Source organism: Sulfuritalea sp. (assembly GCF_031426875.1).
Classification (GTDB): domain Bacteria; phylum Pseudomonadota; class Gammaproteobacteria; order Burkholderiales; family Rhodocyclaceae; genus Sulfuritalea.
Genome location: NZ_JASJPC010000039.1, coordinates 1 through 56,425 on the forward strand (window position 1 = coordinate 1; position 56,425 = coordinate 56,425).

The following is a 56,425-nucleotide window of genomic DNA, read 5'->3' on the forward strand; positions in this document are numbered from 1 at the left end:
ATTTATTCGACCTCAGTTGCATATGGCATAGCACTGTCCGCATGATTGAGAACAGGCCCTAGTAACGGAGATATTTCTGTCATCGATACTTACCCGCGCGCGCCTGTCTATGCCGGCTTCGGTGCAGGCCGCCCAGAGCACGTCGCGCAGCATCCGGCCCGAGCCGGCCGATGCCTGCGCCGTCGAGTGACCAACTGGTTCCATCCTTTCTATTAACCTGTATAAAAACCATGGAAAACACCGCGCTTGGCATCTCCGAAATCAGGAAGAGACTACCGCACCGCTATCCGTTCCTGATGATAGACCGCGTCCTGGAGCGCAACCGGAATGAAGTGGTCGCGCTGAAGAACATCACCATCAACGAACCCTACTTCCAGGGCCATTTTCCCGCCGAGCCTATCGTGCCCGGCGTGCTGATCGGCGAAGCCATGGCCCAGGCTGCGGCGTTCATCGGCGAACCCGGCGCCGAAGGTGCTGAATCGATGGGCGGCAAAGCCTTCCTGATCGGCATGAACCTGAAAATTGAAAAGCCGGTGGTGCCGGGCGACCAACTGGTGATCAAGGCGCGCCTGATCAAGCGGCTCGGCAAGCTGATAAAGATCTTCGCCCACGCCACCGTCGGCAAGACGGTGGTGGCGACGGCTGAGATCACCGTGGCGATGATATGAACGTTCTGCGCCTCCGCACCAGTCCGGCGCGCCACATGCTGCAGACTCTGACGGCCGCCGCTCTGTCGCTCGTGTTGGGCACGGCTGCCGCCGCCAGCTTGGCCGATGTACGCAGCGCATTCAACGGGCTGCGGGACGGCAAGTCCAGCCCCGATGTTGCCGTGGCCATCGTCGAGGACTATCTCGCCGACAACTCCGGCTCGCCGCTGGCCATCGCATACATGGGTAGCGTGCGCACGATACAGGGCGCGAAGGCGACCACACCCTGGAAGAGACTAGCTTACATCGACAAGGGCTTCAGCCTGCTCGACCGGGCGGTGGCCATGCTGGCGGCTTCTGCGCCGCGCGTGCCCGACCCCGTCGCGGTTGAAGTCCTTCTGGTCAGCGGTATTACCAATGCCTCGGTGCCGAAGCTGTTCAAGCGCCGGGCAGCGGCGCAGGCAAACTTGGAAAGCCTGCTCACGCGCCCGGACTTCGAACAGCTCGACGGTCACAGCAAGGCCCTCGTCTACGCTTGGCTGGCGGTGCTGACGAGTGCGGCGCAGCCGCTGAAGGGCGCGATATATCTTGCCCACGCTCGCCGCCTGAACCAGCAGCTTGCCGAAGACATCTGGAGCAAGCGGTAAGGTTCCTGCCCAACCGAGACCATGTACATACCCGCCCAAACCATCAGCATTCCGAACAGCAGCGCACCCGCTCGCGAGTCCGGCGCTCACGACAGTCATGGCATTGACGTGGTAGCCGCCAATGTGCACATCCACCGGATGGACATCGACAAGCTGTTGCGCGCCCGCATAAAGCTGCAAAAGCCCGGCGTGCTCTGGCTGACCGGACTGTCCGGCGCCGGCAAGTCGACTATCGCCAACCTGCTGGAGCGGCGGCTGCACGCGCGCGGATGCCATACCTACTTGCTGGACGGCGATAACGTGCGCCACGGTATCAACAGAGACCTCGGCTTCAGCGATGCCGACCGGGTCGAGAACATGCGGCGCGTGGCCGAGATCGCGAAGCTGATGGTGGATGCTGGTTTGATCGTAATTACCGCCTTCATCTCGCCGTTCCGCGCCGAGCGCGCGCTGGCGCGCGGGCTTTTCGAAGCGGGCGAATTTACCGAGGTATTTATCGACACGCCCCTGGGCGTGGCCGAACAGCGGGACCCGAAGGGGCTTTACCGCAGGGCGAGGAACGGATATATCCCCAACTTTACCGGCATCGGCTCCCGCTATGAGGCGCCGGAGTCGCCGGAAATCGCGATCGACACCGTCGCGCTGGACGCTGGCCGGGCCGCCGCACTGCTGGAGGCCTGGCTGGAGAACAAGGGCATCCTACCGTCGTCAGCATTTTCTGCCAGTAGAACGCCTTTTGAGTAAAACAAAAACCACGCCCTGAACTTCGAGATCACTCATTTGAAGCAGTGGAACATTGGCTCATCCAGCAAAAGCATGCAAAGCGCACAGGGCTGGGGCGCGCTTGACAAAGGCATCACCCCGAAAGGCTTCGACCGCTTCAGAAGCGTTGTTGCCCAGACAAAGAAGTTCTAGGTCGGTCTTGAGGTATTGCCCCACCAAGGACAGGTCAGCCTAGCTGCTGAAATAGTAGGGCAACCGCTTGATGATGAAGTCGGTCATGAACGGTGTCGCCTGGTGAGTGAAACCGCAGAGGATGTTTATGCCGTTGATTCAGGAAAAATGCGAGGAAGCCATCAAGTCAAGGACTCAGATATTTCTGAATCAGTCTTCCTGAGTCCGTGACTCCTACCCCACGATCAATATTGACTGAAGAAAACTCGGCGGATTGCCGCCTCGCGGCGGTCGCTCATTGTGAGTCGAGCAGCATCGGCCAGTCGGCGCCGTTTTCGGCGACGGGCGACATTTCCTGATGCGGAATGCAACGCATGTCGCGACCGTCCGGCGCTTCCACACAGAGAGACAGCAGATGGTCGCTGGTCGGCTGGTACAGCCGAAAATGCCATCGTGGTCCGGGCGAGAGGGCCGGCGGAAAAACCGCCGCTATGCGCCCTTCGTAGAGAGCAAAACGCACGCTGCGCAGCGCGGTCGGCAGGGTTGCGCCGACCGCCTTCACATAGGCTTCCTTCAGGGTCCAGTACCTGCAGAACACGGCCGGGCGCATGCTGTGTGGCTCCGCCATGATAGCCGTGCATTCGTCTTCGTCAAAGAAGCGGCCCAGTGATTGCGCACTGAAGCACCGCGTCTTCACCCGTTCCACATCTACGCCGATCCTGCGGTTTTGGGCGACGCCGAGGACGATCGCTCCTGCCGTGTGGGAGATGCTGAACTCGATCAATCCGGCATTGGCATGCTGGCCCGCCAGAGCGGGCTTGCCGGACGCGGAAGCGCTAAAAACCAGTTCGGTCGGATCGAGTCCGGCACATTGCGCGACGGCGGTGCGCAGTAGCGCCCGGGCGATCACGTACTGGCGGCGCGCCGAGGCTGCAAGATAGCCGACTTCCCTGCGACGCTCTTCGTCATTCAGGATGGCGCAGCGGTAGTGGTCGACGAGGCTGTCGGCGATCCGCTCGTGATCGAATATCGCCCAGAGGTGCACGTCCTCTGGCTCAATCGTGATCATGGGCGGCCGAAGCTCCCGGAGCTTGTCGCATCCCACGTTACGCAGCCTTGGCCGGACAATGGCTCGGTCCAAGGTCGAGCAGCCATTCCTTACCGTGAAACGTCTCTGGGGCTTTTCCAAAGCGCGTTTTCGCGGTTTGGCGCAGAATGCCAACAGCACCTTCGCGATGCTGGCCGTGCTCAACGTCAGTAAATGGGAACGCCCTCTGACGGGAGAGGTGCGTCCGACATGAGCGGGATGAGAGGAAATCCCCTGCATCCTGGGTCGGAAAAGGCCAACTATCCAATGAAAATGGCATTTCCGTCACAATTCCGTCTCATTTTCAGTTCGTCGCCATTTTTTGCGACGGCTTATTCAGCAGATTAAATAAATTTCAGTGCAGGCTAAATGCGGAACGCAAGTTAAGGCGCGAAGCGCCGGCCGGAATTAAAATTTGCTTCGGGGTCCGCCGCGTACAGGAACTGAGTTCGTAGAGTCCTACAGCACTTCCGCCGCGTGATCGGCCAGGCGCGAGCGTTCGCCGCGCTGCAGCGTGACGTGGCCGGAATGCGCCCAGCCCTTGAAGCGATCCACCACGTAGGTGAGGCCTGAACTGCCCTCGGTCAGGTAGGGCGTGTCGATCTGGGCGATGTTGCCCAGGCAGACCACCTTGGTGCCGGGGCCGGCGCGGGTGATCAGGGTTTTCATCTGCTTCGGCGTCAGGTTCTGCGCTTCGTCGATGATCAGGAACTTGTTCATGAAGGTGCGGCCGCGCATGAAGTTGAGCGACTTGATCTTGATCCGGCTGCGGATCAGGTCCATGGTCGCGGCACGTCCCCAGTCGCCGCCGTAGGTGCCGGCACTGCCGCCCGGTCCGGCGGGCGCCTCGGCCGGCTTGTTGAGCACGTCGAGGTTGTCTTCCAGCGCGCCCATCCACGGCGTCATTTTTTCTTCTTCCGTGCCCGGCAGGAAGCCGATGTCCTCGCCGACCGGAATCGTGACGCGGGTGATGATGATTTCGGCGAAGAGCTTGGTCTCCAGCGTCTGCGTCAGCGCTGCGGCTAGCGTCAGCAGGGTCTTGCCGGTGCCGGCCTGACCCAGCAGGGTGACGAAATCGATGTCCGGATTCATCAGCAGGTTGAGCGCGAAGTTCTGTTCGCGGTTGCGCGCGGTGATGCCCCAGACTGCGTTCTTGGCGTGGCTGTAGTCGATCAGGGTTTCGAGTTCCGCCGTCTTGCCAGCGCCAACTCTTACCCAGGCCTGCAGGGGTTGCGGGCCTTCCTGCCAGACGAACTCATTGACCAGCATCTCCGGGCACAGCGGTCCCTTGATGCGGTAATAGGTGCGGCTGTCCTTCTTCCATGATTCGAGCCCCTTGCCGTGACTGTCCCAGAAATTCGCGGGCAGTTCGCGGGTGCCGGTGTAGAGGAGATCGGTATCCTCCAGCACCTTGTCGTTGAAGTAATCCTGCGCTTCGAGGCCCAGCGCGCGGGCCTTGATGCGCATGTTGATGTCCTTGGAGACCAGGATGACCGGACGCTTGGGAAACTTCTGGCCCAGATGCATGACCACGCCGATGATCTGGTTGTCGGCCTTGGCGGTCGGCAGCGAAATCGGCAGGATGCCGTTGATGGCTTCGGTCTGGAAAAACAGGTGGCCGGTCGCCAGTTTCCGCGAGGGACCGCTGAGGTCGATGCCGTGAGCCATGTGGTGCTCGGCGCCAGTGACGATCTCGTCCATCAGACGGCTGGCCTGGCGCGCATTGCGCGCGACTTCCGACATGCCCTTCTTGTTGGCGTCGAGTTCCTCCAGGGTCATCATCGGCACGTAGATGTCGTGCTCCTCGAAGCGAAACAGGCTCAAGGGGTCGTGCATCAGCACATTGGTGTCGAGCACGAACAGCTTGGTGGCAGGGGTCGTTGGAGTCTTGGCGCGCTTGGCGTTCATGAAAGCCTCGGGGCAGGGGAGGGGGCCAGCTCAAGATAGCCAGCCGCCCTGTTGGGAAAGAGCGAGGGAACGGCCCGAAACCGGGCGCTGTTCCCGATTACAGCTTGCGCACGGCCTCGAGGACAGTGGCGGCGTTGCCGTCGGCCTTGGTCGCGCGCCATTCCTGGCGCAGGCAGCCGTTGGCGTCGATGAGGAAGGTGCTGCGCTCGATGCCGAGTACCTTCTTGCCGTAGAGCATCTTGTTCTTGACCACGTCGAACATGCGGCAGAGCACGCCTTCGATGTCGGAAATCAGTTCGAAGGGCAGCCCCAGCTTGGCCTTGAAGCTTTCGTGCGACTTCAGTGCATCGCGCGAGACGCCGACCACGACACAGCCGGCCTTGACGAACTCGTCGTGCAAATCGCGAAACTGCTGCGCCTGTGTGGTGCAGCCCGGCGTATTGTCCTTGGGATAAAAGTACAGCACCAGCGGCTTGCCCTGAAACGCGGACAGGGTGAATTCGCCGCCGGTCGCGGGCACCGTGAAATCGGGAACACGCAGCCCGACCGCAGAGGGGGCGGGGGGATTGGATTTGAAAGTTTCGGTCATGCAGCTTCCTTCCATGTTGACAGAAATTCCTCGCCCTGCAGCATCAGCTTGCCGGCGCGGCCCGGGATTTCACCGCGGACCATTTCGTGGCGAGGCAGCAGCGCCGGGTCGAGCGCGTCGCGCATCTTGCCCAGCGATACCAGTTCGTAGCCCTGTTCGCGCCAGCCTGTCAGCAGGCGTTCCAGGGTGTCGCCGAACTTGAGTCCTTCCAGTTCGGCGTGCAGCGTGAATACGTGATCCTTGACGTTTTGCGCCGTGAGGCGCAACAGGGACAGGTGTACGTTGTCCGGCGTGAGGTCGTCAGTGCCGACCAGCTCGTCCAGCGTCGGCAGCGTCGTCGGCAATTGCGGGCAGGCGACGATCTCGCCGTTCCACACCGGGACGAAGGGATGCGTGCCACGGCAGTCGGAGGCCCAGCGGTAGCCCAGGCGCTGGGTCAGGCGCAGCGCGTGCGCGTTCATCTGCCAGCCGGCGGCACCGTGGCCGGGGGCTTCGCTGCCGAATATCTCGGCATAGCGCTGGTGCGCCCGCCGCATTTCGGCTTCGGTCCAGGCGGATCCGGCCTTTTCCACGCCATCCTGCCATTTGACGTGATCCCAGCAGTGGATCGCCGTTTCGAAGCCGGCGTCGCGCGTGGCGCGCATGATGTCGGCGCCGTGGCGGCCGATGTCGGGGCCCGGCAGCAGCGTGCCGTACATCAGGGTCTTGACACCGTAATGGGAAATCACCGAAGTGCGCTGGACCTTCTTCATGAAGCCAGGGCGAAACGCGCGTTTGATGGCGCGGCCGGTGTGATCGGGGCCGAGCGAGAACAGGAAGCTCGCATCGGCGCGCTGGCGACGCAGGATCTGCACCAGTCGCGGCACCCCTTGCTGGGTGCCGCGCCAGGTGTCGACATCGATTTTCAGTGCGAGCTTCATCCTGCCCTCGACGGGCCGTCCCTAGAGGGCAGGCGCCCCCCCGTGGGGGGCAGCGAGCGTTATGCGAGCGTGGGGGGCCATACTGGAAGCTCAATCCATCAGCTTGCGTGCTTCGGCCACATCGTTGCGATAGGCCTCGAAAATGCTGCGTAGGGCGGACTCGAAGCTGACCTTGGGTTCCCAGTCCAGATCGGCCATGGTGTTGCTGATCTTCGGTACGCGGTGCTGGGTGTCCTGGTAGCCCTTGCCGTAATACTCGCCGGAGGTAGTTTCGAGCACCTGCACCTGGGCGACGCTGGCTGCATATTCCGGGTACTGTTTGGCAAGGTCGAGCATCAGGGTGGCAAGTTCGCGGATCGAGTAGTTGTTCTTCGGATTGCCGATGTTGTAAATCTTGCCGCTGGCAACGCCGTCCTTGTTCTCGATGATCTTCATCAGCGCATCGATGCCGTCCGAGACATAGGTGAAGGAGCGCTTCTGGGCGCCGCCGTCGACCAGCTTGATCGGCTCGCCGCGCACGATGTGGCCGAGGAACTGGGTGATCACGCGCGAACTGCCTTCCTTCGGCGTATGGATCGAGTCGAGGCCCGGGCCGATCCAGTTGAAGGGGCGGAACAGGGTGTATTCGAGGCCTTCCTGCTGGCCGTAGGCGTGGATCACGCGGTCCATCATCTGCTTGGCGCAGGAGTAGATCCAGCGCGGCTTGTTGATCGGACCCAGCACCAGGTTGGAGTTTTCCGGATCGAATTCCGGGTCCTGGCTCATGCCATAGACCTCGGAGGTGGACGGGAAAATCACGCGCTTCTTGTACTTGACCGCCTGGCGGACGATGGGCAGGTTGGCTTCGAAGTCGAGTTCGAAGACGCGCAGCGGTTCCTTGACGTAGGTGGCCGGGGTGGCGATGGCCACCAGCGGCAGGATCACGTCGCATTTCTTGACGTGGTACTCGATCCACTCCTTGTTGATCATGATGTCGCCTTCGAAGAAATGAAAGCGGGGGTTCTGCATCAACTCGGTGACGCGCTCTGAGTTCATGTCCATGCCATAAACTTCCCAGTCCGTGGTGTCCATGATGCGCTGGGAAAGGTGGTGGCCGATGAAGCCGTTGACGCCGAGGATGAGTATCTTTTTCATGACAGGGAGAGTGTCGGGGTTCCAAAAATTGCGTTGATCTGGTTGTCCGCTGAAAAAGCGCCCAGCGGCGAACCTGCCAATTCTACCGCGAGCAGGCGCAAAAGCCCTCCGTCACCGCATTCGGCATATAGATGCCCATTGCGTATGAACAGGGTCGGACGGCCACTGTAGGGACCTTTTTCGCCGCTCGGATGCAGCGAGCGCAGCACCTGGAGGCGGCCCTGGGCGGTATCCGAAAATGCGCCCGGATAAGGCGGCGCGACGGCGCGGATCAGGTTGTGCACCGCGGCGGCCGGCTGGGTCCAGTCGATGCGGCCGTCCTCGGCACGGCGCCCGCCGAAGTAGCTGCCGGCAGCGAGGTCCTGCGCCTTGGCGACCGCACGACCGGCCAGGAGGTCGGGCAGTACGCCATCCAGGGCCATTTCGGCGGCCAGCGTGACCTTGTTGAAGACCTCGAATGCCGTGTCGTCGGGCAGGATGGGCACCGCCTGCTGCGCGACTATGCCGCCGGCGTCGGGCTTTTCCACCATCTGGTGCAAAGTGGCCCCGGTTTCCCGTTCGCCGTGGATGATCGCCCAGTTCACCGGCACGCGGCCGCGATACCTGGGCAGCAGCGAGCCGTGCATGTTGTATGCGCCGGATTTCGGCAGCGCCAGCAGCGGCGCTTTCAGCATCAGCCGATAGTAGAAGGAGAACAGGAAATCGGGCTGCAGCGACGCCAGTTCGGCGACCAGCGCGGGATCGTTCGGGTCCTCCGGCGTAATGACCGGAATGCCGTGGCGCGCGGCGAGTTCGGCGACGCTGTCGAACCAGATGGTCTCGGCCGGATTATCCGTGTGCGTGACCACGCGCAGCACATCGACGCCATGCGCCAGTAGCACGGACAGGCAGCGCACGCCCACGTTGTGGTAGGCAAATACGATCGCCTTGCTCATGAGGGAGTCTGGTCGCCGCTTTCCAGGATCGCCTCGATCAGGTAGCGCGGCCGGTGGCGTACCTGCTGGTAGATGCGGCCGATGTATTCGCCGAGCAGGCCGATGCCGAACAGGGCCAGGCCGATCAGGAAGAACATCAGCGCGAACAGGGTGAACAGGCCTTCCGCCTCCGGGCCGATGATCAGGCGGCGCACGATCAGCAACACGAACAGCGCGGCCGAGCCGAGCGAGACCGCGATGCCGAGCATGGAAAACCATTGCAGCGGGACCAGCGAAAAGCCCGTCATCAGGTCGAAATTGAGGCGGATCAGGCTGTAGAGCGAATACTTGGATTCGCCGGCGGCGCGCTCCTCGTGCTCGACCACGACTTCGGCCGGGTTGCGGGCGAAGCTGTAGGCCAGGGCCGGGATGAAGGTGGCGACTTCCTTGCAACTGTTGATGGCATTCACCACGCCGCGCGAATAGGCGCGCAGCATGTTGCCCTGGTCGGTGATCCTGATGCGGGTGATCTTTTCGCGCAGGCGGTTCATGGCTTTCGAGGCCCAGGTGCGGAACAGGCTGTCCTGGCGCTTGCGGCGGATGCTGCCGACATAGTCGTGGCCTTCGCGCATTTTCGCGATCAGCTTGCCGATCTCCTCGGGCGGGTTCTGCAGGTCGGCGTCCAGGGTGAGGACGATCTCGCCGCGGCAATGTTCGAAGCCGGCCATGATCGCCATGTGCTGGCCGGCATTGGCGCCGAGCAGGATGACGCGGGTGACCTCGGGTCGCGTCTCGAACTGCTGGCGCAGGATCGCCGCCGAGCGGTCGCGGCTGCCGTCATTGACGAAGACGACTTCATAGGTCTCACCGAGGGTGTCGAGGGCCGGATAGAGGCGCTCGAACAAGTGGCCGAGCCCGGCTTCCTCGTTATAGACCGGGATGACGATGGAGACTGCGGGGATGGTCATGGTGTTCGCTCGGCCTACATGGCGTCCAGTTCGAGCACCGCGACGCTGATGTGGCGGCCGAAGTGCTGGTCGAAGCCTTCCCATCGGGTATAGGCGGCTACGGCTGCCTTCACGGTGTTCTTCATTTCGTAATCCTGCTTGCCGGCGTCGTATTCGCGTTTGACGGTTCCCAGCAGCGCGGCCAGGTAGCCGCGGTAGGCGCCGACGATTTCGCGGCCGCCGGTCTTGCCGTGGCCGGGGACGAAGACCTTGACGGGGATCGCCAGGGCGCGCTCGCAGGCGGCGATGCTGCCCTGGAAAGTGCCGTCGTCCATCTGGCCGAAGCGGCCGTTCAACACATTGTCGCCGAGGAAAACCAGGGACTCGCTGGCCACCTCGATCATGATGTCGGTCCTGGAATGGGCTTTCTCCGGCGCGTGGATGCGGAACTCGATGCCGCCGGCGCTGAAGGTCTGGCTTTCGACGACGGCGATGGTCGGGATCAGGGCGCGGGTGCCGCGCGTGAAGCCCTGCGTCAGCCGGTCCATGATGTCGAGCCAGCGGGTGGCCGCGCCGCCCGTGGCGGCGCGGATCATCTCCGGGTGGGCCATGATCTGCGCCTGCGGATAGGCATCGTGGATCGCCTGGTTGCCGAGCCAGTGGTCGCCATGGACATGGGTGTTGAGCACGTGGGTGACCGGCTTGGCGGTGATCTTGCGGATCTGGCGCAGCACCATGCGGCCGGCCTGCTCGCTGGAACCCGGGTCGATCACCACCACGCCGTCCTTGGTCACGACGAAGGCCGGGTTGTTCATGAAGCCCTGGTTCTCGACCGTGGGATCGGCCAGCGGGCCGTGGATCACCCAGGTATGCGGTGCAACCTGAGCCGCAGCGTAGTCGCGCAACTCGGCGGCCGAGGCTGCCAGGGGCAGCATGAAAAACAGCATTACAAGGCGCAGCAGGGCGGTCATGTGGGATGAGTCTCCGTCAGTGGCATTGCGGCAGGATGTGCTTGACCGCGACGCAGACGCGATCCACGTCGGCATCGGTCATGGCCGGAAACAGCGGCAGGGTGATGGTGCGGCGCCCGATATCTTCGGCATGCGGAAAGTCGCCGTCCTTGAAGCCGAGTTTCCGGTAAAGGCTGAACAGGTGCAGGGCCGGATAGTGCACGCCGACACCGATGCCCAGTTCCTTCATGCGCGCAATGAACTGGCCGCGGTCGACGGCGGCCGGCAGCAGCGGTTGGAACATGTGCCAGTTGCAATTCCCGAAGTCGGCCGGCGGCAGTTGCAGGCCCAGGGCCGGGTCGAGAAGCTCGAAATAGCGGCGCGCCAGCTCGCGGCGGCGGGCGCTGAAGGCGGCCAGGTGCTTCATCTGGCCCAGCCCGATGGTGGCGGCGATGTCGGTCAGGTTGAACTTGCCGCCCAGCACATCGACGTCCATGCCGCCGTCGGGGAAACGCCGCACGCCCTGCAGGCGCAGCCGTTCGCAGAGGCCGGGGTCGATGTCGGCCGGCAGCACCAGGGCGCCGCCCTCGGAGGTGGTCAGGTTCTTGTTGGCGTGGAAGCTGAAGGAGACGAAGTCGCTGCCGTTGCCGAACGACGCGCCAATGGGCTGGCCCTGCCACGAGGCGCCGAAGGACTGCGCGGCATCCTCGATCACGCGGAGATTGTGCTTGCCGGCGATGGCATGGAGCCGCTGGCGATCGACCGGCAGCCCGGCCAGATCGACCGGGATGACGGCCTTGGTCTGCGGCGTGATGGCGGCTTCCAGCAAGTCGAGATCGATGTTGCGGGTCACCGGGTCGACATCGACGAACACCGGCGTGGCGCCGACTTCGAGAATCACGTTGGCAGTGGCGACCCAGGTCAGCGGGGTGGTGATCACCGTGTCGCCAGCGCCAACTCTTGCCAGGCGCAGCGCGACTTCCAAGGTGGCCGTACCCGAGTTGAAGGCGCGCACCGGGCGGCCGCCGCAATAGTCGGACAGCGCCGCCTCGAAGGCCTGCACCTTGGGGCCACTGGTGATCCAGCCCGAGCGCAGAACCTTGGCCACTTCGGCGATGGTTTCCTCGTCGATCGAGGGCCGGGTAAACGGCAAAAAAGGCAGGCTCACGACCTTGCCACCAGGAACACGCCGACCACGATGAAGCCGATGCCGAGCAGCTTCTGCGCCGCGAGCGCTTCGCCGAACCAGTGCCAGGCGACGAAGGCATTGATTACGTAGCCGATCGACAGCATCGGATAGGCGATCGACACGGGGACGCGCGACAGCGCCATGATCCAGACCACCAGGCTCACCGCATAGCAGGCCATGCCGGTCATGATGTAGGGCTGGAAGGCCAGCTTGAGGCCGATCGGCAGGATGTTGTCGGCATGGAACTCGAAATGCCCGACCACGTTGGTGCCGGCTTTCAGCAGCAGTTGCGCGGCGGCGTTGAGCAGCACGCCGGCGAGGATCAGGGAAAAGCTGACGGCGTTCATGGCTTGGCTCCGGTGCAGGGCCGCCCCAAGCCGGGGCCGTTGTTCGACACGGACGACGCGCCGCCCGCGGCGGAACAATCGTCACCCCCGCCCTCGGGGCGGGGGTTGGGGGGTGGGCTCTTGCGCACGATGACACGGCGGGTGTCGCGGATGACGACGATCATGGGTAGCCCTTTCTTTTGCATTTCCTGCCACATCCCCGGCGTCATCAAGGCCCAGGCGACAGGTGCAGCGTTCCACGCGCGCTCGAAGCCGGCGACGTCGGCTATGAACTTGTGCGGTTCCTGCGCAATGCCGAAGCCCAGTTCGTCGCGATAAGCCACCATGGTGGTAGTGCGCTTGAGATAGAACTGCAGGGTCTGGTCGTAGGTGTCTACGCTGAAGAAGGGGGCGTCGGGCTGTACCTGCGGGCGGATCGCCGTGGCCACGTCGTGGGCGGAGTGCACCGAGCCGAGCGTGTCGTGACCGAGCAGGAAGCCCTGGCCGAAGGCGAAGCCGCCGAAGGCCAGGGCGAACACGGCGCCCACGCTACGCCCCTGGCGTCCCAGCCAGAAAGCCAGCAGGCCGCCGAGCAGCAGGGCCGCCGATCCCCCATACAGCCAAGGTTGATAGGCTTCGTAGAGCGCCACCGGCACCTTCTCGCTGGCGAAGCGGGTGACGAAAGGCACCAGGAACAGGCAGGCCGCGCCGACAATGATGGCCGGCACGGCGTGCCATTCGATGCGGCGCGAGGCGGCATAGCCGGCAAGATGCACGCCGATCAGGGCGGCGAGTGCCGGAAAGATCGGCAGGATGTAGGACGCCAGCTTGGAGCTGGAGACCGAGAAGAAGACAAACACCAGCACCGCCCACACCAGCAGGAAGCGGCGCGGCTGGAACCGGCGGCCCGCTTCGCGCCGGCTGCCCGCAGCCAGTCCCTGCGCCAGGCTGCCCAGCCACGGCAGCATGCCGACCAGCAGGATCGGGATGAAATACCAGATCGGCTGATAGCGGCCGTGGGCCTTGGTCAGGAAACGCTGGAAATGCTCGTGGATGAAGAAGAAGTGGGCGAACTCGGGATTGGCCCATGACACCGCGATGAACCAGGGCGCGGTGATCGCCAGCAGGATCAGCAGGCCGCGCAGCGGGCGAATGCGCCGGATGAAGCCCCAGTCCCGCTGCCACAGGCTGTAGACCACCACGGTGGCGGCCGGCAGTACCAGCCCGATCAGGCCCTTGGAGAGCACCGCCAGCGCCAGCAGGACCCAGGCGGCGTCCTGCCAGCGCCGACTTTCACGCGAATCGCCGCGCAAATCCGACTCGTCGCGCTGTCCCAGGCACAGCGCGAACACCGCGGCGGCGAGGAAGAAGCTGACGCCCATGTCCAGCGTATTGACATGACCGATGACATTCCACAGCACGCTGCCGGCCAGCACCGCCCCGGCGATCAGACCGGCCTGGAGGCCGAACAGCCGCGCCGTGGCGAAGGCGGTAAACAGCACGCCGAGGAATCCGGTCAGCGCCGGCCACAGGCGCGCGGTCCAGTGGTGCTCGCCAAATATCGTGAAGGCTGTCGCCGTGGCCCAGTACTGCAGCGCCGGCTTCTCGAAATACTTGATGCCGTTGAGGCGCGGCGTCAGCCAGTCGCCGCTGGCCACCATCTCGCGCGGAATCTCGGAATAACGGCCTTCGTCGGGATTGATCAGGCGGCGGTGCTCCAGCGTGCCGAACCAGACCAGCACGAAAGCCAGCAGCAGCGCCAGCAGCGGCCCGCGCCGCAGTTCGCGCAGTTGAGCTAGCTCGCGCATTCGATGATCAGTGCCGCGGCGACATCACGTCCTTCGGCCATCAGGATATTGTAGGTGCGGCAAGCGGCATGGCTGTCCATCACTTCGACGCCCATGCGCCGCTCGATCAGCGAGCGCAGCAGGACCGGGGCGGGGAAACGCTGGCGCGGCCCGGTGCCGAGCAGCACGATCGGGCAGTCGAGCTCGGCTACGGCTTGCAGGTCGGATTCGGTCAGGCTGTCGAAGGACGCCGGCGGCCAGTCCTCGATCAGGCGCTGCGGCGTCAGCAGGAAGCTTCTTGTCAGGCGGCGGCCATTCACGGCGATGTGCTCGGCATCGTAGGCGGTGATCGCAAGCAGGCCGGCGGTGACAGGGGAATGCAGCTTCATTCGGGACGGCGATTTTGACAGCTGGGTTGGCAAAAGACCACAAGGCGGGCGGGCAGGGACGGGCAGGCTGAAAGCCGCATCAAATCTGGATTTGCGGTGCAGCATGGGCTTCGGTAACATTATACATTTTAGTTCCGGCATAACGTCTGCTTGCGCGTACATTAGCCTTCGCTGAAACAACGTTAGCGCCGCTTTCATCGCCCCCTCGAAAGGATGGTTGCTCATGCAGCCCGTGAATAAATCCGCCAAACTCAACAACGTCTGCTATGACATTCGCGGCCCCGTGCTGGCCCGCGCCAAGCAGATGGAGGAGGAAGGCCACAAGATCATCAAGCTGAACATCGGCAATCTCGCCGCGTTCGGCTTCGATTCGCCCGAAGAAATCCAGCAGGACATGATCCGCAACCTGCCCAACGCCGCCGGCTACGTCGATTCCAAGGGCATATTCTCGGCGCGCAAGGCGGTGATGCACTACACCCAGCAGAAGCACATCAAGGGCGTCACGATCGAGGACATCTACATCGGCAACGGGGTTTCCGAGCTTATCGTCATGGCCATGAATGCCCTGCTCGATACCGGCGATGAAGTCCTGCTGCCCGCTCCCGACTATCCGCTATGGACCGCCGCAGTGAGCCTTTCCGGCGGAACGCCACGCCACTATCTGTGCGACGAGGGCGCCGGCTGGCTGCCCGACCTGGCCGACATCCGCGCCAAGATCACGCCCAACACGCGGGCGATCGTCATCATCAACCCCAACAATCCGACCGGGGCGGTGTACCCGGATGAGGTGCTGAAGGAGATAGTCGAGATCGCCCGGCAGAACGACCTGATCATCTATGCCGACGAGGTCTACGACAAGGTGCTCTACGACGGCGTGACCCACACCTCGGTCGCCGCCTTGTCGGAGGACGTGCTGACCATTACCTTCAACGGCTTGTCGAAGAACTACCGTTCCTGCGGCTATCGCTCGGGCTGGATGATCGTCTCGGGCGAAAAGAAGCATGCACGCGACTACATCGAAGGCCTCGACATGCTGGCCTCGATGCGCCTGTGCGCCAATGTGCCGGGCCAGTGGGGCATCCAGACCGCATTGGGTGGCTACCAGAGCATCGACGACCTGGTGGCGCCGGGCGGCCGCCTGTGCAAGCAGCGCGATGTGGCCCACGAACTGATCAATGCGATTCCCGGCGTCAGCTGCGTCAAACCCAAGGCGACGCTATACATGTTCCCGCGCCTCGATCCGAAGCTCTACCCGATCACCGACGACCAGGAGTTCATCGCCGAGCTGCTGCAGGCGGAAAAGGTCCTGCTGGTGCAGGGCACCGGCTTCAACTGGCCGCATCCCGATCACTTCCGCCTGGTCTTCCTGCCGCACGAGGACGATCTGCGCGAGGCCATCGGCCGCATCGCACGCTTCCTCGACGGCTACCGCAAGCGCTATGCCGGCTGAGTTGGCTGCCGGATCGGCGGCGGGGCTGGCGCTGGTCGAGGTCACCGGCGAAGGCGGCGAAATCCTGGCGCCCGAATGGCTGGCACGGGCCGAGCCGGTGCATCGCCAGTTGCGCGAGCGCCTGCCGGCGGACTATGCCGGACGCCTGGCGGCGGTCTTCGCCAATGGCGCGCGCATGAGCCTGGCGGCGCAAGGCGAGGCGGTGCGCGGCGTCGCCGTCTGGCGCCTGGTCGAAAATACCTACGAGGGCCGCCGGCTGTATATCGACGATCTGGTCACCGATGCCGCTCACCGTTCGCAGGGCGTCGGCAAATTCCTCGTGGCGCAGTTGGAGGCCCGTGCCCGCGCCCTCGGCTGCGACGTGTTGACGCTGGATTCCGGCACCCAGCGCAGCGCCGCCCATCGCTTTTATTTTCGCGAAGGCTTCGTCATTCCCAGTTTCTGCTTCAGGAAAACACTCTAATGAAACCAATCAACGTAGGACTGCTCGGCATCGGCACCGTCGGTGGCGGAACCTTTACCGTCCTGGCACGCAACGAAGCGGAGATCACGCGCCGCGCCGGGCGTCCGATCCGCATCACCAAGGTGGCGGACAAGAACCTGGAACTGGCACGGCAAGTCACCGCCGGCCGCGCGCAAGTGACCGACGACGCTTTCTCGGTGGTCACCGATCCCGAGATCGACATTGTCATCGAACTGATCGGCGGCTATGGCATCGCCAAGGACCTGGTGCTCGCCGCCATCGCCAACGGCAAGCACGTGGTGACGGCCAACAAGGCGCTGCTGGCGGTACATGGCAACGAAATCTTCGCCGCCGCGCACGCGAAGGGCGTCATGGTGGCCTTCGAGGCAGCGGTGGCGGGCGGCATCCCGATCATCAAGGCGCTGCGCGAAGGCCTCACCGCCAACCGCATCCAGTGGATCGCCGGCATCATCAACGGCACCACCAACTTCATCCTGTCCGAGATGCGCGACAAGGGCCTGCCCTTCGACGCCGTGCTGAAGGAAGCGCAGCGCCTGGGCTATGCCGAGGCCGACCCGACCTTCGACATCGAGGGCGTCGACGCCGCGCACAAGATCACTATCCTTTCGGCGCTGGCCTTCGGCATCCCGATGCAGTTCGACAAGGCGTACATCGAGGGCATCAGCGGCCTCGATGCCGATGACATCAAATACGCCGAGCAGCTGGGCTATCGCATCAAGCTGCTGGGCATCACGCGCCGCCGCCAGATGGACGGGAAGGCGGGCGTCGAACTGCGCGTGCACCCGACGCTGATTCCGAGCAAGCGCCTGATCGCCAACGTCGAAGGCGCGATGAATGCCGTCCTGGTCCAGGGCGACGCGGTCGGCGCCACGCTGTATTACGGCAAGGGCGCCGGCGCCGAACCGACGGCATCGGCCGTGATCGCCGACCTGGTCGATGTTACCCGCCTGCATACCTCGGACCCCGAGCATCGCGTGCCGCACCTGGCCTTTCAGCCCGATGCGATGGAAGACACGCCGATCCTGCCCATGTCCGAGGTCGAAACCAGCTATTACCTGCGCCTGCGTGTGGAGGACAAGCCCGGTGTGCTGGCCGACATCACGCGCATCCTGGCCGACCAGCAGATTTCCACCGCCGCCATGATCCAGCGCGAGCCGGGCGAGGGCGAATCGCAGACCGACATCATCATGCTGACCCACATCACGCGCGAGAAGAACATCGATGCGGCGATTGCGAAAATCGAAGCGCTGCCAGTGGTGAAGAAGAAAGTGATCCGTCTGCGCATGGAAGAACTGGGATAATCTTCATTATGGCCGGCACCACTACATTGATCGATTTGACCTTGTTGCACCTTATGCCTGCGGTGCCGGCAGGCACACGCGTGATCGTGTTCGGGTCGCAGGCGAGGGGCGATGCGGACAGTGGCAGTGATATCGACTTGCTGGTAGTCGAGCCGGAGGTCAGCAGCCGGGCGGATGAGATGGTGCGCTTGTCAAATCTGCTGGGACGCCACCTGATACCTGCCGATGTGGTGGTGATCAGCCGCGAGCAATACGAGCGTCAATGCGAGATTCCGAATACGCTTGCCTGGCGGGCAAAGCGGGATGGTCGGGAATATGAACTCGCCCATTGATTTCGCCCGTGCCTTGCTCGGCAAGGCGCGCGACGACGGATATGTCCTGAAAACATTGGCCGTGGATGCCGCCGCTCCCGACTGGATCTTGGGATTTCACGCGCAACAGGCGATAGAGAAAGCGCTGAAGGCCGTGCTGGCGCGGCAGGGTGTCGAGTATCCACGCACCCACAATCTGGCCATGCTGTTGGAGCTTTTGCGGCGCCAGAAACTGGATATGCCGCCAGACACGGACGAACTGGGCCGCCTGACTCCGTTCGGCGTCGCATTGCGCTATGACGAGATGGATTACGAGAGCGAACCTGTGCTCGACCGCGAATGGACATTGCAGGCAGTCAGCCGGACGATAAATTGGGCCGTTGCGATGGTGCAATGAATTTGGAAGTTTGTGGCCTGTCCCAACGCTGCTGGAAGAACATAATGAATCAAAGGAGCCAATCAAAGCGGCCAGGCTCGAATTGAATTCGCGCATTCGTAACAGCAAGCAGTGTGTGACGTACCTGGATTGATACACGACGTGCATCGCCGTCCCGCCAGCGTCAACTTTTGCTTGTTCCCGATAACATTCCGATCACCAATTTCGATCCAGTTCCACTGACCATTCTCCTTCCGACATGAAATACATCTCCACCCGCGGCGGCGCAGAGCCGCAAGAATTCTGCGACATCCTGCTCGGCGGCCTGGCGCCCGACGGCGGGCTTTACTTGCCTGAAGCCTATCCCCAGGTGGCCGGACAACTCGATGAATGGCGCGGGCTGTCCTATGCCGAGCTGGCGTTCCGCGTCCTCGGCCTGTTCATCACCGACATCCCGGCCGCGGACCTCAAGGCGATTTGCGACAAGACCTATACGGCGCAGACCTATCGCTGGAGCCGAGATTCGGCCAAGGCGCAGGACATCGTGCCGCTGACCTCGCTGGAGCCCGATTTCCACTTGCTGGAACTGTCCAACGGGCCGACGCTGGCCTTCAAGGACATGGCCATGCAGTTGCTCGGCAACCTGTTCGAGTACGTGCTCGACCGGCGCAATGAAACCATCAACATCCTCGGCGCGACTTCGGGCGATACCGGCTCGGCGGCGGAATACGCGATGCGCGGCAAGCACGGCGTCAAGGTGTTCATGCTTTCGCCCGAAGGACGGATGAGCGCCTTCCAGCGCGCGCAGATGTATTCGCTGCAGGACGCGAACATTTTCAACATCGCCGTACGCGGCATGTTCGACGACGCCCAGGACATCGTCAAGGCCGTGTCGAACGATGCCGGGTTCAAGGCGAAATACAAGATCGGCGCGGTGAATTCGATCAACTGGGCGCGCGTCGCGGCCCAGGTCGTGTATTACTTCAAGGGCTATTTCGAGGCGACCCGGTCAAACAGTGAGCAGGTGGCGTTCTGCGTGCCCTCGGGCAATTTCGGCAACATTTGCGCCGGCCACATTGCGCGCATGATGGGCCTGCCCATCGCGCGCCTGGTGCTGGCCACCAACGAGAACGACGTGCTCGACGAGTTCTTCAAGAGCGGCGTGTATCGGCCGCGCGCCACGGCGGAAACCCATGTGACATCGAGTCCATCGATGGACATTTCCAAGGCCTCGAATTTCGAGCGCTTCATTTTCGATCTGGTCGGCCGCGATGCGGCGATGGTGCGCAAGTTATGGCGCGAGGTCGATGCCGGCGGCAGTTTCAGTCTCGCCGGCGGCCCCTTCGCCGCGCGCCTGCCGGGCTATGGCATCGTTTCCGGCAGCAGCTCACATGCGGATCGATTGGCGACGATACGCGATGTCTGGCAGCGTTACGGGCAGATGATCGACACGCACACGGCGGACGGCGTCAAGGTGGCACGGGAGCAGCGGGTCGCCGGTGTGCCGATGATCGTGCTGGAAACGGCCCAGCCGGTGAAGTTTGCCGAGACGATACAGGAGGCGCTCGGCCGCGATCCGGCGCGGCCGGTGGAACTGGAAGGTATCGAGAATTTGCCGCAGAGGGTCGAGGTGGTCGACGCGGCCTTGGATCAGGTAAAGAACATCATAGTCCGCCACTGCTAGAGCAAGACCCGCGGCCGATTCCAGGGAACTGGCGCGGGTGCTGCGGCGGACCGGGCGCTACAAGTAGATGACCGCCGGAAACACGGTCACGGCAAGTACCAGGATCAGCCATTCCATGTTGTAGCGCGCCAGCATTCCGGTGAAATGCATGACCAGCACGACGATGGCGATGATGTAGTAGAGGATGAAGAGCATTGTTTTTCTCCGTGGGCGGCAGCCATCCGGAAATGCAACGAGCGGATAACACTAGGCCTATTTCTTGAAGATTCTAGCATCAATGACTGGATGTCAAGTTCAGGCTCGCGGCTTTTAGTTTGAATGGAATTTCCTGCCCGCGCCGGGCGCGGGCGCCGCGGAACGCAGCCTGGGCGCGCAGATCGAGAGGCTGCTGGACCATCTTTCCGGCGCGTCCGGTGCCGCCGATCAACAGCGTCTCGCCCCCGCTCACGGCGACGCCGACGAGTTCGTCGTTCTTGGTCAAGTCGATCAGCATCAGCCCCTTGCCCTTGGCCATTTCCTTGAGTTCGGCCAGCGGGAACAGCAGCAGCCGGCCGCCCTGGGTCAGCACGGCGACGCTGTCGCCGAGCACGGGTGCCGGCGCCAGCGGCTTCTCGGCCTTGTCGAGAGTCAGGAAGGCCTTGCCGGCCTTGTTGCGCGCGACCATGTCGGCCACGCTGGCGACGAAGCCGTAGCCGCCTGAACCGGCCACCAGATATTTGCTCTCCGCCGCGGCGGTCAGCACTTGCGCGAGTTTGCCGCCTTCCTGGAAGTCGATCATGGTGTTGAGCGGCGCGCCGTCGCCGCGGCCGCCGGGCAGTTCGGAAACCCTGACGCTGTAGCTGCGGCCGTTGCTGTCGATCACGATCAGCGGCCAGATCGTGCGCGTCTCCAGCACCAGCCAGGGGAAGTCGCCGGTCTTGTAGGTGATGCCGGACGCATCGAGGCCATGGCCCTGGCGCGAGCGTACCCAGCCGTTCTTGGAGATGATCACGGTGACCGGCTCGTCGGGTGCGGCGATCTCGCCTTGCGAGATCGGCGTCACGGCTTCCAGCAGGGTACGGCGCTCGTCGCCGAAGCGCTTGGCGTCATCATTGATTTCCTTCTGGATCAGCCTGGTCATTTCCTGGCGCGAGTCGAGCAGCTTGTTGAGCTGGCCGTGCTCGGTACGCAGTTCGCCGAGTTCCTTTTCGATGCGGATGCCTTCGAGGCGCGCCAATTGGCGCAGGCGGATTTCGAGGATGTCCTCGGCCTGGATTTCGGTGAGGCCGAAGCGCGCGATCAGGTCGGGTTTGGGTTCGTCGGATTCGCGGATGCAGCGGATCACTTCCTCGATCTTGAGGAAGACCGTCATGCGCCCTTCGAGGATATGCACGCGGCGCAGCACCTCGGCCAGGCGGTGGCGGGTGCGGCGCTCGACCGTGGCGAAGCGGAAGGCGATCCATTCGTGGAGGATGGTCAGTAGGTTCTTCTGCTGCGGCCGGCCATCGCGGCCGACCATGGTCAGGTTCACCGAGACGCTGGATTCGAGGCTGGTATGCGCCAGCAGCACGGCCATGAACTCGTCCTGCGCGATGCGCGAGCTCTTGGGTTCGAGCATGATGCGCACCATTTGCTGGTCGCTGGACTCGTCGCGCACGCTGTCGAGCACGCCGAGCACCAGGGCCTTGAGGTTCTTCTGTTCCTGGCTGACGTCCTTCTTGCCGGCGCGCGGTTGCGGGTTGGTCAGGCCCTCGATCTCCGACAGCACCTGGGCCACCGAAACGCCGTGCGGCAATTCGTAGACGATGACGCGCCACTGGCCGCGCGCGAGTTCCTCGATGCGCCAGCGCGCGCGCATGCGAAAGCTGCCGCGGCCGGCGGCATAGGCATCGCGGATGTCGGCCGGGGTCGAGATGAGCTGGCCGCCGCCGGGGAAATCCGGTCCCGGCATGACTGCCAAAACTTCTTCGAGCACCGCCTCGGGCTTTCTGATCAAGAGGCGCGCGGCTTCGGCGACTTCGCGCAGGTTGTGCGGCGGGATTTCGGTGGCCATGCCGACCGCGATGCCCGAGGCGCCGTTCAGCAGCACCACCGGCAGGCGCGCCGGCATCAGTTGCGGCTCGGTCATCGAGCCGTCGTAGTTGGCGATGAAGTCCACCGTGCCGCGATCGATTTCCCCCAGCAGCAGGTCGGCGAAGGGTGTCAGGCGGCATTCCGTATAGCGCATGGCCGCGGCGCCGTCGCCGTCGCGCGAGCCGAAATTGCCCTGGCCGTCGACCAGCGGATAGCGCAGCGTGAAGTCCTGCGCCACGCGCACCATGGCGTCATAGACACTGGTGTCGCCGTGCGGGTGGTACTTGCCGATCACGTCGCCGACCACGCGCGCGCTCTTGACGTGCTTGGCGCTGGACGCCAGGCGCATCTCGTTCATGGCGTGCAGGATGCGGCGCTGCACCGGCTTGAGGCCGTCCTCAACCTGCGGCAGGGCGCGCGCCCGCACCACGCTCATGGCATAGGCGAGGTAGGCGCGCTCGGCGTAGCCGGCGAGCGGCAGCGAACTGCCGTCGCCGTTGCCGGCGAAGAGAGTTGGCGCTGGCGGTACGGCGGGAGGCGGCGGCGGATTGGCCGGCGCGGCCTCGGCGGGCGCGGGTTCGTCGAACAGGTCGGGGGTGTCGTTGTTCATGCAGAAAACCTTTTAGCCACAGAGGGCACAGAGGTCACAGAGGTAAAGCAATTCCTTTTCAGCTGTGACAATAGAGTCGTGTCGATGGCCCGAAGGCTTTTCTCTGTGTCCTCTGTGATCTCTGTGGCTGAATCGATTTTGAATTTCATGGTCTTTCAAATATCCGCTTCAATGAGGTGGCCCTTTTCTTCCATCCAGGCGCGGCGCGAAGAGGCTTCGCCCTTGCCCATCAGCAGGTTGAAAAGTTTCTGGGTGTCGGCGTCGGCTTCGGGCAGGTCGGAGACTGGCACCACGCGGCGTGTGGCCGGCGCCATCGCGGTTTCGCGCAACTGGTCGGGATTCATTTCGCCGAGGCCTTTGAAGCGGCCGACCTCGACGGCGTCTTCGCGGATGCCTTCCTTGATCAGGCGGTCCTTGATCGCCACCAGTTCACCCTCGTCCAGCGCATACAGGCGCCGCGCCGGGCGTTTCTTGCCCGAGGCCGGAACGTCGATGCGGTACAGCGGCGGCTGCGCGATGAAGATGTGGCCGTTGCGGATCAGTCCCGGGAAGTGGCGGTAGAACAGGGTCAAGAGCAGGGTCTGGATATGGGCGCCATCGACGTCGGCATCGGACATGATGACGACCTTGCCGTAGCGCAGGTTGGAGAAGTCGGGCACCGCGTCTGCCGTATGCGGATCGACGCCGAGGGCCACCGCGATGTCGTGGATTTCGTTGTTGGCGAAGAGCCGCCCGGCTTCGACTTCCCAGGAGTTGAGCACCTTGCCGCGCAGCGGCAGGATCGCCTGGGTTTCCTTGTTGCGCGCCATCTTGGCCGAGCCGCCGGCGGAGTCGCCCTCGACCAGGAACAGCTCGTTCTCGGCGATGTCGGTCGATTCGCAATCGGAGAGCTTGCCCGGCAACACGGCGACGCCGGACTGTTTGCGCTTCTCGACCTTTTGCGCATTCTTCTGCCGCGCCAGGGCCTGGCGGATCGAGATTTCGGCGATCGCCTTGCCGGCCTCGACATGCTGGTTGAGCCAGATTTCGAAGGGGTCGCGGATCATGCTGGAAACCAGCTTGACGGCTTCGCGCGAATTGAGCTTTTCCTTGACTTGGCCCTGGAACTGCGGATCGAGGATGCGCGCCGAGAGCACGAAGGCCATGCGGCTGCAGACGTCGTCCTGCTGCAGCTTGACGCCGCGCGGCAAGAGCGCGCGGTGCTCGATGAAGGACTTGACGGCTTCGAAGGTGCCGGCGCGCAGGCCGGATTCGTGGGTGCCGCCGGCCACCGTCGGAATCAGGTTGACGAAGGACTCGGAGGCGACCGCCTCGACATGCCAGCCGATGGCCCAGGCCGCGCCTTCGCCCGCCGCGAAGTCGGCATGGTCGGCGTCGGCGTATTTCTCGGCGGCATACAGCGGGGCGACCGCTTCGGCATTGCCGGCCTGTTCCGTCAGGTAGCCGGCGAGGCCGGTCGGGTAGCTCCAGGTCTTGGACTGAACGCTGCCGTCGGCCTGTTCGATGTCGAGGCGCACCTTGACGCCGGGCAGCAGCACGGCCTTGGAGCGCAGCAGGCGTTCGAGTTCGGCGGGCGGCACCTTGGGCGCGTCGAAGTATTTCGGATCGGGCCAGACGCGCACGCGGGTGCCGCTCTGGCGGCCGCAGCTGCCCATCTCGGCAAGTGCGCCGACTTTCTCTCCGCCGCCGGAAAACTCGATGGCCCAGATCTTTCCTTCGCGCCGCACCTCGACCGAGACGCGGGTGGACAGCGCGTTGGTCACGGCCACGCCGACGCCGTGCAGGCCGCCGGAAAAGGCGTAGGCGGAATTGCCGGAGCTCTTGTCGAACTTGCCGCCGGCATGGAGCCGGGTGAAGGCCAGCACCACCACGGGAACTTTTTCGTCGGGATGGAGGCCGACCGGGATGCCGCGGCCGTCGTCGGTGACCGTGATCGAGCCGTCCAGGTGCAGCAGCACGTGCAGGTTCTTGGCATGGCCGCCGAGCGCTTCGTCGGCCGAGTTGTCGATGACTTCCTGGATGATGTGCGCCGGCGAGTCGGTGCGGGTGTACATGCCGGGGCGTTCGCGCACCGGCTCCAGTCCCTTGAGGACGCGGAAGGAAGATTCGTCGTAGGTGGGGGTGACAGCCATGGGTCTCTGTTGGATTGAAAGTTCTTAGAAACGTGCGTCGGCGAGGCAATCGATCAGGCCGGTGCGCCAGTCGGGCAGGGCCAGGTCGAAGTCGCGCCGGAATTTCGCGCAGTCCAGCCGCGAATTGGCGGGCCGCGGCGCGGGCAGTGGATAGTTGGCGCTGGCGATACGGTGCACCACGGGCGACTTGTTCATCAGGCCGCTGCGTTGCGCCTCGGCGAAAATGGCTTCGGCATAGCCGTACCAATTGGTTTCGCCGGCTCCGGCGAGATGGTAAAGGCCGTTGGGGACTTCCTTGCGGGCGAGGATCAGGGCCGTGGCATCGGCCAGATGGCGGGTCCAGGTCGGGGCGCCGAACTGGTCATCGACCACGCGCAATTCGTCGCGTTCTCTGCCCAGGCGCAGCATGGTCTTCAGGAAATTCGCGCCGTGCAGGCCGTAGACCCAGCTGGTGCGGAAAATCAGGTGGCGAGCGCCAGAAGCGGCTATCGCCTGCTCGCCGGCCAGCTTGCTGCGGCCATAGGCGGCCAGCGGGTTTGGCGCGTCGTCTTCAGTGTAGGGCGCGGTCTTGCTGCCGTCGAAGACGTAATCGGTCGAATAATGGATCAGCAGGGCGCCGAGCCGTTTGGCTTCCTCGGCGAGGATGGCGGGGGCCAGGGCATTGATCGCGTCGGCCACGGCCGGCTCGGTCTCGGCCTTGTCGACCGCGGTATAGGCGGCGGCATTGACGATCACGGTGGGCGCTGCGGCGTGCACGGCCGTGCGCAGTGCATCGGCCTGGGCGAGATCGAGTTGCTGACGGTCGCGGGCTATCACGTCGCCGAGGCAGGCCAGCGAGCGCTTCAGTTCGCGGCCGAGCTGTCCGGCGGCGCCGGTGAGCAGGATTCTCATGCGAAGGTTTCGGCCTGGGCCAGCGGCGTGCCGGTCACGTCCTTGGCCGCCAGGAGCGGCTCTGCCGTCAGCGGCCAGGGAATCGCCAGTTGCGGGTCGTTCCAGAGCAGCGTGCGGTCGTGCGCCGGACTCCAGTAGTCGGTGGTCTTGTAGAGGAACTCGGCGGCGTCCGAAGTGACGCAGAAGCCGTGGGCGAAGCCCGGGGGTATCCAGGCCATGCGTTTGTCCTCGGCGGACAGCGTGAAGGCCACCCATTGCCCGAAGCTCGGCGAGGAGCGGCGCAGATCGACCGCCACGTCGTAGACGGCGCCGGCGGTGACGCGGATCAGCTTGCCCTGGGCGTGTTCGATCTGGTAATGCAGGCCGCGTAGCACATTCTTCTGCGACTTGGAGTGATTGTCCTGGACGAAATCGGCGTCTATGCCGAGTTCGGCAAAGGTCCGCTTGTTCCAGCTCTCGTAGAAGTAGCCGCGGTCGTCGCCGAATACCTTGGGTTCCAGCAACAGCACATCGGGGATCGCGGTCGGAATCGCCTTCATCCGCGCACCTCCTGCGTCAGCAGATTCTGCAGATACTGGCCGTACTGGCTCTTGGCCAGCGGCTCGGCGAGCCTGGCCAGTTGCGCGTCGTCTATCCATTTCTGGCGCCAGGCCACTTCCTCGGGGCAGGCCACCTTGAGGCCCTGGCGCTTTTCGATGACCTCGATGAACTGGCCGGCTTCGAGCAGCGACTCGTGGGTGCCGGTGTCGAGCCAGGCCATGCCGCGGCCCATGATCTCGACCTTGAGCTGGCCTTGTTCGAGATAGATCCGGTTGAGGTCGGTGATCTCCAGTTCGCCGCGCGGCGAAGGCTTGAGCCCGGCGGCAATGTCGCAGACCTGCTTGTCGTAGAAGTAGAGGCCGGTGACGGCGTAGCGCGACTTCGGCGCTTTCGGCTTTTCCTCGATGCTGATGGCGCGTCCCGTCGCATCGAACTCGACCACGCCGTAGCGCTCGGGGTCGCTCACGGCGTAGGCGAACACCGTGGCGCCAGCATCAACTCTTGCGGCATGCTGCAACTGTTGGCCGAAATCATGGCCGTAGAACAGGTTGTCGCCCAGCACCAGCGCCGAAGGATGGTCGCCGACGAAATCGCGGCCGATGATGAAGGCCTGCGCCAGGCCGTCCGGGCTGGGCTGCACCGCGTAGCGGATGCTTATGCCCCATTGCGAGCCGTCACCCAGCAGTTGTTCGAAGCGCGGCGTATCCAGCGGCGTCGAGATCAGCAGGATCTCGCGGATGCCGGCCAGCATCAGCGTGGTCAGCGGGTAGTAGATCATCGGCTTGTCGTAGATCGGCAAGAGCTGCTTGGACACGGCCAAGGTCACCGGATGCAGCCGGGTGCCCGAGCCGCCGGCGAGGATGATGCCGCGGGTAGTCTGGGGCAGGCGGCTCATGTGCGGTCTCCGTAGTTGCGATCCATCCACTGCCGGTATTCGCCGGAGACGACATGGGCGACCCAGGCCGGATTGTCCAGATACCACTGCACGGTCTTCCTCATGCCGGTCTCGAAGCTTTCCTGCGGCGTCCAGTCCAGTTCGCGCTGGATCTTGCCGGCGTCGATGGCGTAGCGCTTGTCGTGGCCGGGACGGTCGGCCACCGAGATCTTCTGTGCGCGGTAGCTGCGCCCGTCGGATCGCGGCTTGAGTTCGTCGAGCAGGGCGCACAGCGTATCGACCACGTCCAGATTGGTCTTCTCGTTGTGGCCGCCGATGTTGTAGGTCTCGCCCGGGAGGCCGCGCTCGAACACCAGGCGCAGCGCGCGGGCGTGGTCATCGACATAGAGCCAGTCGCGCACGTTGTCGCCCTTGCCGTAGATCGGCAGCGGCTTGTCCGACACCGCGTTGTGGATCATCAGCGGGATCAGCTTTTCCGGGAACTGGCAGGGGCCGTAGTTGTTCGAGCAGTTGGTGATCACCGTCGGCAGGCCGTAGGTGTGGTGCCAGGCGCGCACCAGATGGTCGGAGGCAGCCTTGGATGCCGAATAGGGCGAGTTCGGCTGGTAGGGGCTGGTTTCGACGAAGAGACCGGTCGCGCCCAGCGAGCCGAAGACCTCGTCGGTCGAGACGTGGTGGAAGCGGAAGCCGGCCTTGGCCTCCGGTTCGAGCAGCGACCAGTAGGCGCGCGCCGCTTCGAGCAGGGTATAGGTGCCGTTGATGTTGGTTTCGATGAAGTCGCCGGGGCCGTGGATCGAGCGGTCGACATGCGATTCGGCGGCCAGATGAATCACGCCGGCCGGTTGATGGTCGATGAACAGCGTGTCCAGTGCGGCCCGGTCGCAGATGTCGGTACGGCTGAACACGTGACGCTCGGGATCGGCGAGGCCGGCCAGGGATTCGAGATTGCCGGCATAGGTCAGCTTGTCGATATTGACGATGCGCCAGTCGCTCCCGGCGATCAGCAGGCGTATCAGGGCCGAGCCGATGAAGCCGGCGCCGCCGGTAATGAAGAGGGTTTTCATGGCAGTTCAGGGAATGTGTGGGCATCGCGGCCAACGCGGAGGCGCTATTGTATTCGATCAAAATATGTCCCCGACCGGGGCGGCATCTGCGCCGCGGTCCGGGCAGGTTTGGGACTAGGATTCGCTGCGGGCTTGACCTGAAAAATAGTTTAGATATAAAATATCGCAACCGTATGTAATGTCACTGCAGAAGGAGATTGGAATGCGCATCGTTTGTCTGGGCGGTGGTCCCGCCGGATTGTATTTCTCGATCCTGATGAAGCAGGCCAATCCTGCCAGCGACATTACCGTTATCGAACGCAATCAAGCGGATAGCACCTTCGGCTGGGGCATCGTGTTCTCCGACAAAACCATGGACGGCTTTCGTCAGGACGATCCCCAGGTGGTCGCGGAAATCGAGCGCAACTTCCACCACTGGGACGACGTCGACGTGTTCTTCAAGGGCCGGCGCATGGTGTCCGGCGGCCATGGCTTCTGCGGCATCGGGCGCCTCAAGCTGCTGCAGATCTTCCAGGCCCGCGCGCGCGAACTCGGCGTCAAGCTCAAGTTCGAGACCGAGTTCAGGGACCCGGACGACTACTCGCGGGAATACGACCTGGTAATCGGCTCGGACGGCGTCAATTCGACCACGCGCGCCAAGTACGCGAGCCACTTCAACCCGCGCATCGACGTGCGCAAGAACCGCTTCATCTGGCTCGGCACCAAGATCAAGCTCGACGCCTTCACCTTCGCCTTCAAGGAGACGCAGTGGGGCTGGTTCAACCTGCACGCCTACCAGTTCAACGAGGAATGGGCGACCTTCATCGTCGAGACGCCGGAAGAAACCTGGCTCAAGGCCGGCATCGACCAGATGGACCCCGACCAGTCGATCGCCTTCTGTGAGGAACTGTTCGCCGACATGCTCAAAGGTGCGCGCCTGATCTCGAATGCGCGCCATCTGCGCGGTTCGGCGGTCTGGCTGAAGTTCAACCGGGTGCTCTGCGAGCGCTGGTTCAAGGACAACATCGTGCTGCTCGGCGATGCGGCGCACACGGCGCATTTCACCATCGGCTCGGGCACCAAGCTGGCGATGGAAGACGCGCGCTCGCTGGTTGCGGTGCTGAACAGCACCGAAGGCGACGTGCCGACCCGCCTGGCGCGCTATCAGGCGGAGCGCGAAATCGAGGCGCTCAAGCTGCAGAGCGCGGCGCGCAACCGCATGACCTGGTTCGAGGAGGTTGACCGCTATGTCGGCATGGAGCCGGAACAGTTCGCCTTCGCCGTGCTCACCGGCAGCCAGCGCGTCGGCCATGCCAACCAGAAGCTGCGCGACCAGGCCTACACCGACGATTTCGACCGCTGGTTCGCCGCCCGCTGCGGCCTGCCAACCTCGGCCGGGACGACTCCCGTGCCGCCGATGTTCACGCCCTTCAGCCTGCGCGGCATGACCCTGGGCAATCGCGTCGTGGTTTCGCCGATGTGCATGTATTCCGCCGCAGAAGGCATGCCGACCGACTTCCATCTGGTCCATTACGGCAGCCGAGGCATGGGCGGCGCGGCGCTCCTGGTCACCGAAATGACCTGCGTTGCCGCCGATGCCCGCATCACGCCGGGCTGCACCGGAATCTGGGACGACGCGCAGCAGCAGGCCTGGCGGCGCATCGTCGACTTCATCCACGCCAACGGCGAGACCAAGGTGTCGCTGCAGATCGGCCACGCCGGGCGCAAGGGCTCCACCCGCCTGGCCTGGGACGCCATCGACCAGCCGCTGCAATCCGGCAACTGGCCGCTGCTGGCGCCTTCGCCGTTGCCCTACCTGCCCGGCATCTCGCAGACGCCGCGGGCGATGGACCGCGCCGACATGAATCGCATCAAGGCCGAGTTCGTCGCCGCCACGCGCCGTGCCGTCAGCGCCAACTTTGACATGGTGGAATTCCATGCCGCCCACGGCTACCTGATGTCGTCTTTCATTTCGCCGCTGACCAACCTGCGATCGGACGAGTACGGCGGCAGCCTGGAGAACCGCTGCCGCTATCCGCTGGAAGTGTTCCGCGTCATGCGCGAGGTCTGGCCGGCCGAGAAGCCGATGTCGGTGCGCATCTCGGCCCACGACTGGGTGGCCGGCGGCAACACCCCGGACGATTCGGTCGCGGTCGCCAGCCTGTTCAAGGCGGCGGGCGCCGACATCATCCACGTCTCCTCGGGCCAGGTCAGCAAGGAAGAGGCGCCGGTCTATGGCCGCATGTTCCAGGTGCCGTTTTCCGACCAGATCCGCAACGAGTTGCAGGTGCCGACCATTGCCGTCGGCAACATCTTCGAAGCCGACCACGTCAATACCATCATCGCCGCCGGCCGCGCCGATCTCTGCGCCCTGGCGCGCCCGCATCTGGCCGATCCGGCCTGGACCCTGCATGCCGCCGCCGAACAAGGCGTCAAGGACATACCCTGGCCGAAGCAGTATCAGGGCGGCAAAGTCCAGCTCGAACGCAATCTGGAGCGCGCGGCCCAGCTCGCGCTGAATGCCTGACATGCGCACGCCACAGCTCGCGCCGCAGTCGGACATCCAGATCCTGCAACCCGCCGGATGGGCGGCACCCAAGGGCTATTCCAACGGGATTGCGGCACGCGGCCGCAGCGTGGTCATCGGCGGGCAAATCGGCTGGGACAGCCAGTGCCGCTTTCACAGCAGCGATTTTGCCGAACAGGCAAAACAGGCGCTGCAGAACATCGTCGCCGTTCTCGCCGAGGCCGGCGGCAGGCCCGAGCACATCATTCGCATGACCTGGTATGTGCTCGACAAGCGCGAGTATCTGGCGGCCTATCCGCAGCTTGGCCGCGCCTATCGCGAAGTCATCGGGCGCAATTTTCCGGCGATGACGGCGGTGCAGGTGGCGGGCCTGATGGAAGACGCGGCCCGCGTCGAAATCGAAGCCACCGCCATTATTCCCGACTGATTGCGCGGCTTGGCGCAGCGGCCGGAGCTAAAACGAAGTTTCAGTGAAGGCTATCCCGGGATACCGTCTCCGGCGAGGACGCCGGGGACATAACGTCGGCCTTATCGACGTTAAGCGCAGCGGCCGGAGCTAAAATGGGAACATGAAATCCTGTCATTCCGAATTCCTTCAAATCCGCGGCCGACGCCTGCATGTGCGCATCTGGGGCGGCGAGTCGGCGCCCCTGCTGGTGCTGCTGCACGGCTGGTGCGATGTGTCGGCCTCCTGGCAGTTCGTGGTCGATGCCCTGCAAAAGGGTTGGCGCGTGGTGGCGCCCGACTGGCGCGGTTTTGGCCTGTCGGAATGGAACAATGACGTCTATTGGTTCCCCGACTACATCGCCGATCTCGACGCCCTGCTGCTGCACTATTCGCCGCAGGCGCCGGTGCGTCTGGTCGGGCACAGCCTGGGCGGCAACGCGGCCTGTCTGTACGCCGGCCTGCGCCCTGAGCGCATCTGCCAGTTGGTCAATCTGGAGGGTCTGGGCCTGCGCCGCTACACGCCCGACGAGGCGCCGGAGCGTTATGTGAACTGGCTCGACCAGCTGCGCGACACGCCGAGCTTCCGCTCCTATCCCGATCGCGCGGCGTTTGCCGCGCGGCTGCAGAAGGAAAACCCGCGCCTGTCGGACCAGAACGCGGCTTTCCTGGCGCAGCACATGGGCGAGGACGATGGGGCGGGCGGCATACACCTGGCAGCCGATCCCTTTCATCGCTGGGTCAATCCGACCATCTATCGGGTCGAAGAGGCCATGGCGATCTGGCGCCGGGTGACGGCGCCCGTGCTCTGGGTCACGGCGGCGGACTCCTTCATTTTCAAGCAACTGTTCGCCGTCGATTCCGCCGACTACCGCAGCCGCATCGCCTGTTTCCGTGATGTGCGCGAGGTGACGCTGGAAGGCAGCGGCCATAATCTGCAGCATGACCAGCCACAACAGGTGGCACGCCTGATCGAGGAATTTTTCGCCGCATGAAGCCGCTCAACGCCGATCTCCACTGCCATTCGACGGTCTCCGATGGCCTGCTGCCGCCGGCCGACCTGGTGCGCCGCGCCCATGCCAATGGCGTCGAACTGCTGGCGCTGACCGATCACGACGAACTCGGCGGGCTGGCTGAGGCGCGCGCGACGGCGGACGAGGTCGGCCTGCGTTTCGTCGATGGCGTCGAAATCTCGATTTCCTGGGGCGACGACCAGACCGTGCATATCGTCGGCCTTGCCGTCGATCCCGCCGATGCGGCATTGAGTGTGGGACTGCAGCAGATCAGGAGCGGGCGCGACGCGCGCGCCGGGCGCATGGCGGCGGAACTGGACAAGGTGGGCATCCATGGCGCCTACGAAGGCGCATTGCGTCACGCCGGCAATCCGGCGCTGGTCAGCCGTTCGCATTTCGCCCGCTACATCGTCGAGCAGGGGCATGCCAAGGACGTCAAGTCGGTGTTCGACTACTGGCTGGCCAAGGGCAAGCCGGGCTATGTCGAGCACGCCTGGGCGACGCTCGAAGACGCGCTGCGCTGGATAGTCGGCGCCGGCGGCATCGCGGTGATCGCCCATCCGGGCCGCTACCGGCTGTCGCGAGCGGAGCGGCACGAATTGTTCGGCGTCTTCAAGGATCTTGGCGGGCGCGGCATCGAAGTCCTGTCGGGTTCGCACAAGGACGACGAGGTGCGGGAGTTCTCGCGTATCGCACGCGAGTTTGGCTTCCTTGCCTCACGGGCCTCGGACTTCCACGGACCGGGCGAAAGCTGGATCGACCTGGGGAAAATGCCCGACTTGCCCGAGGGCCTGACGCCGGTCTGGACGCAGCTCTGATTGCATCGGACCGAAGACTTCATGCCGACGGCGCAAAGGGCCGGTAAAATCCCGCGCTTCGTCTTCCGTTCCCGGTTCCCGGCATGGCCCAGCTATTCCACATTCATCCCGAGCATCCGCAGCCGCGCCTGATCAAGCAGGCCGCGGAAATCGCCCGGAGCGGCGGACTCATAGCCATGCCCACCGATGCCGCTTACTCGCTGGCGGGCGTCGCCGGTTATGCGCCGCTGCTCGATCGCATCCGCAGAATCCGCGGGGTGGACGAGCGGCATCACTTCACCCTGATGTGTCGCGACCTGTCCGAGATCGCCACCTATGCGCGGGTGGACAATGCCCAGTATCGCCTGCTGAAGGCCTCCACGCCGGGCAGCTATACCTTCATTCTGGAAGGCACCCGCGAACTGCCGCGGCGGCTCCTGCACCCCAAGCGCAAGACCATCGGCCTGCGCGTGCCGAATCATCCGCTGGCTTTGGCGCTGCTGGAGGAACTGGACGAGCCGCTGCTGACCTCGACGCTGATCCTGCCGGGGTCGGAGGCGCCGCTGGCCGATGCCGACGAAATCCGCGAGCACCTGGAAAAACTGCTCGATCTGGTGATCGATGCCGGCCAGTGCGGCACGGCGATGACGACGGTGATCAACCTGACCGGCGCCCAGCCGGAACTGGTGCGCGCCGGCCAGGGGCCGCTGGCGCCCTTCGGGCTCGAATGACGCGGTCTGCTAAAATCGACCCCTTCCATGAACGTTATCCAGACGCTGGCGATTTCCGCCCTGCCGATCATCTTTGCCATCACGCTGCATGAGGCGGCGCACGGCTATGCAGCAAGGCACTTCGGCGATCCGACGGCCTGGCAGATGGGGCGCATCAGCCTGAATCCCTTGCGCCATGTCGACATGGTGGGAACCCTGCTGGTGCCGGCGCTGATTCTGCTGGTTTCGGCAGGAGGCCTGCTGTTCGGCTGGGCCAAGCCGGTGCCGGTGAATTTCGGCAACCTGCGCCGCCCCAAGCAGGACATGCTCTGGGTCGCCGCGGCCGGACCGGGCGCAAATCTGCTCATGGCGCTGTTCTGGGCACTGGTATTGAAGCTGGCGATCGGTAGTCCAGAGATGATTTATGCCGAAGCCCTGAAGGAAATGGCGAGGGTCGGCATCAGTATCAACGGCGTGTTGATGGTGTTGAACTTGCTGCCCTTGCCGCCGCTGGACGGCGGACGCATTGCGGTCAGCCTCCTACCGCCGCGCGCCGCGTGGAAATTTTCCCAGCTGGAACGCTGGGGCTTTCCGATCCTGCTGGCATTGCTATTTTTGGGGGTGCTGGATACCATCCTGCGGCCCTTGTTGCGGGTGTTCAACACCCTGATTCGAATACTTTTTGGTTTTTGACATGTACGCAGAAAAAGTTCTTTCCGGCATGCGCCCGACCGGGCGCCTCCATCTCGGCCATTATCACGGCGTGCTTGCCAACTGGATCAAGCTCCAGCACGAGTACCCCTGCCTCTTCTTCGTCGCAGACTGGCATGCGCTGACCACGGCTTACGACGAGCCGGGCACGATCACCGCCAACGCCAACGACATGGTGATCGACTGGCTGGCGGCGGGTGTCGATCCGTCCCAGGCGACGATTTTCATCCAGTCCAAGGTGCCCGAGCACGCCGAACTGCACCTGCTGCTGTCGATGATGACGCCCCTCTCCTGGCTGGAACGCGTGCCGACCTACAAGGACCAGCAGGAAAAGCTGACCCACAAGGATCTGACGACCTATGGCTTTCTCGGCTATCCGCTGCTGCAGGCGGCCGACATCCTGATCTACCGCGCCAACCAGGTGCCTGTGGGCGAGGACCAGGTGCCCCATGTCGAATTCACGCGCGAGATTGCGCGCCGCTTCAACCACCTGTATGGGCGCGAACCCGGCTTCGAGGACAAGGCGCGCGAGGCCGTCAAGAAGCTCGGCAGCAAGCGCGCCAAGCTCTACGACGAACTGCGCACGCGATATCAGGAAAAGGGCGAGGGCGAGGCGCTGGAGCAGGCCCACGAGTTGCTGAACGAGGCGCAGAGCCTCTCCCTGGGCGATCGCGAACGCCTCTTCGGCTGGCTCGAAGGCACGCGCAAGATGATCCTGGTCGAGCCCGATGCGCTGCTCACCCATGCCTCGCGCATGCCCGGTCTGGACGGCCAGAAAATGTCCAAGTCCTACGGCAACACCATCATGCTGCGCGAAGATGCCGAGACGGTCGGCAAGAAGATTCGCACCATGCAGACCGATCCGGCGCGAGTGCGGCGCACCGATCCGGGCGATCCCGAAAAATGCCCGGTGTGGCAGTTCCATCTGATCTATTCCGGCGAAGACGTCAGAAGCTGGGTACAGAGCGGTTGCCGCTCGGCCGGAATCGGCTGCATCGAATGCAAGCAGCCGGTGATCGAGGGCGTGCTGAAGGAGCAGGAGCCGATGCGCGAGCGGGCCAAGATGTACGAGGAGGATCCGCAACTGGTCAAGAACATCATCGCCGACGGCTGCGAAAAGGCGCGCAAGCTGGCGCAGGAAACCATGCGCGACGTGCGCGAAGCGATCGGAGTCGACTACTCGTGATCGAAAACGCGAATCAGGGGCCGACTGCCGCTCCATTCGCCGCTCAGGTCGCCGCTCAGGTCGCCGTCTCGCCAACGCCAACTCTTGCCGCGGGCGAGACGATCGAGCATCACCTGCCGAAAGTCTATGGCGAGGTCATGGCGGAGATGCCGCGCGACCTGTACATCCCACCCGATGCGCTGGAGATCATCCTCGATTCCTTCGAGGGGCCGCTGGACTTGCTGCTCTACCTGATTCGCCGCGCCAACATCAGCGTGCTGGACATTCCGATGGCGCCGCTCACGGCGCAGTATCTCGTCTATGTCGAGGCGATGCGCAAGGGCAACCTGGAACTCGCCGCCGAATATCTGCTGATGGCGGCCATGCTGATCGAGATCAAGTCGCGCATGCTGCTGCCGCGCCCGCCCAAGGCGGAGAACGGCGAGCCGGAAGATCCGCGTGCCGAACTGGTGCGCCGCCTGATTGAATACGAGCGCATGAAGGCCTCAGCGGCAAAACTGGACGAGATGCCGCAGGCCGGGCGCGATTACGAATGGATCACGGTATGGATTGCCGACAAGGTCGTCGAGCGCCAGCCCGAGGTCAGCCTGCATGACCTGCAGGTGGCCTGGCTGTCGCTGATGAAACAGGCGCGCGTGCATCAGCACCACAAGATCCACCGCGAGGAATTGTCCGTGCGCGAGCACATGAGCATCATCCTGCGCCGCCTGCAGGGCAGCGGCTACGTGGTGTTCGACCAGCTGTTCGACCTGACGCTGGGCGCGCAAGGGCTGGTGGTGAGCTTTCTGGCCATGCTGGAACTGGCCCGCGAATCCCTGATCGAGATTACCCAGAACGAGGCCATGGCGCCCATATACGTGAAGCTGCCCGATGCTGCCGTTATATAAGCCCGAAGACTACAAGCGCGTCCTGGAAACCGCGTTGCTGGTGGCGGCCGAACCCTTGCCGTTGGCCGAGCTGAAAAAGCTGTTCGACGAGGAGTTCGACGACGATACCTGGCGTACACTGCTCGATGACTTGCGCCGTGACTGGGCCAATCGCGGCGCGGAACTGGTGCAACTGGCATCCGGCTGGCGCTTCCAGACCCGCCCCGAGTATCAGTCCTACATCGATCGGCTGAAGAACGACAAGCCGCCCAAGTATTCGCGGGCGGTGATGGAAACGCTGGCGATCATCGCCTACCGCCAGCCGGTGACGCGCGGCGACATCGAAGATGTGCGGGGCGTGGCGGTATCGCCGAACATACTGAAGGTGCTGGAAGGGCGTGGCTGGATCGATGCCGTGGGGCATCGCGATGCGCCGGGGCGCCCGGCGCTGTATGCAACGACAAGAAAGTTTCTCGATGACCTCGGCCTGCGCAGTCTCACCGAACTGCCGCCATTGACTGAAATTGAAAGGGTGATCGACCTTGGACAAACCTCAATCGCCGAAGCCTCCCCGATCCAGGCATCGGGCACCGAACAGCCGGACATCGGCCACTCAGGACCAGGGCAAACAACTGAATGGCAGCCCGGCGAACCCGCCGACGGGCAACTCCTCCTTACCGAGCGTGAACCGGAAGGGCTCGCCGAACCGCCCATCGCGCAAGCCTAGTCCCTTCCGGCCGCCGCAAGGTTCGCCGCGGCTTCAGGCCGAAGCGGCGCCGCGCATTCGCGGTGGTTCGTCTTTGCCGGCTCACGCCAGGCGGCGCACCGAAGCCGTCTTCATCGACCCGCCCAAGCTGCACAAGGCTTTGGCCGACGCCGGCTTCGGTTCGCGGCGCGAGCTCGAGCAATGGATCGTCGCCGGGCGCGTCAGCGTCAACGGCCTGCCGGCGCATGTGGGCCAGCGCGTCGGCCCGGAGGACAAGATCCGCGTCAATGGCAAGCTCGCACAGCTCAAGTTCCAGTTGCGTCTGCCGCGCGTGCTGGTCTATCACAAGCCCGAGGGCGAGATTGTTTCGAGGGACGATCCGGACGGTCGCCCCAGCGTGTTTGCCAAGCTGCCGCGGCTCAAGAGCGGGCGCTGGATATCCATCGGCCGCCTGGATTTCAATTCCTGCGGGCTGCTGTTGTTCACCAACGACGGCAATCTCGCCAATCGCATGATGCATCCGCGCTATGAAATCGAGCGCGAATACGCGGTGCGCGTGCTGGGCGAGGCGACCCCCGAAATGCTCGAACGCTTGCGCAGCGGCATTCAACTGGAAGACGGCCTGGCCAGTTTCAGCCTGATCGCCGAAGGCGGCGGCGAAGGCGCCAATCGCTGGTATCGCGTGGTTCTGTCCGAAGGGCGCAACCGTGAAGTGCGGCGCATGTTCGAAGCGGTAGGGCTGGTGGTCAGCCGCTTGATGCGCGTTCGTTACGGCCCCGTGCATCTTTCGCCGCGGCTCAAGCGCGGCCAGTGCCGCGATCTGGAGCCGGGCGAGGTGCAGGAATTGTTGAAATTGCTGCCGGCCGAACACAAGACCACGGCACCGGGCGGATACGCTGGGGACTTCGAGAACGAAGACGGTTTCGACGGTGATGATCTCGATGGCAATCGAATTGATTTGGCAGAGAAATGAGGCCTCTGCTATAATCTTTAGCCTTTGGTTGGCACCGTTCTCGGGAGAGAGAGAAGGAATGGGCTTTTTGGCCCATTTTCTATTTGTGCGCGGTATTTGTGTGGCGAGTGTGTGAATTTGTATGCAACTGCTTGATTTGATTGAGACGACTGTTACGGGTTTGGGCTACGAATTGGTTGAATTCGAAACCAGTCCGCGGGCTCGGCTGCTGCGCGTCTTCATCGACAGGCCGGAGGGTGCGGCGGCGGACAAGAGCGGTATCAGCGTCGAAGACTGTGCCGCTGTAAGCGGCCAGCTCAGCCGCGTGTTCATGGTCGAGAACGTCGACTATGACCGCCTCGAAGTCTCATCTCCCGGACTTGATCGTCCGCTGGTCAAGCCCGCGGACTACCGCCGCTTCGCCGGGCATGAGGTGCAGATCAAGCTGCGTGTTCCGCTGGGCAATCAGCGCAATTTCAGCGGTGCACTTGAAGGATTGCAGGAAGAGGGCGGAGTGGAGATGGTCTGCCTGCGGGTGAATGAAACACAGCATCGGTTTGCGCTCGAGAATATCGATCGGGCGCGCCTGGTGCCGAAGTTCTGATTAATGCTGGAGGACTCACATGAGCCGTGAATTGCTGCTGTTGGTCGATGCCCTGGCCCGCGAAAAGAATGTTCCGCGGGACATCGTCTTTGGCGCCCTTGAAATGGCGTTGGCGTCCGCGACGAAGAAGCGTACCAACGACGAAGCCGATGTGCGCGTCGATATAGACCGCGAAACCGGTGAATACGAGTCCTTCCGCCGCTGGTTGGTGGTGCCCGACGACATGGTCGAGAATCCCGAACTGCAGATCGGCCTTGCCGCCGCGCAAAAGCAGATTCCGGACATCGTGCTTGAAGACTTCATCGAGGAAGGGCTTGAGCCCATCGATTTCGGCCGCATCGGCGCCCAGGCCGCCAAGCAGGTGATCCTGCAGAAGATCCGCGATGCCGAGCGCGAGCAGTTGCTCAATGACTTCCTCGATCGAAAGGAATTTTTGGTCAGCGGCACCGTCAAGCGCATGGAGCGCGGCAGCGCGATCATCGAGGCCGGGCGCATCGAGGCCCTGTTGCCGCGCGACCAGATGATTCCCAAGGAAAATCTGCGCCCCGGCGACCGCGTGCGTGCCTGGCTGATGAAAATCGATCGCCAGGCGCGGGGTCCGCAACTGATCCTGTCACGCACCGCGCCCGAATTCATCATGAAGCTGTTCGAACTCGAAGTGCCCGAGATCGAAGACGGACTGCTCGAAATCAAGGCCGCCGCTCGCGATGCCGGCATGCGCGCCAAGATTGCGGTCAAGTCGAACGATCCGCGCGTCGATCCGATCGGCACCTGCGTCGGCATGCGCGGGTCGCGCGTCACGGCGGTGACCAATGAGCTGTCCGGCGAGCGAGTGGACATCATCCTCTGGTCGGCCGATCCGGCCCAGTTCGTCATCGGCGCGCTGGCGCCGGCCGAGGTGCAGAGCATTGTGGTCGACGAAGAAAAGCATGCGATGGATGTCGTGGTCGATGAGGACAACCTGGCGATCGCCATCGGTCGCGGCGGACAGAACGTGCGCCTGGCCTCCGAACTGACCGGCTGGACTATCAATCTGATGACCATCGAAGAGTCGCAGAAGCGGTCCGAAACCGAACACAGCTCGATCCGTGCCCTGTTTGTCGAAAAGCTCGACGTCGACGAGGAGGTGGCCAACATCCTGATTGAGGAAGGTTTCTCGACACTCGAGGAAATCGCTTATGTTCCGCTGGCGGAAATGCTCGAAATCGACGCCTTTGACGAGGCCACGGTAACCGAGCTGCGCGATCGTGCACGCAACGTGCTGCTGACCGAAGCCATCGTCGACGAAGAGCAGATGGATAAGGTCGCCGACGACCTGCTGTCGCTCGAGGGCATGGACAAGCCGCTGGCGGCGAAGCTGGCAAAGAACGGTGTTACCGACCGCGATGCATTGGCGGACCTGGCAACCGACGAGTTGATGGAAATGACCGGCATCGATGCCGAGCGGGCGACGGCGCTGATTACTGTTGCGCGTGCCCACTGGTTTGCCGAAGAAGAATGAGAGGTAGGGCATGGCTTTGATGACTGTTTCCCAATTTGCGACCGAGCTGAAAATGCCGGCGCCGGCCCTGCTTGAGCAGTTGGCCAAGGCCGGCGTCAGCAAGCAGGCATCCCATGACACCCTGTCGGAACAGGACAAGACGCGACTGCTCGACTACTTGCGCAAGTCGCACGGCGAAACCGCGCCCAAGGCCAAGATCACCCTGACTCGCAAGCAGACCAGCGAGATCCGGGCCTCGGATTCCACCGGCAAGGCACGGACGATTCAAGTCGAGGTCCGCAAGAAGCGCGTATTTGTCAAACGCGATGCCAGCGAACTGGCGGCAGAGGCCGCGGTTGAGGCTCCCGCGGAAGTTGCCGTGGCGGAGGAGCCTGTCGCAGTCGCCGCTCCGGAGCCCGTAGCGCCGGTGGTCGAGATCGTTCCGGTTGTCGAAATTCCGGTTCCCGTTCCCGTGGTGGCTGAAGCTCCTGTCGTCGAGGCGGCTGTGGCGGAAGTACCGATCGTCAAGCCTGCTTCGGTGACCCGGTCGGTGATCGATCCTGCCCAGCGCGCCTTGCGTGAAGCGGAATCGAAGCGCCAGGGCAAGCTATCCGCCATCCAAGCGGCAGAGTTCAAGGAAAAGAACGAACGCGAAGTCCGGGCACGCGCCGAAGCCGAGGCGCGTCTGGCCGAGCAGGCAGCACTGCTGGCCGCTGCAGAAGCGAAGAAGGCCAAGGAGGCCGCTGCAGCCGCAGGCGTGTCCGGCACTATCCACAAGCCGGCCGCCAAGCCCGAAGACGGCAAGGCCAAGCCCGCGAAGAAGGACGCCTGGAAGGATGACGCAGCCAAGCGTCGCGCAATCAAGACCCGCGGCGACGCCGGCACCTCGGGTTGGCGCGGTTCCAAGGGTGGCGGCCGCCATGGCCGTCACGGCCATGCCGAAGAAATGCAGCCGCAGCAGCCGGTCGAGGCAATCGTGCGCGACGTGCATGTCCCGGAAACGATCTCCGTCGCCGATCTCGCGCACAAGATGACCGTCAAGGCCACCGAGGTCATCAAGACACTGATGAAGATGGGCTCCATGGTCACCATCAACCAAGTGCTCGATCAAGAAACCGCCATGATCCTGGTCGAGGAAATGGGGCACAAGGCCTTTGCCGCAAAACTCGACGATCCCGATGCATTCCTCGCCGACGAAGGCGAGCACAAGGATGTGGAGCAACTGCCGCGCGCACCGGTGGTTACAGTCATGGGTCACGTCGACCACGGCAAGACCTCCCTGCTCGACTACATCCGCAAGAGCCGTGTCGCGCATGGCGAGGCGGGCGGCATCACGCAGCATATCGGCGCCTATCACGTCGAAACGCCGCGCGGCATGATCACCTTTCTCGACACGCCGGGCCACGAGGCCTTCACGGCGATGCGCGCGCGCGGCGCCAAGGCGACCGACCTGGTCATTCTGGTGGTCGCTGCCGACGACGGCGTCATGCCGCAGACCAAGGAAGCCATTCATCACGCAAGGGCGGGCAACGTACCCTTGATTGTGGCCGTGACCAAGATCGACAAGCCCGATGCGAACCTGGAACGGGTCAAGCAGGAACTGGTGGCCGAAGGCGTGGTGCCGGAAGAATACGGTGGCGACTCGCCCTTCGTCGGTGTCTCGGCCAAGACCGGAGAAGGCATCGATGCCTTGCTGGAACAGGTGCTGCTGCAGGCCGAGGTGCTGGAACTCACGGCTCCGGTGGAAGCACCGGCCAAGGGTTTGGTAATCGAAGCGCGCCTGGACAAGGGCAAAGGCCCGGTGGCGACCATCCTGGTGCTGTCGGGCACGCTGCGTCGCGGCGATGTGCTGCTGGCGGGGGCGGTGTTTGGACGCGTACGTGCCATGATCGACGAGAACGGCAAGTCGATCGATGCGGCAGGCCCCTCGATCCCGGTCGAGATTCAGGGCCTCACCGACGTGCCGGCGGCCGGCGACGAAAGCATGGTTCTCCTCGACGAGCGCAAGGCGCGCGAAATCGCCTTGTTCCGCCAGGGCAAGTTCCGCGACGTCAAACTGGCCAAGCAGCAGGCCGCCAAGCTGGAGAACATGTTCGAGCAGATGGCCGAAGGCGAGATCAGAACCTTGCCCTTGATCATCAAGGCTGACGTACAGGGTTCGCAGGAAGCCCTGGTGCAATCCTTGAACAAACTGTCAACGGCCGAAGTCAAGGTCAGTGTGATACATGCCGGTGTCGGCGGCATCAGCGAATCCGACATCAACCTGGCGGCGGCGTCCAAGGCCGTGGTCATCGGCTTCAATACACGTGCCGACGTTGGCGCGCGCAGAGCCGCCGAAAGCCTGGGCGTCGACATCCGCTACTACAACATCATTTATGCCGCCGTGGACGAAGTGAAGGCTGCCTTGTCCGGCATGCTGGCGCCCGAGAAACGGGAAGTCGTTCTCGGCCTGGTCGAGATTCGTCAAGTGTTCCGGATTTCCCGCATCGGTGCCGTCGCCGGTTGCATGGTGCTGTCCGGCATCGTCAAACGCAACGCCTCGGTACGACTGCTGCGCAACAACACGGTGGTGCACACGGGCGAACTGGATTCTCTCAAGCGCTTCAAGGATGACGTCCGCGAAGTCAAGGAAGGTTTTGAGTGTGGTTTGAGCCTCAAGAACTTCAATGACATCAACGAGGGCGATCAGCTCGAAGTGTTCGAGGTTCAGGAAATCGCCCGCACCCTGACCTGATCCGCAATGGCAACCCGACGCGGCTCAGGTCAAGGCGCAGGTCAAGGTTATGCGCGCTCTGACCGCGTTGCCGAGCAGATCCGCCGCGAACTGGCGGATTTGCTGCGTTTCCATCTCAAGGATCTGCGCATCGCGCCCAAGCTGACGCTGGTCACGCTGACTGCAGTCGAGGTGACTGCCGATTATGCGCATGCCAAAGTGTTCTACACATCGTTGGCCGATCCATCGGCCAACGAGATGATCGCCGAGGGCCTGCAGCACTCGGCCAGCTTCCTGCGCCGCGAGCTGGGCCGCCGGGTTCGCATTCATCATATACCCGAACTGCATTTCGTCTTCGATCCGTCGGTGCAGGAAGGCTCGCGTCTCTCGAAGCTGATAGACGAGGCGGTGGAGTCCGACAAGAAGCTGCACGACGATTGAGCGCGGTGCAGCCAAAGGCCGGCAAAGTTCCGCGCCGCAAACTTGACGGAGTGCTGCTGCTGGACAAATCCCTCGGCATTTCGTCCAATCACGCCCTGCAGGCGGTACGTCGCCTCTACCGTGCCGAAAAGGCCGGCCATACAGGAACGCTCGATCCCTTGGCGACCGGCCTGCTGCCCCTGTGTTTCGGGGAAGCGACAAAATTTTCCGGCGAGCTGCTCAATGCCGACAAGCGCTATGTGGCGACAGTGCAACTCGGAATTACCACCGACACGGCAGATGCCGAAGGCACCGTGCTGCAACGTCGTCCCGTAACGAGCAGCCTTGCGGACGTGGAGGCAGCACTGGCGGCCTTTGTCGGCGAGCTCGACCAGGTGCCGCCGATGTATTCGGCGCTGAAGCGCGACGGCAAGCCGCTTTACGAGTATGCCCGTGCGGGAATCGAAGTCGAGCGTGCGGCGCGGCGCGTCTGCATCCATGAACTGCGCCTGCTTGCCGGGCAAGGTGATTTTGCAAACGGCCGCTTTGTCTTCGAGGTTCATTGCAGCAAGGGAACCTATGTGCGAACCCTGGCTGCCGACATCGGTGATCGTCTTGGCTGCGGCGCGCATCTGGGGGCCTTGCGCCGCACCGGCATCGGCGTGCTTGGCGTCGCCCAGGCGTATTCGCTCCCAATGCTCGAAGCACTGACAGCCGAGGCGCGCGATGCTTTGCTATTGCCTCCCGATTCCCTGCTGGCCAGCCTGGCCGAAGCCCAACTCGATGTGGCCGATGCGACCCGATTGAGGTACGGCCAAGCGGTTCGCTGGTCGGGCGAGGAGGGCAGCCGATTGCGCGTTTATGACGCGGAACACCGCTTTATCGGAATCTGCCGGCAATCCGCCGATGGCTGGCTGCAGCCGCAGCGGCTGGTCGCGGGTGTCTAGGGAAGGAAATAGCGCTTAAAGCTTGATCAGAATACATTCGGAACGTTATAATTCGCGGTTCTCCAAGAGCCCAACATCACAGGATCAGCAAGGAAACCACAATGGCAATTTCTACTACCGACAAAGCCAAGATCGTCACCGACTACCAGCGTGCCCAGGGTGACACCGGCTCTCCCGAAGTTCAGGTGGCGCTTCTCACGGCGCGCATCAATGACCTGACGGGTCATTTCAAGGCACATACCAAGGATCATCACTCACGTCGCGGCCTGCTCATGATGGTCAGCCAGCGCCGCAAGTTGCTGGATTACCTCAAGCGCAAGAACGCAGACGGCTATCGTTCGCTGATCGAGCGCCTTGGTCTGCGCAAGTAATTTTCTCGCCCAAGCGCCGGTCCGGGACATTGCCACGCGCGATGCACTGTGCGCCCTTACTGCGCAGGCTTGCTGATCAGGCCGGTGCAGCCGTTGAGGCTGTGCCGGCTTTTATTTTTTGCCGAAAGGAATTGTCGTGTTGAATCCAATCAAGAAGAGTTTTGCTTACGGTGAACACACCGTAACCCTGGAAACCGCCGAAATCGCCCGCCAGGCTGGCGGCGCGGTCATGGTCACCATGAATGACACCGTTGTTTTGGCGACGGTAGTCGGCGCACGAAACGCCAAGCCCGGACAGGATTTCTTCCCCCTGACCGTCGATTACCAGGAGCGGACCTACGCTGCCGGCCGCATCCCCGGAGGTTTCTTCAAGCGCGAGGGACGTCCGTCGGAAAAAGAAATCCTGACCTGCCGCCTCATCGATCGCCCCTTGCGTCCGCTGTTTCCCGACGCGTTCTACAACGAAGTGCAGGTTGTGTGTACCGTGATGTCGTGCAACCCCGAGATCGATCCGGACATTCCGGCAATGCTTGGCGCGTCGGCCGCCATGGCAATTTCCGGCATCCCGTTCAGTGGCCCGATCGGCGCCGCCCGAGTTGGTTACATCGATGGCAAGTACGTCCTCTGCCCGACCAAGACCCAATTGGAAAACACGCAGCTGGATCTGGTGGTCGCCGGTACCGAGGCCGCCGTGTTGATGGTCGAATCCGAGGCCAAGCAGCTTTCCGAAGAGATCATGCTGGGCGCCGTGGTGTTTGGTCACGAGCAGATGCAGGCTGCGATCAAGGCCATCAACGAACTGGTCGAGGTCGCCGGCAAGCCGGAATGGGATTGGCAGCCGCCGGCAAAGAATGAGCCGCTGATTGCGCGCGTCGCCGAGTTGGCCGAAGCCCAATTGCGCGAGGCCTATCGCATCACCAGCAAGCAGGATCGCACGCAGAAGACCCGTGAAATCACCAAGCAGACCATTGCCGCCCTGACCGAAGGTGTCGACAACCCGCCCGATTCGAACTTGGTCGGTAACACCGTGTTCGATCTGGAGGCAAAAATCGTCCGCAGCCAGATTCTCAACGGCGAGCCTCGCATCGACGGCCGCGATACGCGCACCGTGCGCCCGATCGTCATCCGCAACGGCGTGCTGCCGCGCACCCACGGTTCGGCGCTGTTCACCCGCGGCGAGACGCAGGCACTGGTCATCGCCACGCTGGGTACCGGCCGCGACGAGCAGATCATCGACGCACTGCAGGGCGAGTATCGCGATCGCTTCATGCTTCACTACAACATGCCTCCCTATGCCACCGGTGAAACCGGTCGCGTCGGTACGCCGAAGCGCCGCGAAATCGGCCACGGTCGTCTGGCCAAGCGCGCGCTGCTTGCCGTGCTGCCGTCGCCGGACGAATTTGGTTATTCGATGCGCGTCGTCTCCGAAATCACCGAGTCCAACGGCTCGTCGTCGATGGCTTCCGTCTGTGGCGGTTCCCTGGCCCTGATGGATGCCGGCGTGCCGCTCAAGGCGCATGTGGCGGGTATTGCCATGGGCCTGATCAAGGACGGTCCCCGCTTTGCCGTGCTGACCGACATCCTCGGCGACGAGGATCATCTGGGCGACATGGACTTCAAGGTGGCCGGTACCGAAGGCGGTATTACCGCGCTGCAGATGGACATCAAGATCCAGGGCATCACCAAGGAAATCATGCAGGTCGCGCTGGCCCAGGCCAAGGAAGCGCGTTTGCTGATCCTGGAAAAGATGCAGGGCTCGATGTCCGGTCATCGTGAGGAGGTTTCCACCTTCGCGCCGCGCATGATTCACATCAAGATCAACCCGGAAAAGATTCGTGACGTGATCGGCAAGGGTGGCGCCGTAATCCGTGCGCTGACCGAGGAAACCGGCTGCGTCATCGATATCGAGGACGATGGCTCGATCACCATTTCGTCGGTGAACGCCGACGCCGCGCAGGTGGCCAAGAAGCGCATCGAAGATATCACTGCCGAGGTTGAAGTCGGCCGTATCTATGAAGGCACCGTGCTGCGTCTGCTGGATTTCGGCGCCATCGTCAGCCTGCTGCCGGGCAAGGATGGCCTGCTGCATATTTCGCAGATCGCCAGCGAGCGGGTGAATGCCGTCGCCGATTACCTCAAGGAAGGCCAGGTGGTGAAGGTCAAGGTCATCGAGACCGACGACAAGGGCCGTGTCCGCCTATCGATGAAGGCCATTGCCGCAGAAACAACGGCGCCTGCTGCCAGCGAGTAAGACTCGGATTGCATGCAACAAAAAAGGACGCCTCGGCGTCCTTTTTTGTTGGCGGGCATTGCGTCTGCGGGCGTGATTGGCGGGCTTGGCCGGATTACTTACCGACCTGCTTTTCGCGGTGCTCTTCGAGCGTCTTGCAGTCGATGCAGAGCGTGGCGGTGGGGCGTGCTTCCAGACGCTTGAGACCGATCTCGACGCCGCAGGAATCACAATAGCCATATTCGCCGCTTTCGATGCGGGCAATCGACTCGTCGATCTTTTTGATCAGTTTGCGCTCGCGATCGCGGTTACGCAGCTCGAGCGCGATGTCGGACTCCTGGCTGGCGCGGTCATTCGGGTCGGCAAACACGGTCGCCTCGTCCTGCATGGTATGCACGGTGCGCTCGATATCTTCGCTCAATTCGTCCTTGAGGGAAGCCAGGATGGCCCGAAAATGAGCAAGCTGCTTTGCGCTCATGTAGTCCTCACCCTTCTTCGGGGTGTAGGGCGGGAATTGTTTCTTGTGCAGCAGATCTTCAGCCATTGCAGAGTGTCCGTATTTTCGGAGAACCGGCTTTATAAACGAAACGGGGAATCATCGCAAGTCGGGTATTTGTGCCCCCATCGCGGTATTCGATTGACCGTCATGGAGCGGCTTCGGTAAAATTGCGCCGTTCGGGGTGTGGCGCAGCCCGGTAGCGCGCTTGCTTTGGGAGCAAGATGTCGAGAGTTCGAATCCCTCCACCCCGACCACTCATACCCAAGGGTTTCCGTCGAAAGACCGAAACCCTTTTTTTCGGCCCCTTTTTGTGGCAATGAGATTGCCGAGTCAGGAGCTAGAATAGCCAAAATGGGTTACGGGCAGGTAGCTGGCTCCAGGATGACTTGTCTCGATGCACTTCCCGGTCGGCGATCATCAGGTTTGATAAAGGGGTGGCATGTTTGATTTTCTGGCCGAGGGACAGTGGTTTGCCGTGGTGCTGGCACCGACCGTCGTGGCGGGTCTGTCCCGCGCACTGATGGTTCCGGCTTCGCGCTGGGGTCTGATCGATCATCCGGGGCATCGCAAGGTGCATGACCATCCAACCCCGCTGGTCGGCGGACTGGCCATGTTGTTGACGCTGCTTGTTTTGCAGGTCGCCGTCGGCCATGTTCCCTTCGAGAGTTGGAGTCTGCTGATTGCATTGCTGCTGATCACGGGCATCGGCGTTGCGGACGACGCCCGGGAACTGAGCCATCGCGCGAAGTTTGTAGCGCAAGCTCTTGGCGCTGTCATCATAGTTTCCGGCACGTCGGTCTGGGTTACGCATCTGGGCGACCTGATGGGCCTCGGTGCCATCGATCTTGGCAAGTGGTCGCTGATGGTGACGGTGATTGCTTTCGTCGGCGTCATGAATGCGATCAACATGATCGATGGCCTCGACGGTCTTGCCGGAAGCCTCTCCCTGGTTCCGGTCATGCTTCTGGCGTTTCTGGCGATATCCGGTAATACACCGGGTCTGCTGTTTGAACTGCTGCTGTTCGCCGGGGCGATCATTGGCTTCCTGTCGCTCAATTTCAGGCTGCGTGGGCGACCCAAGGCGTTGGTCTTCATGGGAGATACCGGCGGCATGGTGATTGGCATGCTGCTCGCCTGGTATTCCGTGAAACTTGCCGGCTCGCCGACATCAGAGATTAACCCGATCACGGCGGTATGGATTCTGGCTGTACCTTTGCTCGATATGGGCAGCGTAATGTTGCTGCGCCTGTCCCAACGGAAAAGTCCATTCCATGCAGATCAGCAGCACATGCACCATATCTTGCTTAAGGCCGGTTACTCCGTGAATCAAGTGGTCGCGATCATGGTCGGCTTTTCGTTGATATATGGCGTGACCGGCATAGTGGCCGAACGCCATGGCGTCCCTGAGGTCGTGATGTTCATTGCATTTCTAGGGCTCTGGAGCGCCTATGTTGCAGGGTTGAAGAATCCGAAGGCCCTGCTGGGGATTGTCAGGCGCCTGATTCCGCCCCTTTCTGCGCGGTCTGGCTCCGGCCTGGCATGAAGGCTGCTCCGAAGCTAATCTGTATTTTTCTGATGTTTTGGCTGGCGCTTGCGCCAGCGCAAGCGGCTGAGGAGTCAAAGGACAGGGCCGGAGCCAAGACCGGCGCCAAAGCAAAGGCAAGCGCCAAGGCCAAGGCGAAATCCAAGATTCGGTCCAAGGCCAAATCCACGATCCCCAAACCCGCCACAGGCGCCGCGCTTCCCAACAGGGCTGAACCTGCGGATGAACGGAGTCTCGAGGCAGAGGTGGTTACTGCACGACAGTTACTGACGGCCAACCCTCGAGATGGCAAGGCACGAGACCGTCTGGCCCGGGCTGCCGTGGTGCTCATCGATATGTTGCTGAGCGCCGAAGCAGTCGGCGACACAGAAAAGGTCGGGCGTCTGTCGCAAATGCTCGGCAAGGATCTCCATGACACTGGCTGGCGAGTACAGAAGATGTCACAGAAAGGCGATCTGAAGGCCAGCCAGGCCACCGGATTCTTGCTTGCGCACGGTATTTTTCTGCAAAAGGATGTGAATAAAGCCTGTGGCGAGTTCGTCGCCGCCGCTGAAAAGCTTCCGTCTGCAGGCTGGCATGCTGCGCAATGCCTGATGGAAGCCTTGCCCGAAAAGGCGTGGGAGAATATGGAGCGTGCGGCCCAGCGGGGACATGCAGCTGCGCTGGAATGGATGGGGCGCCGTTGTCTTGGGGAATTCGGCGCACAGGAGAAGGACTATGCCTGCGCCAGAGATTATTTGAGCCAATCTGCGAGCTTGGGCCGGCCGCGTGCACAGACCCTGTTGGCCTACTTGCTGACAAGCGGACAGGGAGGGCCGGTGGATGTGTCCCGAGCTGTCCGGCTATATAAATTGGCTGCCGAACGAGGCGACGTCGATGCGCAGAACAACCTGGGCGAGATCAATGAAATGGGCCGCGGCGTCGACCGGAATCTCGACGAAGCCCTTCGCTTGTACGAGCTTGCAGCAGACAGAGGACTCGGCTCTGCACAGTTCAACGCGGGAAGGCTGTGGGCCATTGGTGTCAGCGGGAAGAAGGATCCGGCTAAAGCGCGCGCCTTTCTGGTGCAAGCCGAAAAAAATGGCGTTCCGCAGGCAAGATTGATCCTCGAATGGCTCGATCGGCAGAATGTGCCAGCTACAGTCGAGTCTCCCGTGCAGGCACCCGCGACCAAACCGGGAGGCGCTTCCACGAAGGACTGAGCGGCGTATAATCACCGTCCTTCTCCAGCAGGCGGTAGCATGATCCGATCATTCCTCGCGCTGGTAACTTCCATCATTGTCTTGACGGGCACGGCTTGGGCTGAGGCCGACAGCGCCTTGCTTGGGCAGCGCTTTATCTATCACCCCGCTGTGCTCGAAGCGATGGGGCCCAGGCTCAAGCCCGAAGTAAATCTGGGCCCGATAGTCGATAGCCGTCGTGCCTACCTGCTCGATATCGATGAGGAAGAATTCTCCGCCAAGCAGCGAGCTCCAGTCCGCAACGTGTGGGATCGCATTCGCAATGGCTTCGAGCTGCCACCTCTCAGAGGTCCGCTGGTTGCCGATCGGGAACTCTGGTATGGGCAGCGAAAAGAACTCGTGGCAGCCATCAGTCAGAAGGCGCGACGATATCTTTATCATATTGTCGAGGCGGTCGAAAAACGTGGTATGCCAATGGAGTTGGCGTTGCTGCCCGTCGTTGAAAGCGGGTTTGAGCCGGGAGCGCTATCGTCCGCTCAAGCGGCCGGATTGTGGCAGTTCATTCCCGGTACAGCCCAGCGATATCGTCTGAAACTCACCGAGCACTATGATGCCCGGCGCGATATCGTCGCTTCGACTGAGGCGGCGCTGGATTACCTCGAGTTTCTCCATGGCATCTTCAAGGACTGGCAACTGGCGCTCGCTGCGTATAACTGGGGCGAGGAGGCTGTCCTGCGGGCTGTTCAGCGAAACCAGGCGAAAGGACTCCCTGCCGATTACGAAAACCTTACCTTGCCGGAGGAAACCCGGTATTACCTGCCGAAGCTCATGGCAATCAGAAATATTGTGCAAAGTCCGGAACTGCACGGCGTGGAATTGGCAGACATCCCGAATACACCCTATTTCGCAAAGGTCGATGTCCCGGTGGCACTCGATCTCCAGTCCGTGGCGCGCCTGGCGGGGCTGTCGACCGGGGAAGTGCTGGCGCTGAATCCGTCACACAACTCCTCATTCATTTCTGGCAAGGGAAAACCGGCCCTCCTGCTGCCAGCCGACCGTATAGATGCATTTGAGCAGAACATGGCCAAATATCCAGTGCGGGCTCGGGATACGCGCAAGCGGAATGAACGCAAGGGTGTCGAGAAATCCCTGGTTGGCTTCCAACTGCCCGAGGGAAGGCCCCTATGAGCGGGTGTTGCAGACGAGTTGTCTGTGGGTGGCTGGCGTTGCCCATGCTTCTTGGGTCGGTTGCCATGCCGGCCTCGGCGGAGGGGCGGATCGCGGTTGCCCTGACTTACGAGCAAACTGAAGACCGCGCGAACTTCATCGATCAGGTGAGAAAGGCTCGCCAAGGCGAGACTGAGTCGCAGTGGCAAGTCGGATCGACCTATGCAAAACTGGGCCATCCCGAGCGCGCCTTGCCCATGCTGCGGTCTGCGGCCGAAGCTGGGCACCCGCGCGCTGCTGCAGTATTGGGCTGGTTGCACGAAGGTGGGTACGGCACGGAGAAAAGCATCGAGGCGGCCAAACACTGGTATCGCCTTGCCGCCGAACAGGGCCAGGCGGATGCCACGGCTGCACTCGGTCGATTGTTACTGCAGGAACCGGCAGCACACGATGCGGCGTTGCAATTGTTGCAAAAGGCCGCCCAATTGGCCGACCCCAATGGCCAGTATTATCTTGGCTGGATTCTGGCGCAGCGCAGTGGCGAGTCGCGTGACGACGCCCAAGCCTATACATGGTTCAGGAAGGCCGCAAATCAGGGGCATGTGGGCGCACAACTGGCAGTAGCCACGCATCTGCTTGCGGGACGCGGTGTCGCCAGGGACAGCAAGGTCGCCGGCGAATGGCTGGAGCGTGCCGCAGAAAAACAGGATCCCGTCGCACACTACATGCTTGGAAGACTGAGCGAGGACGCCGGACAAAAAGGTCTCGACAAGGCCCGTAGCTCGTTTAGGGTTGCGGCTATAGCTGGACACCGTGAAGCTCAGTTTGCGCTGGGCACCTTGCTGGCAAAATCGGCTGCCGAGCTCGACCGGAAAGAAGCCGCTGCATGGTTAGCCAAGGCTGATGAAGCGGGCCACAAAGCCGCAGCCAACCGCCTCGGAGAATTGTATCGGGATAGCGAAGGCGGCTTGCAACAGCTTGATCGGGCGCGAAGCATTTTCCGACGGGCCGCTGAACGTGGAGATGCGAATGCCATGTATAATTTGGCGCAAATGCAAAATCAAGGACTCGGCGGACCGCGGGATACCGGGGGCGCCCTTGAATGGTATACCCGGGCTGCAGAGGAAGGGCACGAAAAGGCATCAGAGTTGGTTGCCAGTCTGTTGAACAGTACGCTGAAAACCGCTGATTTGGGCTTGAAGGGATTCTGGCAATAGGGCGGTGCCGTTGTGGTTTTTGTCCTACAACACACTGATCTTTAGGTGTGCTTCGCGATTGACAATCGGGCTGTGTCGCGTATGCTTGGGCAAAAGTTGCGGGAATCTTAAGGAGTTACGTCATGAAGTTTAGACAACTCATTGTTACATCAATAATTTATATGCTTGCCTTTTCGGCGCAGGCGGCATTTGTCGCGGGTATGGCATCGGCGCAGATTCGCCCCGAAATTGCTGCGCAGCAAGCCGCCGGTGGCGATGTTGCGGCCATTGTGTCCATCGCAGCCGCAGCGACGACTGCAGTGCCGCAGGTAGCGGCAGCAGTGACTGTTGCTGTCCAGAATGCCGCTGCTACAGCGCCAGCACCGAGCTTTGTCCTGACACCGCCTCCCTTGTCCACGCCGACAACGCGGGCGGTTTGCTCTGTCAGCTGCAGTTAAGATTGCACGATTATCGTAATACCCATATTCACCCACCGGGATGATGAATGATGAATAGAAATACTCGACTTGAGACCCGTCTGATCAGCGTTGCATTGGCATCCCTGTTTGGGGTTTCCCTTGGCGCACTCGCGCAGGACAGCGACAAGCCCACCGGAATCCCTTGGGGACCGGTAAAGGTGTATCCGGAAGTGGATTTGACTTTCAAGTCGAACGACAACGTCTATTCGCAACCAGGAACTGCGCTCAGGCCGCGGAATACGTCGAACATCACGATTCTCGCGCCGAAGGTCAAGCTTGAGGCCAAGACCGGGCCGCACACCTTCGATGCCACGTACAAGGTCGAGCACGGACGCCACAGTTTTTCGTCTGGCGACAACTATACCGACCATACGCTCGGCGCCACCGCAACCTGGAAGTTTACCGGCCGTTCAGGTCTGAGACTGTCGGCCGAGTACCTGAAAGGCCATGAGGATCGCGGTTCGGTGCCTGCAGTCGGACATCCATTGCCGGACGAGTTTCATCAGTCCTCATTCAACGCCTTGGCGGGTTACGGTGCTGAAGGCGCGCAGGGCCGCGTCGAGGTTGAGGCCGGCTTGATCAACAAACGCTACGACAATTTCGAGAATGACGCGTTCGGCAACCCGGACAACGCCAAACGTGACCGCGATGATGCAAAGCTGGGGGCAACCTTTTTCTGGCGCATCATGCCAAAAACCCAGTTGCTGTTTCAGGTGGTGCAGACCAAGTACGACTACAAGCCGGCATCCTTTGCCGGGTGGACGACGCTCGACAGCACGGACCGCAAGTATTTGGTGGGGGTAACCTGGGAAGCGGCGGCCAAGACCACTGGCATTTTCAAGGTAGGTGCCATCAAGAAGGATTTTTCGGATTCCTCCTTGACGGATTTCTCGAAGGCCGGTTGGGAGGGCCAGGTGAAATGGAGCCCACTGACCTATTCCAACTTTGATTTCTTCACCGGCAAGTTGCCCAGTGAATCGACCATCGGCAATGCGTCGGTCGATACCCGCTATGGCGCAACATGGAACCACCTCTGGAGCAGTCGTTTGTCAAGTGTGGTGTCCTACAGCAATACCAAGACCGAGTACCAATACAACGCAGGTACGGTTGGTACGCCGCAAAAGGATACGACCGATGCGCTCGGCCTGAAGCTCAACTATCAATGGACGCGCAACGTCAAGGTTGGCGCGGGCTATGATCGTACCGACAAGACATCCAACAACGCGACTTCCGAGTACAAGCGCAACATCTACAGCATCTTCCTCAACGCGGCGATCTGAGGCCGGCGCGCTGGCTGTTCCTGAAGTCATTTGATAGAATGCAGGGGGGGAATTTCCCCCCCTGTTTTTTTGTATCGGTTATTTCCTTGAGAGGCGATTTTTCAATGAGCGGACTTTACAAATGCCTGCTCTTCGCAGGCCTTTGGGCTTTGTCGTTCGCATCCCCCGCGCAGGATTCCACGACAGTCGATAAACTGTTGTCGACCTATCGCCTGGGTTCCGGAGATGTGGTCAGCATTCGTGTCCTCGGTGAGGATGACTTGAAGCGGGAGAAGATCAGGCTTAGCGACGCCGGCACCATATCGTTTCCCATCATCGGCGAGATCAAGGTGCTGGGAAAACGTGTTGTTGAACTGGAAAGCCTGATCGCCGACGGTTTGCGCGGCAAGTATCTGCTCAATCCAGTGGTTTCGGTCACGATCGAAGAATATCGTCCCTTCTTTGTCAACGGCCAGGTCGAAAAATCCGGCGCCTATCCCTTCCAGCCGGGCTTGACCATCCGCAAGGCGGTGTCCCTGGCCGGCGGCTTCAAGGAGCGCGCCTCGAAAGAGAAAATCTACGTCATTCGCGAGAATGACAAGACGCAAACACCGGTCAAGGTCGATCAGTCCACTCTCGTCAGCCCGGGAGACATCATCACCGTTGAAGAGAGCTTTTTCTAATCATGAACCATCCTGCTGCCCCTGTTGTTCAAGTCGCTGCTCCGGTGCAGGCGGTCTATGTGCCGGTTGATCGGCCCGAGCATGATGCGGATCGCCTTGCCGAACAGTTGCGGTTCTGGCGCCGCAGTATTTCAAAGCATAAATGGAGCGCTTTGGGCTTGGCGTCCGCGATCGCGTTACTGACTACCCTGATCGTATTCGTGATCCAGCCCACCTATCGCTCTACCGCGACGTTGATGTTGGAGTCCAACAAGAGCAAGGTGGTCAGCATCGAAGAAGTCTACAGTTCGATGAGCAGCAATCGCGAGTACTACCAGACCCAGGCGGAGATACTCAAGTCCGAAGAATTGGCCCGCCGCATCGTGGTTAAGATGAAGCTGGTCGATCATCCGGCGATGGATCCACGCAAGCAGGAGGAGAGCGGCCTTTCCCTGAAGAAACTGATCCCGGCTTCGTGGCTGGCCGACGACGGGGCGGATAAGAACAGTCCGGCCAAACTCCAGGCCGCTGTCATTGCGAAATTCAAGAGGCAACTGACCATTGAACTGGTGCGTAATAGCCAACTGATAAAGATCAGCTACGAGCATCCCGACAAGGAATTTGCCGCCAACGCCGCCAATTGGGTGGCCGACGGCTTTATCGAAGCCGACATGGACGCCCGGCTGGCAATGACGCAGAAGGCCGGTTCCTGGCTGACCGAGCGGCTCACCGGATTGCGCAAGAAACTGGAAGAATCGGAACGGGCATTGCAACAGTTCCGCGAGCGTGAGCGGATCATCGATGCCAAGGGCGTAGCACAAAGTGGCGCATCGAAGCAGCTGGAGCAGTTGTCCGAAGGTCTGGTTTCGGCACGACACAAGAGGGCAGAGGCCGAGGCGGCGTATCAGCAGGTTCAAAGTGGCCAGAAGTCGAAAGTCGACCTCGAGTCCATTCCGGCGATTCAGAAAAATACCATCTACATTTCGCTCAAGGGTGCCGAGTCGGCAGCAGAAAGCCGGCTGGCCGATGCCGCGAAAAAATACGGGCCGGAGCATCCGCGGCGTCAGACCGCAGACGCGGAACTCCGCGCCGCTCGCGAAAACACCCGGCGCCAGATTGACACGATTGTCACCAGCATCACCAAGGAATATGAGTTGGCTCGCGCCCAAGAGAATGCCGTTGAGCGCGCCCTGGCGCAAAGCAAGGGCGATATTCTCGGCATGAACCGCAAGGAATACGAACTCGGAGTCCTCGAACGGGAAGTTGCGTCGAACAAGAACCTGTACGAGATGTTCACCACCCGCATGAAAGAAACCAACGTCGCGGGCGACCTGCAGTCACCAATCGCCCGTGTCGTGGATCCTGCCGTTGTTAGCGGAGGTGCCTACAGCCCGAAGAAGTTCAGGATCATCGGTATTGCTGCCGTGGTCGGGCTCATCCTTGGCATCATGCTCGCATTGCTGCTGGAATACCTCGACAACACCATCAAGAATGCCGAGGATGTGGACACCAAATTGCGCCAGTCGATGCTGGGGCAATTGCCGCGAATCAAGGGCAAGATTGAGTCAGGGGATCTGCAGATCGCCTTCATCAAGGACAAGGATCCCGGGTTTTCCGAAGAGATACGCTCGATTCGAACCGGTGTGATGTTGTCGTCGATCGATG

At 62.4% G+C, this 56,425-nt stretch carries 53 protein-coding genes, 1 tRNA gene and 2 pseudogenes (1 of these 56 cut by a window edge); 36 read left to right on the top strand and 20 right to left on the bottom strand.

Translation table 11 applies throughout. The features are described from left to right. Window positions 1–230: 230 nt before the first annotated feature. The 3 genes from fabZ to cysC are packed head-to-tail and all read left to right on the top strand — an operon-like array spanning window position 231 to window position 2,038. On the top strand, window positions 231–668 hold the full coding sequence (fabZ, locus tag RMO95_RS16645) for a 3-hydroxyacyl-ACP dehydratase FabZ (protein ID WP_310451775.1): 438 nt from the start codon (window positions 231–233) through the stop codon (window positions 666–668). Further along, window positions 665–1,294 (top strand): hypothetical protein, encoded by a 630-nt coding sequence (locus tag RMO95_RS16650; protein ID WP_310451776.1) that lies wholly within the window; start codon window positions 665–667, stop codon window positions 1,292–1,294. Before fabZ ends, RMO95_RS16650 begins: the two co-directional genes overlap by 4 nt. Before the next feature lie 21 nt (window positions 1,295–1,315). Beyond that, entirely contained in the window at window positions 1,316–2,038 is a 723-nt protein-coding gene (gene cysC / locus RMO95_RS16655) for an adenylyl-sulfate kinase (RefSeq protein ID WP_409574971.1), read from the top strand. Between the two features lie 445 nt (window positions 2,039–2,483). On the opposite strand, the gene RMO95_RS16660 is transcribed toward cysC, so the two are convergent. Then, window positions 2,484–3,257 (bottom strand): 4'-phosphopantetheinyl transferase family protein, encoded by a 774-nt coding sequence (locus tag RMO95_RS16660; protein WP_310451777.1) that lies wholly within the window; start codon window positions 3,255–3,257, stop codon window positions 2,484–2,486. Between the two features lie 52 nt (window positions 3,258–3,309). Between RMO95_RS16660 and RMO95_RS16665 the strand changes: the two are divergent. Beyond that, a pseudogene (locus RMO95_RS16665) lies at window positions 3,310–3,489 on the top strand (IS5/IS1182 family transposase); the annotation flags it as partial. Window positions 3,490–3,734: 245 nt separating this feature from the next. Here the strand turns inward: RMO95_RS16665 and RMO95_RS16670 are convergent. The 11 genes from RMO95_RS16670 to RMO95_RS16720 form a co-directional block, all read right to left on the bottom strand. Beyond that, window positions 3,735–5,183, bottom strand: coding sequence for a PhoH family protein (locus RMO95_RS16670; protein ID WP_310451778.1), 1,449 nt, complete (start codon window positions 5,181–5,183; stop codon window positions 3,735–3,737). A gap of 97 nt (window positions 5,184–5,280) precedes the next feature. Next, the gene (locus tag RMO95_RS16675; protein ID WP_310451779.1) at window positions 5,281–5,772 is read right to left on the bottom strand and encodes a peroxiredoxin; all 492 of its coding nucleotides are present in this window, start codon (window positions 5,770–5,772) and stop codon (window positions 5,281–5,283) included. Next, window positions 5,769–6,692: a polysaccharide deacetylase family protein gene (locus RMO95_RS16680; protein ID WP_310451780.1), complete on the bottom strand. Its 924-nt coding sequence runs from the start codon at window positions 6,690–6,692 to the stop codon at window positions 5,769–5,771. Before RMO95_RS16680 ends, RMO95_RS16675 begins: the two co-directional genes overlap by 4 nt. A 90-nt stretch (window positions 6,693–6,782) precedes the next feature. After that, window positions 6,783–7,826, bottom strand: coding sequence for a bifunctional UDP-4-keto-pentose/UDP-xylose synthase (locus tag RMO95_RS16685; protein WP_310451781.1), 1,044 nt, complete (start codon window positions 7,824–7,826; stop codon window positions 6,783–6,785). Then, a complete protein-coding gene (locus RMO95_RS16690) occupies window positions 7,823–8,761 on the bottom strand; it encodes a formyltransferase (protein ID WP_310451782.1) in 939 nt (312 codons plus the stop codon). Before RMO95_RS16690 ends, RMO95_RS16685 begins: the two co-directional genes overlap by 4 nt. After that, window positions 8,758–9,708, bottom strand: coding sequence for a glycosyltransferase (locus RMO95_RS16695; RefSeq protein WP_310451783.1), 951 nt, complete (start codon window positions 9,706–9,708; stop codon window positions 8,758–8,760). Before RMO95_RS16695 ends, RMO95_RS16690 begins: the two co-directional genes overlap by 4 nt. A 14-nt stretch (window positions 9,709–9,722) precedes the next feature. Further along, entirely contained in the window at window positions 9,723–10,658 is a 936-nt protein-coding gene (locus RMO95_RS16700) for an MBL fold metallo-hydrolase (RefSeq protein ID WP_310451784.1), read from the bottom strand. Window positions 10,659–10,674: 16 nt separating this feature from the next. Next, a complete protein-coding gene (locus RMO95_RS16705) occupies window positions 10,675–11,805 on the bottom strand; it encodes a DegT/DnrJ/EryC1/StrS aminotransferase family protein (protein WP_310451785.1) in 1,131 nt (376 codons plus the stop codon). Further along, window positions 11,802–12,173 (bottom strand): SMR family transporter, encoded by a 372-nt coding sequence (locus RMO95_RS16710; protein ID WP_310451786.1) that lies wholly within the window; start codon window positions 12,171–12,173, stop codon window positions 11,802–11,804. Before RMO95_RS16710 ends, RMO95_RS16705 begins: the two co-directional genes overlap by 4 nt. After that, window positions 12,170–13,960, bottom strand: a complete 1,791-nt coding sequence (locus RMO95_RS16715) for a glycosyltransferase family 39 protein (RefSeq protein ID WP_310451787.1) — start codon at window positions 13,958–13,960, stop codon at window positions 12,170–12,172. Before RMO95_RS16715 ends, RMO95_RS16710 begins: the two co-directional genes overlap by 4 nt. After that, window positions 13,948–14,328 carry an Mth938-like domain-containing protein gene (locus tag RMO95_RS16720; RefSeq protein ID WP_310451788.1) on the bottom strand — a complete coding sequence of 127 codons (381 nt, stop codon included), beginning with the start codon at window positions 14,326–14,328 and terminating at the stop codon, window positions 13,948–13,950. Before RMO95_RS16720 ends, RMO95_RS16715 begins: the two co-directional genes overlap by 13 nt. Window positions 14,329–14,551: 223 nt before the next feature. On the opposite strand from RMO95_RS16720, the gene RMO95_RS16725 reads away from it, so the two are divergent. From RMO95_RS16725 to thrC, 6 genes are all read left to right on the top strand, one after another. Beyond that, entirely contained in the window at window positions 14,552–15,778 is a 1,227-nt protein-coding gene (locus RMO95_RS16725; RefSeq protein WP_310451789.1) for a pyridoxal phosphate-dependent aminotransferase, read from the top strand. Further along, entirely contained in the window at window positions 15,768–16,241 is a 474-nt protein-coding gene (locus RMO95_RS16730; RefSeq protein WP_310451790.1) for a GNAT family N-acetyltransferase, read from the top strand. Before RMO95_RS16725 ends, RMO95_RS16730 begins: the two co-directional genes overlap by 11 nt. Then, entirely contained in the window at window positions 16,241–17,563 is a 1,323-nt protein-coding gene (locus tag RMO95_RS16735; RefSeq protein ID WP_310451791.1) for a homoserine dehydrogenase, read from the top strand. Before RMO95_RS16730 ends, RMO95_RS16735 begins: the two co-directional genes overlap by 1 nt. Window positions 17,564–17,571: 8 nt before the next feature. Further along, window positions 17,572–17,895, top strand: coding sequence for a nucleotidyltransferase domain-containing protein (locus RMO95_RS16740; RefSeq protein ID WP_310451792.1), 324 nt, complete (start codon window positions 17,572–17,574; stop codon window positions 17,893–17,895). Further along, window positions 17,879–18,271 (top strand): HEPN domain-containing protein, encoded by a 393-nt coding sequence (locus RMO95_RS16745; protein WP_310451793.1) that lies wholly within the window; start codon window positions 17,879–17,881, stop codon window positions 18,269–18,271. The genes RMO95_RS16740 and RMO95_RS16745 overlap by 17 nt, the downstream gene beginning before the upstream one ends. A 238-nt stretch (window positions 18,272–18,509) precedes the next feature. Next, a complete protein-coding gene (gene thrC / locus RMO95_RS16750) occupies window positions 18,510–19,934 on the top strand; it encodes a threonine synthase (RefSeq protein ID WP_310451794.1) in 1,425 nt (474 codons plus the stop codon). A gap of 57 nt (window positions 19,935–19,991) precedes the next feature. On the opposite strand, the gene RMO95_RS16755 is transcribed toward thrC, so the two are convergent. From RMO95_RS16755 to rfbB, 7 genes are all read right to left on the bottom strand, one after another. Continuing rightward, complete coding sequence (locus tag RMO95_RS16755) at window positions 19,992–20,129, bottom strand: hypothetical protein (protein ID WP_310451795.1); 138 nt, start codon at window positions 20,127–20,129, stop codon at window positions 19,992–19,994. A gap of 79 nt (window positions 20,130–20,208) precedes the next feature. Beyond that, a complete protein-coding gene (parC, locus tag RMO95_RS16760; RefSeq protein ID WP_310451796.1) occupies window positions 20,209–22,596 on the bottom strand; it encodes a DNA topoisomerase IV subunit A in 2,388 nt (795 codons plus the stop codon). A gap of 155 nt (window positions 22,597–22,751) precedes the next feature. Next, window positions 22,752–24,728, bottom strand: a complete 1,977-nt coding sequence (locus RMO95_RS16765) for a DNA topoisomerase IV subunit B (RefSeq protein WP_310451797.1) — start codon at window positions 24,726–24,728, stop codon at window positions 22,752–22,754. A gap of 24 nt (window positions 24,729–24,752) precedes the next feature. Beyond that, window positions 24,753–25,619: a dTDP-4-dehydrorhamnose reductase gene (gene rfbD, locus RMO95_RS16770; RefSeq protein WP_310451798.1), complete on the bottom strand. Its 867-nt coding sequence runs from the start codon at window positions 25,617–25,619 to the stop codon at window positions 24,753–24,755. Next, window positions 25,616–26,158 carry a dTDP-4-dehydrorhamnose 3,5-epimerase gene (gene rfbC / locus RMO95_RS16775; RefSeq protein WP_310451799.1) on the bottom strand — a complete coding sequence of 181 codons (543 nt, stop codon included), beginning with the start codon at window positions 26,156–26,158 and terminating at the stop codon, window positions 25,616–25,618. Before rfbC ends, rfbD begins: the two co-directional genes overlap by 4 nt. Continuing rightward, window positions 26,155–27,054 (bottom strand): glucose-1-phosphate thymidylyltransferase RfbA, encoded by a 900-nt coding sequence (rfbA, locus tag RMO95_RS16780; RefSeq protein WP_310451800.1) that lies wholly within the window; start codon window positions 27,052–27,054, stop codon window positions 26,155–26,157. Before rfbA ends, rfbC begins: the two co-directional genes overlap by 4 nt. Beyond that, window positions 27,051–28,118 (bottom strand): dTDP-glucose 4,6-dehydratase, encoded by a 1,068-nt coding sequence (gene rfbB, locus RMO95_RS16785; RefSeq protein WP_310451801.1) that lies wholly within the window; start codon window positions 28,116–28,118, stop codon window positions 27,051–27,053. Before rfbB ends, rfbA begins: the two co-directional genes overlap by 4 nt. Window positions 28,119–28,320: 202 nt before the next feature. Between rfbB and RMO95_RS16790 the strand changes: the two genes are divergently transcribed. The 17 genes and pseudogenes from RMO95_RS16790 to pnp all read left to right on the top strand — a co-directional run bounded on the left by RMO95_RS16790 (window position 28,321) and on the right by pnp (window position 46,795). After that, the gene (locus RMO95_RS16790) at window positions 28,321–30,624 is read left to right on the top strand and encodes a bifunctional salicylyl-CoA 5-hydroxylase/oxidoreductase (RefSeq protein WP_310451802.1); all 2,304 of its coding nucleotides are present in this window, start codon (window positions 28,321–28,323) and stop codon (window positions 30,622–30,624) included. A gap of 1 nt (window position 30,625) precedes the next feature. After that, a complete protein-coding gene (locus tag RMO95_RS16795; RefSeq protein ID WP_310451803.1) occupies window positions 30,626–31,051 on the top strand; it encodes a RidA family protein in 426 nt (141 codons plus the stop codon). A 142-nt stretch (window positions 31,052–31,193) separates the two neighbouring features. Beyond that, the gene (locus RMO95_RS16800) at window positions 31,194–32,063 is read left to right on the top strand and encodes an alpha/beta hydrolase (protein ID WP_310451804.1); all 870 of its coding nucleotides are present in this window, start codon (window positions 31,194–31,196) and stop codon (window positions 32,061–32,063) included. Then, entirely contained in the window at window positions 32,060–32,899 is an 840-nt protein-coding gene (locus RMO95_RS16805) for a 3',5'-nucleoside bisphosphate phosphatase (RefSeq protein WP_310451805.1), read from the top strand. Before RMO95_RS16800 ends, RMO95_RS16805 begins: the two co-directional genes overlap by 4 nt. Before the next feature lie 83 nt (window positions 32,900–32,982). Continuing rightward, window positions 32,983–33,609, top strand: a complete 627-nt coding sequence (locus RMO95_RS16810; RefSeq protein WP_310451806.1) for an L-threonylcarbamoyladenylate synthase — start codon at window positions 32,983–32,985, stop codon at window positions 33,607–33,609. Between the two features lie 27 nt (window positions 33,610–33,636). After that, on the top strand, window positions 33,637–34,281 hold the full coding sequence (locus tag RMO95_RS16815) for a site-2 protease family protein (RefSeq protein ID WP_310451807.1): 645 nt from the start codon (window positions 33,637–33,639) through the stop codon (window positions 34,279–34,281). A 1-nt stretch (window position 34,282) separates the two neighbouring features. Beyond that, on the top strand, window positions 34,283–35,485 hold the full coding sequence (locus RMO95_RS16820; RefSeq protein WP_310451808.1) for a tryptophan--tRNA ligase: 1,203 nt from the start codon (window positions 34,283–34,285) through the stop codon (window positions 35,483–35,485). A gap of 137 nt (window positions 35,486–35,622) precedes the next feature. Continuing rightward, the gene (locus RMO95_RS16825; RefSeq protein WP_310451844.1) at window positions 35,623–36,372 is read left to right on the top strand and encodes a ScpA family protein; all 750 of its coding nucleotides are present in this window, start codon (window positions 35,623–35,625) and stop codon (window positions 36,370–36,372) included. Beyond that, window positions 36,356–36,892 (top strand): annotated as a pseudogene (scpB, locus tag RMO95_RS16830) (SMC-Scp complex subunit ScpB); the annotation flags it as partial. The gene RMO95_RS16825 and the pseudogene scpB, both read left to right, overlap by 17 nt. Before the next feature lie 259 nt (window positions 36,893–37,151). Beyond that, entirely contained in the window at window positions 37,152–38,030 is an 879-nt protein-coding gene (gene rluB, locus RMO95_RS16835) for a 23S rRNA pseudouridine(2605) synthase RluB (protein ID WP_310451809.1), read from the top strand. Window positions 38,031–38,151: 121 nt separating this feature from the next. Next, window positions 38,152–38,613, top strand: coding sequence for a ribosome maturation factor RimP (rimP, locus tag RMO95_RS16840; protein ID WP_310451810.1), 462 nt, complete (start codon window positions 38,152–38,154; stop codon window positions 38,611–38,613). A 19-nt stretch (window positions 38,614–38,632) separates the two neighbouring features. Then, complete coding sequence (gene nusA / locus RMO95_RS16845; protein ID WP_310451811.1) at window positions 38,633–40,114, top strand: transcription termination factor NusA; 1,482 nt, start codon at window positions 38,633–38,635, stop codon at window positions 40,112–40,114. 10 nt (window positions 40,115–40,124) lie between these two features. After that, a complete protein-coding gene (gene infB / locus RMO95_RS16850; RefSeq protein ID WP_310451812.1) occupies window positions 40,125–42,827 on the top strand; it encodes a translation initiation factor IF-2 in 2,703 nt (900 codons plus the stop codon). 6 nt (window positions 42,828–42,833) lie between these two features. Further along, a complete protein-coding gene (gene rbfA, locus RMO95_RS16855) occupies window positions 42,834–43,247 on the top strand; it encodes a 30S ribosome-binding factor RbfA (protein ID WP_310451813.1) in 414 nt (137 codons plus the stop codon). A 5-nt stretch (window positions 43,248–43,252) separates the two neighbouring features. Then, window positions 43,253–44,173 (top strand): tRNA pseudouridine(55) synthase TruB, encoded by a 921-nt coding sequence (gene truB, locus RMO95_RS16860; protein WP_310451814.1) that lies wholly within the window; start codon window positions 43,253–43,255, stop codon window positions 44,171–44,173. Between the two features lie 101 nt (window positions 44,174–44,274). Continuing rightward, window positions 44,275–44,544, top strand: a complete 270-nt coding sequence (rpsO, locus tag RMO95_RS16865) for a 30S ribosomal protein S15 (protein ID WP_310451815.1) — start codon at window positions 44,275–44,277, stop codon at window positions 44,542–44,544. 139 nt (window positions 44,545–44,683) lie between these two features. Then, window positions 44,684–46,795 (top strand): polyribonucleotide nucleotidyltransferase, encoded by a 2,112-nt coding sequence (gene pnp / locus RMO95_RS16870; protein ID WP_310451845.1) that lies wholly within the window; start codon window positions 44,684–44,686, stop codon window positions 46,793–46,795. Between the two features lie 94 nt (window positions 46,796–46,889). Here the strand turns inward: pnp and dksA are convergent, their stop codons facing one another. Next, window positions 46,890–47,318 (bottom strand): RNA polymerase-binding protein DksA, encoded by a 429-nt coding sequence (dksA, locus tag RMO95_RS16875; protein WP_310451816.1) that lies wholly within the window; start codon window positions 47,316–47,318, stop codon window positions 46,890–46,892. Between the two features lie 132 nt (window positions 47,319–47,450). Between dksA and RMO95_RS16880 the strand changes: the two genes are divergently transcribed. From RMO95_RS16880 to RMO95_RS16920, 9 genes are all read left to right on the top strand, one after another. Further along, window positions 47,451–47,527, top strand: a tRNA-Pro gene (locus RMO95_RS16880). Window positions 47,528–47,712: 185 nt separating this feature from the next. Further along, the gene (locus tag RMO95_RS16885; protein WP_310451817.1) at window positions 47,713–48,816 is read left to right on the top strand and encodes an MraY family glycosyltransferase; all 1,104 of its coding nucleotides are present in this window, start codon (window positions 47,713–47,715) and stop codon (window positions 48,814–48,816) included. Beyond that, window positions 48,813–50,018 (top strand): tetratricopeptide repeat protein, encoded by a 1,206-nt coding sequence (locus RMO95_RS16890; RefSeq protein WP_310451818.1) that lies wholly within the window; start codon window positions 48,813–48,815, stop codon window positions 50,016–50,018. The genes RMO95_RS16885 and RMO95_RS16890 overlap by 4 nt, the downstream gene beginning before the upstream one ends. Window positions 50,019–50,057: 39 nt before the next feature. Further along, on the top strand, window positions 50,058–51,185 hold the full coding sequence (locus RMO95_RS16895; protein ID WP_310451819.1) for a transglycosylase SLT domain-containing protein: 1,128 nt from the start codon (window positions 50,058–50,060) through the stop codon (window positions 51,183–51,185). 44 nt (window positions 51,186–51,229) lie between these two features. Continuing rightward, window positions 51,230–52,381, top strand: coding sequence for a tetratricopeptide repeat protein (locus RMO95_RS16900; RefSeq protein WP_310451820.1), 1,152 nt, complete (start codon window positions 51,230–51,232; stop codon window positions 52,379–52,381). A gap of 122 nt (window positions 52,382–52,503) precedes the next feature. Next, window positions 52,504–52,818 carry a hypothetical protein gene (locus tag RMO95_RS16905; protein WP_310451821.1) on the top strand — a complete coding sequence of 105 codons (315 nt, stop codon included), beginning with the start codon at window positions 52,504–52,506 and terminating at the stop codon, window positions 52,816–52,818. Window positions 52,819–52,865: 47 nt separating this feature from the next. Beyond that, window positions 52,866–54,119: an outer membrane beta-barrel protein gene (locus tag RMO95_RS16910; RefSeq protein WP_310451822.1), complete on the top strand. Its 1,254-nt coding sequence runs from the start codon at window positions 52,866–52,868 to the stop codon at window positions 54,117–54,119. A gap of 104 nt (window positions 54,120–54,223) precedes the next feature. Beyond that, complete coding sequence (locus tag RMO95_RS16915; RefSeq protein ID WP_310451823.1) at window positions 54,224–54,781, top strand: polysaccharide biosynthesis/export family protein; 558 nt, start codon at window positions 54,224–54,226, stop codon at window positions 54,779–54,781. A gap of 2 nt (window positions 54,782–54,783) precedes the next feature. Beyond that, window positions 54,784–56,425, top strand: the 5' portion of a protein-coding gene (locus tag RMO95_RS16920; protein WP_310451824.1) for a polysaccharide biosynthesis tyrosine autokinase. It continues 629 nt past the right edge of the window; only the first 1,642 of its 2,271 coding nucleotides appear in the window; its start codon is at window positions 54,784–54,786; the stop codon falls past the right edge of the window.

What these genes read in the sequence shown, in the direction of transcription:
- fabZ (WP_310451775.1), top strand. Translation starts at nt 231, where the DNA reads ATGGAAAACACCGCGCTTGGCATCTCCGAAATCAGGAAGAGACTACCG.
- RMO95_RS16720 (WP_310451788.1), bottom strand. Translation starts at nt 14,328, where the DNA reads ATGAAGCTGCATTCCCCTGTCACCGCCGGCCTGCTTGCGATCACCGCC.
- parC (WP_310451796.1), bottom strand. Translation starts at nt 22,596, where the DNA reads ATGAACAACGACACCCCCGACCTGTTCGACGAACCCGCGCCCGCCGAG.
- RMO95_RS16715 (WP_310451787.1), bottom strand. Translation starts at nt 13,960, where the DNA reads ATGCGCGAGCTAGCTCAACTGCGCGAACTGCGGCGCGGGCCGCTGCTG.
- infB (WP_310451812.1), top strand. Translation starts at nt 40,125, where the DNA reads ATGGCTTTGATGACTGTTTCCCAATTTGCGACCGAGCTGAAAATGCCG.
- thrC (WP_310451794.1), top strand. Translation starts at nt 18,510, where the DNA reads ATGAAATACATCTCCACCCGCGGCGGCGCAGAGCCGCAAGAATTCTGC.
- RMO95_RS16820 (WP_310451808.1), top strand. Translation starts at nt 34,283, where the DNA reads ATGTACGCAGAAAAAGTTCTTTCCGGCATGCGCCCGACCGGGCGCCTC.
- RMO95_RS16900 (WP_310451820.1), top strand. Translation starts at nt 51,230, where the DNA reads ATGCTTCTTGGGTCGGTTGCCATGCCGGCCTCGGCGGAGGGGCGGATC.
- RMO95_RS16685 (WP_310451781.1), bottom strand. Translation starts at nt 7,826, where the DNA reads ATGAAAAAGATACTCATCCTCGGCGTCAACGGCTTCATCGGCCACCAC.
- RMO95_RS16885 (WP_310451817.1), top strand. Translation starts at nt 47,713, where the DNA reads ATGTTTGATTTTCTGGCCGAGGGACAGTGGTTTGCCGTGGTGCTGGCA.
- RMO95_RS16910 (WP_310451822.1), top strand. Translation starts at nt 52,866, where the DNA reads ATGATGAATAGAAATACTCGACTTGAGACCCGTCTGATCAGCGTTGCA.
- rfbA (WP_310451800.1), bottom strand. Translation starts at nt 27,054, where the DNA reads ATGAGCCGCCTGCCCCAGACTACCCGCGGCATCATCCTCGCCGGCGGC.
- RMO95_RS16890 (WP_310451818.1), top strand. Translation starts at nt 48,813, where the DNA reads ATGAAGGCTGCTCCGAAGCTAATCTGTATTTTTCTGATGTTTTGGCTG.
- rpsO (WP_310451815.1), top strand. Translation starts at nt 44,275, where the DNA reads ATGGCAATTTCTACTACCGACAAAGCCAAGATCGTCACCGACTACCAG.
- RMO95_RS16690 (WP_310451782.1), bottom strand. Translation starts at nt 8,761, where the DNA reads ATGAGCAAGGCGATCGTATTTGCCTACCACAACGTGGGCGTGCGCTGC.
- RMO95_RS16795 (WP_310451803.1), top strand. Translation starts at nt 30,626, where the DNA reads ATGCGCACGCCACAGCTCGCGCCGCAGTCGGACATCCAGATCCTGCAA.
- RMO95_RS16810 (WP_310451806.1), top strand. Translation starts at nt 32,983, where the DNA reads ATGGCCCAGCTATTCCACATTCATCCCGAGCATCCGCAGCCGCGCCTG.
- RMO95_RS16905 (WP_310451821.1), top strand. Translation starts at nt 52,504, where the DNA reads ATGAAGTTTAGACAACTCATTGTTACATCAATAATTTATATGCTTGCC.
- RMO95_RS16745 (WP_310451793.1), top strand. Translation starts at nt 17,879, where the DNA reads ATGAACTCGCCCATTGATTTCGCCCGTGCCTTGCTCGGCAAGGCGCGC.
- RMO95_RS16805 (WP_310451805.1), top strand. Translation starts at nt 32,060, where the DNA reads ATGAAGCCGCTCAACGCCGATCTCCACTGCCATTCGACGGTCTCCGAT.
- RMO95_RS16915 (WP_310451823.1), top strand. Translation starts at nt 54,224, where the DNA reads ATGAGCGGACTTTACAAATGCCTGCTCTTCGCAGGCCTTTGGGCTTTG.
- RMO95_RS16710 (WP_310451786.1), bottom strand. Translation starts at nt 12,173, where the DNA reads ATGAACGCCGTCAGCTTTTCCCTGATCCTCGCCGGCGTGCTGCTCAAC.
- RMO95_RS16740 (WP_310451792.1), top strand. Translation starts at nt 17,572, where the DNA reads ATGGCCGGCACCACTACATTGATCGATTTGACCTTGTTGCACCTTATG.
- RMO95_RS16790 (WP_310451802.1), top strand. Translation starts at nt 28,321, where the DNA reads ATGCGCATCGTTTGTCTGGGCGGTGGTCCCGCCGGATTGTATTTCTCG.
- RMO95_RS16895 (WP_310451819.1), top strand. Translation starts at nt 50,058, where the DNA reads ATGATCCGATCATTCCTCGCGCTGGTAACTTCCATCATTGTCTTGACG.
- RMO95_RS16730 (WP_310451790.1), top strand. Translation starts at nt 15,768, where the DNA reads ATGCCGGCTGAGTTGGCTGCCGGATCGGCGGCGGGGCTGGCGCTGGTC.
- rimP (WP_310451810.1), top strand. Translation starts at nt 38,152, where the DNA reads ATGCAACTGCTTGATTTGATTGAGACGACTGTTACGGGTTTGGGCTAC.
- RMO95_RS16815 (WP_310451807.1), top strand. Translation starts at nt 33,637, where the DNA reads ATGAACGTTATCCAGACGCTGGCGATTTCCGCCCTGCCGATCATCTTT.
- RMO95_RS16825 (WP_310451844.1), top strand. Translation starts at nt 35,623, where the DNA reads ATGGCGGAGATGCCGCGCGACCTGTACATCCCACCCGATGCGCTGGAG.
- RMO95_RS16755 (WP_310451795.1), bottom strand. Translation starts at nt 20,129, where the DNA reads ATGCTCTTCATCCTCTACTACATCATCGCCATCGTCGTGCTGGTCATG.
- RMO95_RS16680 (WP_310451780.1), bottom strand. Translation starts at nt 6,692, where the DNA reads ATGAAGCTCGCACTGAAAATCGATGTCGACACCTGGCGCGGCACCCAG.
- RMO95_RS16670 (WP_310451778.1), bottom strand. Translation starts at nt 5,183, where the DNA reads ATGAACGCCAAGCGCGCCAAGACTCCAACGACCCCTGCCACCAAGCTG.
- RMO95_RS16675 (WP_310451779.1), bottom strand. Translation starts at nt 5,772, where the DNA reads ATGACCGAAACTTTCAAATCCAATCCCCCCGCCCCCTCTGCGGTCGGG.
- RMO95_RS16695 (WP_310451783.1), bottom strand. Translation starts at nt 9,708, where the DNA reads ATGACCATCCCCGCAGTCTCCATCGTCATCCCGGTCTATAACGAGGAA.
- RMO95_RS16765 (WP_310451797.1), bottom strand. Translation starts at nt 24,728, where the DNA reads ATGGCTGTCACCCCCACCTACGACGAATCTTCCTTCCGCGTCCTCAAG.
- RMO95_RS16725 (WP_310451789.1), top strand. Translation starts at nt 14,552, where the DNA reads ATGCAGCCCGTGAATAAATCCGCCAAACTCAACAACGTCTGCTATGAC.
- rfbB (WP_310451801.1), bottom strand. Translation starts at nt 28,118, where the DNA reads ATGAAAACCCTCTTCATTACCGGCGGCGCCGGCTTCATCGGCTCGGCC.
- RMO95_RS16660 (WP_310451777.1), bottom strand. Translation starts at nt 3,257, where the DNA reads ATGATCACGATTGAGCCAGAGGACGTGCACCTCTGGGCGATATTCGAT.
- RMO95_RS16700 (WP_310451784.1), bottom strand. Translation starts at nt 10,658, where the DNA reads ATGACCGCCCTGCTGCGCCTTGTAATGCTGTTTTTCATGCTGCCCCTG.
- rfbC (WP_310451799.1), bottom strand. Translation starts at nt 26,158, where the DNA reads ATGAAGGCGATTCCGACCGCGATCCCCGATGTGCTGTTGCTGGAACCC.
- RMO95_RS16800 (WP_310451804.1), top strand. Translation starts at nt 31,194, where the DNA reads ATGAAATCCTGTCATTCCGAATTCCTTCAAATCCGCGGCCGACGCCTG.
- RMO95_RS16650 (WP_310451776.1), top strand. Translation starts at nt 665, where the DNA reads ATGAACGTTCTGCGCCTCCGCACCAGTCCGGCGCGCCACATGCTGCAG.
- cysC (WP_409574971.1), top strand. Translation starts at nt 1,316, where the DNA reads ATGTACATACCCGCCCAAACCATCAGCATTCCGAACAGCAGCGCACCC.
- rbfA (WP_310451813.1), top strand. Translation starts at nt 42,834, where the DNA reads ATGGCAACCCGACGCGGCTCAGGTCAAGGCGCAGGTCAAGGTTATGCG.
- rfbD (WP_310451798.1), bottom strand. Translation starts at nt 25,619, where the DNA reads ATGAGAATCCTGCTCACCGGCGCCGCCGGACAGCTCGGCCGCGAACTG.
- nusA (WP_310451811.1), top strand. Translation starts at nt 38,633, where the DNA reads ATGAGCCGTGAATTGCTGCTGTTGGTCGATGCCCTGGCCCGCGAAAAG.
- RMO95_RS16735 (WP_310451791.1), top strand. Translation starts at nt 16,241, where the DNA reads ATGAAACCAATCAACGTAGGACTGCTCGGCATCGGCACCGTCGGTGGC.
- dksA (WP_310451816.1), bottom strand. Translation starts at nt 47,318, where the DNA reads ATGGCTGAAGATCTGCTGCACAAGAAACAATTCCCGCCCTACACCCCG.